Here is a 42,847-nt window from a genome sequence, read left to right on the forward strand (position 1 = left end):
GACCGGAGGCGAGGTGCTGTGGCTGCAGCCCTACCCGGACCGGCTGCTCGACGAGCTACCCGCGGGCGACGCGGACGAGCCGGAGACTGTCGCCGTCGCGCGGGAGACGATCGAGCTGGCGTACCTGGTCGCAGTCCAGCACCTCGCGCCGCGTCCGCGGGCCGTGCTGATCCTGCGGGACGTGCTCGGCTGGCCGGCGAAGGACGTCGCGGAGTGCCTCGGGGACTCCGTCAACTCCGTGAACAGCGCGCTGCAGCGGGCCCGCGCCGGCATGCGGGAGCACCTGCCCGCCGAGCGGCAGGACTGGGCCGGCGGTGAACAGGACGCCGGGACGCGCCGGCTGGTGCGCCGCTTCACCGACGCCAGCGTGGCCACGGACATCCCGGCGCTCGCCGCGATGCTGCGGGACGACGTGCGCTGTTCGATGCCGCCCACGCCGGGCCTGTACGTCGGCCGCGACACGGTGATCAACAACTGGATCGAGGACGGCTTCGAGGGCATGACGGACCTGCGCACCGTCCCCACCTCCGTGAACCGGCAGCCCGCCGTCGCCTTCTACCACTGGCGGGACCAGGAAGGCGGGTACCTGCCGCTGACGATCGACGTCCTGCGCGTCACCGGCGGCGCGATCACCGAGATCGTCACGTTCCACGATGACCAGTTCCCGCGGCTCGGGCTGCCCGGGTGCCTGCCGGCGGAGGGCACGGAGTAGTCCCGGTAAGGATGCTCGCGCTGCGCGGTGCCGCGCTTGTTGCGGTGGTCGCGGCGGAGTGGTCCGACGCGTTCGGCGTCGTCACCCGCGGGCAGCTGCAGCTGCCCGACGGCGAGCCCGAGCCGGTCCTCGGACTCGACGCCGGGTTCTGGCTCCGCGGCACCGGCGTCCGCGCCCTGCGGAACCCCGGCCGTCGCCCGCCGGGGGCGCGCATCGTCACCCCCAGGGCCAGGACCGTCGCGTGCCGGTCAACACCCGTATGCCGGTTACCGAATGATGGAGGAACGCCATGAACAACATAAATGACACCGGGGTCGCCGCAAGCGCGGCATCGGGCCGGATCAGCCACACCCACCGACTCCGCGGGCTCGCCGGCACCGGCTTCATCGCCACGCTCGCGGCGATAGTGGCCACCACGCTCGCCGCGGCGCCCAGGCCGTTGGCGTCGACTTCGAGGTCCCCGATGGTGGCGGGGCGATCCCGTTGTCCGGGTTCGCCGTGGTAACCGGCTTCTTCTCGGTACAACATCTCGCTCACCAGCCGCACGGCGGAAGTCGCCGACACGCTGAAGTACTTCTCCGAGCGGATCCCGGCGACGTTCATCTACGCCGGCATCGACATCGAGCGCTCCAACCTGTTGTCGGGAACCCGTAGCCAGCAGATCGCCGGCCGCTTCACGCTCATCCCCGCCTCCCCGTTCCCCTGCAACACCGAGTGGAAGGGCCTGGTCGCCACTCTCGAAACGGGCTCACCTTCATCATGGTTACCCACGACAGCGCGATCGCCCGCAGGGCCCCGAGGCTGGCGACCATCCGCAAGGGCAAGGTCACCATCACGGAGAACGCGGCGGCCTGAGCGGTCCGGCACACGTAAGGCCGCTGCTGCCACCGCTACCGCCACCGCACCGCCGTCCGCGGGCCCGCACCGGGTTCGCGGACGGCGGTCCGGGTTCACCCACGGTCCCGGACGGCTTCAGGCGGTCCGTCCGGCGGCGGCCCGGCGGTGTGCCGCGAGATCGCTGCGCCGGACCTGGCGCACCCCGGCCGGGTCGGCGTACGGCTCGGCGTACGGATCGCCCTCCTCGCAGCCGCGCGGAGCGGGGCCGGGGCCGTCGTCCCCACGGGCGAGGTGGGCGCGCAGCCCGTACCAGGGCTGGAGCGGCAGCCAGCACAGGCCGTGCAGCCAGCGCCGCATCAGCTGCCCCGGCCGCGGGCGTCCGCCGTCCGGCAGGCTCACCACCCGGATGCCCATGATCAGCTTTCCGGCACCGGCTCCGACGAGTGCGGTGAGCACCACCTGATTGAGGAAGGAGAGCACGAGCACGGGCCCGAGCAGCAGGGCGACGTCCCCGGAGAGGGGCGTCGAGTCCACGTGCGACCGGGCCAGTAACCCGGCGGTGACCAGGCAGAGATAGCAGTCGAGACCCACGGCGAGATAGCGGCGCATCTCCCCGGCCCGGGGCAGCGTGCGATGCCCGGCCCGCCCGGTCCGGCCGGGTATGTGCGGGGGCCTGGGCACCCCGTGTCCGAGCAGCGCGTTTCCGGCCAACGACGCTGACCCGTAAGGCCGATGGGGATCCTGGGTGCCGCGGTTCCCCCGTGAAGTCTTCATGACGGCATCATGTCTGATCGCCCGTCACCGCGGGCCCGGTCCGTACAGGCCGTCCGCCGCCGCGCCGCGCGCCGGGGCTGCTCAGGCCCGGACCCGTGGTGTAGCCCGCTACACCACGGCTCCGGGGGCGGGCGCCCTCGTGCGGGAGTCCGCCGGCCGGAAGGATGGGTGACGCAGCCGGACGCCGGCCCGGCGGCGCCACCCGGCCTTGTCCGGGTCCGAGTCCGGGACGGGGCCCGAGTCGGGCTCCGCCCTCGCCCTCGCCCTCGCCCGTCTTCGTCTCCGTGGAGGTACCCCGTGAAGCCACTGCTCCGGTTCGTGCTGCTCGCCGCGATCGTCGCGAACGTCTCCCTCAACTTCCTGGTCGAGCAGGGCGGCCTGAACATCGCCCTGAGCGTCGTGTCGGGAGTGGTCGTCCTGGCGTCGGCCGCGGGCCTGTGGATGCTGCGCGGCCCGCGCGAGTCCTGAGGGCCGCACGCGCCGGCCTCACCGTCACGGCAGACGCACTGTGAGGTTCACCACTTCGGGGGGTGTCCGGGCATACCCCCCAACCCGGTCGTTCCGCCCGGAACCGGTCTGGGGCAAGGCTTCCGCGGCCGGCTCCTGTGCGGGCCGGCGGGATTCACCATGTGGATGCCATGGAGGATTCGGCGGTCCCACTGGGACACTCGGTAGGCCACAACGGTCCTGTACGTCGCAGTCGTGAGCGCGGTACCCGCGCTATCCGGGCGACGCCCTCAATGGGGAGGGGGGATCCGGTGCCCTCCGGGACGGGGGCACCTTCGCGATGAGCCGACCCATGGAAGGTCTTGATCAGATGACGGCCACCCCTGACTCCGCAATGCCGCACGCCGCCGAGAACCGCGTCATCGAGCCGCTCTACGCGGAGATCCTCCGCCGCAACCAGGGCGAGAAGGAATTCCACCAGGCGGTGCGGGAAGTCCTCGAGACGCTCGGCCCGGTGCTGGCCCAGCGGCCGGAGTTCGTGGACGCGCGGATCATCGAGCGCATATGCGAGCCGGAGCGCCAGCTCATCTTCCGGGTGCCGTGGTCGGACGACTCGGGCGACATCCACGTCAACCGCGGCTTCCGGGTCGAGTTCTCCAGCTCGCTGGGCCCGTACAAGGGCGGACTGCGCTTCCACCCCTCGGTCAACCTCGGCATCGTGAAGTTCCTCGGCTTCGAGCAGATCTTCAAGAACGCCCTCACCGGCATGCCCATCGGCGGCGGCAAGGGCGGCTCGGACTTCGACCCGAAGGGCCGCTCGGACGCCGAGATCATGCGGTTCTGCCAGTCGTTCATGACCGAGCTCCACCGCCACCTGGGCGAGTACACCGATGTCCCCGCCGGTGACATCGGCGTGGGCGGCCGCGAGATCGGCTTTCTCTTCGGCCAGTACAAGCGGATCACCAACCGCTTCGAGTCCGGTGTCCTCACCGGAAAGGGCCTCGGCTGGGGCGGCGCCCTGGTGCGTACGGAGGCGACCGGCTACGGCTGCGTCCTGTTCACCGCCGAGATGCTCCGCAGCCGGGGCGAGTCCCTCGAAGGCCAGCGCATCGTCGTGTCGGGCTCGGGCAACGTCGCGATCTACGCGATCGAGAAGGCCCAGCAGCTCGGCGCCACGGTGGTGACCTGCTCCGACTCCGACGGCTACGTCGTGGACGAGAAGGGCATCGACCTCGCCCTGCTCAAGGAGATCAAGGAGGCCGGTCGCGGCCGTGTCTCCGAGTACGCGGAACGCCGCACCGAGGCCACGTTCGTGCCCGGCGCCGGCGTCTGGGACGTCCCCTGCGACGTGGCCCTGCCCTGCGCCACGCAGAACGAACTCCACGAGGCCGACGCGCTGACTCTCGTGCGCAACGGCGTGAAGGCGGTCGCCGAGGGCGCCAACATGCCCACCACTCCCGAGGCCGTCCGCGTCTTCCAGGAGGCGGGTGTGGCCTTCGCCCCCGGCAAGGCGGCCAACGCGGGCGGTGTCGCCACCAGCGCCCTGGAGATGCAGCAGAACGCCTCGCGCGACTCCTGGACGTTCGCCCACACGGAGGAGCGCCTCGCGGAGATCATGCGGCACATCCACGACTCCTGCTACACCACGGCGGAGCGCTACGGCAGCCCCGGCAACTACGTGGTCGGCGCCAACATCGCCGGCTTCGAGCTGGTCGCGGACGCGATGCTGGCGCAGGGTCTGATCTGACCGGGTTCCAGACGTACTGACACGGGCCCGGGACGCGCATGCGTCCCGGGCCCGCGGTCCGTGTGGGGCCGTCGGCGCGCGTGTACGCAATTATGCGTACGCTTGCGTCATGGCTGAGACCGTGACCGTACGTGAGGCCCGCACCCACCTGGCCGAGGTCATTGACCGGGCCGAGGCCGGAAAGACCACGGTGGTGACCCGCAATGGCAGGCGCGTCGCCGCGCTCGTCCCGATAGACGTACTCGACGCTCTGGACGCGGCAGCCGACGAACTGGCCGCGCGCGAAGCGGAGGCACACCGCGAGGACCCCACCGTCAGCATGGCGGAACTCCTGGCGGATCTCTTCGAGGGCGGGAATTCGGCCGCGTGAAGTACGCCTTCCGCTTCACCGCTCATGCCCAGCGCCGGCTCCGCTCGATCGACCGGCAGGACGCCCTCCGTATTCTGACCGCCATCGCGCCGCTCGGTGACGACCCCTGGCGCGAAGACGCCGATGTCAAGAAGCTGGCAGGTCACGACGGCCTCTATCGTGTGCGCGCGGGCGAATTTCGGGTGGTCTACGAGGTCCAGGGCGATGTACTGGTCATCCTCGTCCTCCACCTCGGCCATCGGAGCGATGTCTACCGCAAGCTCTGAGGGTCACGTCTGAGCTCGGATCAGCCCGCGGCGGGCGGCCTCCTGCGGAAGGTCTCCGCCAGGGCGGTGTTCACCACCATCACGGCAGTCGCAGGCACTATTCAGGTCATATGAGCCGGACGCTCACCCCTCGGCCGGAGCCACCCCGATCGGGCACGAGACGCCCGTCCCGCCGATTCCGCAGTAGCCCGCCGGGTTCTTGTCCAGGTACTGCTGATGCGCGGCTTCCGCGGGCCAGAAGGTGCGGCCCTCGGCGGGCAGGATCTCCGTGGTGATCTCGCCGTGACCGGAGCCGGTGAGGACCTTCTGATAGGCCTCGCGGGACGCCTTCACGGCCCGTTCCTGTTCGGGGGAGTGGGTGTAGACCGCCGAGCGGTACTGCGTACCGACGTCATTGCCCTGGCGGAAGCCCTGGGTCGGGTTGTGCGACTCCCAGAAGAGCTTCAGCAGCTCGGGGTACGTGACGACGCGCGGGTCGTACACGACGCGGACGGCCTCCGTGTGGCCGGTCAGGCCGGAGCAGACCTCTTCGTAGGCGGGGTTCTCCGTGGAGCCGCCCTGGTAGCCGACGAGCGTCGTCCAGACGCCTTCCGTCTGCCAGAACTTGCGCTCGGCGCCCCAGAAACAGCCCATCGCGAAGTCCGCGACCTCCAGGCCCTCCGGGTACGGGCCCAGCAGGGCGTTGCCCAGGACCGTGTGGCGGGACGGGACGGTGAATTCCGGGGTGGGACGGCCGCGCAGCGCCTCCTGCGGAGTGGGGAGCTGAGGGGTACGGCGGTGCAGGAACATACGGGGGCTCCTCGTCGGGTCGGCGTGCTGTCCGTACAACGCACCGGGACCGCCGTGGATTCCGCCGCGGGTTCCGCCGCCCCGGTCAGCGGCGGGGCGTGCCGTCGTTGGACTCCATGTCCTCGACGTAGGCGGCGGCCCGCTTGCGGGCCTTGAACCAGAACCAGAGGCCCAGGCCGATCAGGATCAGGGGTATCAGTCGGGCCATGAGGTGCACCGGTCCCATCAGTCAGCAGGCCGCGCGGTGGGCGCCTTGTCGGTGCCCACCGTCGCACACCGTCGGATGACAAAGGGCCGGGAGGCTGTCCGGTTACCGCAGCAGCGTCGCCGGGCTGCCGCCGTTCGCCTCGTAGCCGGCGACCGCGAGGGCCCGGTACACGGTGTACTCGGCGGCCGGGTCGGAGCTCTCCGTCCACGGCAGCGCGCCCACGTGCCCGTCGATGTGGACGAGCTGGCCCATCGCCTCCGACCAGCGCTCCATCCGGACCAGGAACAGCACCAGGAGATGGCGGACATGGGCGAGCATCGGGTCGTCGGCGCGCGCCGCGTGGACCGCGAACAGGGCGCCCTCGACCGCCTTGGTCACCGCCTGGCTCTGGTAGAAGCTCCGCACCATGTTGACCTCGGGCAGGTGCTCGTACAGCGCGAAGAGCGGCAGCGCGGCCAGCAGCGATCCCTGCGGGGCGCGGGCGGCGGCCGCGGTGGCGAAGCGGTCGGCCTCCTCGCGGGAGCCGTGCCACTTCTCGCACCAGAAGTGCAGCGCCGCGATGTGCGCGCCCATGTGTGCGGGGGCCCGGTCGATGATCTTCGCCCAGAGCTGGTCGAACTCCTCGTGGGAGTAGCCGAGCCCACGCGCCGCCGCCAGCTCCACCAGGTACGGCACCGGATCGCCCGGTGCCAGCAGGGCCGCCTCGCCGACGACCGTACGGGCCTCCTCCAGGATGATCCGGAAGTCGTCCGTGCCGACGGTGGACGAACGCCAGGCCTGCTGGACCAGGAACTCGGCGTGCACGGCCGCGCCGCCCGCGTCCTTGGGGGACTCGGCCCGCCACTTGCGCAGCCAGGCCCCGCCGACGCCCGGCCGCTGCGCCAGCTCCAGCGAGGCGGCACCGGCGAACGCCTGCACCCGCTGCCACCGCACCTCGCCCTCCTTCGGCGTCCCGGACAGCAGTTGCGAGGCGGCCCGCCACTCCTGGGTGCCCTGGACGACATCGAGTACGTCCAGGAGGTCCTGGTCGGGGCCCGGCATCCGGATGTCCAGTTCCTCCTGGCGTGCGAAGCCGTAGGTGTCCGGGTCGGCGGCGTCGGGGGACCCGGGCGCCACCTGGCGGATACCGCCGCGGCGCCGCAGCACGAAGGGGCCGAGGACCGCGGCGAGCATGCACAGCGCGAGCAGGAACCAGAGAATCTCCATGCACCCATTGTCCCGGACGGCCCCGGTGCTCCGTGAGCGCCCTCGCGACGAACTACGCTCGGCCCCATGAGCGACCAGCACAGCTTCGAAACTCTCGCGATCCACGCGGGAAACACCGCCGATCCCCTCACCGGCGCTGTTGTTCCGCCCATTTACCAGGTGTCGACGTACAAGCAGGACGGCGTCGGCGGGCTGCGCGGCGGCTACGAGTACAGCCGCAGCGCCAACCCGACGCGCACCGCACTGGAGGAGAACCTGGCGGCCCTTGAGGGCGGCCGCCGCGGGCTCGCCTTCGCGTCCGGTCTGGCCGCCGAGGACTGCCTGCTCCGTACGCTGCTGACGCCCGGCGACCACGTGGTCATCCCGAACGACGCCTACGGCGGTACGTTCCGGCTGTTCGCGAAGGTCGCCTCACGCTGGGGCGTGGAGTTCTCCGTCGCCGACACCTCGGACGTGGCGGCGGTACGGGCCGCGATCCAGCCGCGCACCAAGGCGATCTGGGTGGAGACGCCCTCCAACCCGCTGCTCGGCATCACCGACATCGCGGCCATCGCCGGTGTCGCCCGCTCGGCGGGTGCACGGCTGGTCGTCGACAACACCTTCGCCAGTCCCTACCTCCAGCAGCCCCTCGCCCTGGGCGCCGATGTGGTGGTGCACTCCACCACCAAGTACATGGGCGGCCACTCGGACGTCGTCGGCGGCGCGCTGATCGTCAACGACCCGGAACTCTCCGAGGAGTTGGCGTACCACCAGAACGCGATGGGTGCCGTGGCCGGCCCCTTCGACGCCTGGCTGGTGCTGCGCGGCATCAAGACCCTCGCCGTCCGGATGGACCGGCACAGCGAGAACGCCACCAAGGTCACCGACCTGCTGACCCGGCACCCCAAGGTCACCCAGGTCCTCTACCCGGGACTGCCCGAGCACCGGGGGCACGAGGTCGCCGCCAAGCAGATGAAGGCGTTCGGCGGCATGGTCTCCTTCCGCGTCGCGGGCGGCGAGGAGGCGGCGGTCGAGGTCTGCAACCGGGCGAAGCTCTTCACGCTCGGTGAGTCCCTCGGCGGCGTCGAGTCGCTGCTGGAGCACCCGGGCCGGATGACGCACGCCTCGGCGGCCGGATCGCCGCTGGAGGTCCCCGCCGACCTGGTCAGGCTCTCCGTCGGCATCGAGAACGGCGACGACCTGCTGGCCGACCTGACGCAGGCGCTCGGCTAGCTTGATCTTTAACCTCGGGGTCCGAACGGCTCGTCGTACTTGATCACTCGGACTGGTCCGGTCAGGGCTCCGAGAAGTGTGCGCGCACCCGGGGGCCGTGAGGGGTGCGGTGCCGGCGAGCGGCAGCGGGGACGGAGCCGGGCTACCGGCTCCGTCCCCGCTGCGGCCGGACGTCTCAGACGGCGGCCTTCTCGTCCTCCAGCATGCCCCGGAGCTGTTCCCGCAGCTCCGGGCTGTCGGTGTGCTCATGGACGGAGACCGCGTGCTCCGCCGCGGCCCGCACGACTTCGTCTTCCTCACCGGAGATCGTCAGCGAGCAGTTCGACTCGCTCGGATACTTGCGGCAGTCAGCGATTTTCCTGGTCATGACGGCCTCCTCGGCCGGCTCCGGACCGGCGCGTGACACTTGCCTCCAGGATAGATCCGCCCGGCCCGGTACGGCCTGTGCTCACGCCCTCAGCCGCGACGGCTGTCGTGGCTGAGGCCGTCACCAGCCGCCCAGCGGCGGGGTCGTCTCGGCCGGCGGGGCCTGCCAGGGCTGGACCGCGACCGCCCACACCGTGAACGCCGCCACCGCGACGAGCAGCCCCAGCAGCCCCAGCAGGCGCAGGGTCCGCCGCCGGCGCAGCACCCTGCCACCGAGCTCCGCCGCCCGCTCCGCCAGATCGGCGGGCACCTGCGGATGCGGCCCCTCCAGCATCCGCCGGACCTCGTCCTCCTTGCGGCCGGTACCGCTCATGGTGCGGTACCCCGACGGACCGTGGGGCCGCGGGTGCCGCGCATCGTGGCCACCGAGCGGTTGCAGATCGCGCGGATCCGGTCCACGGGCAGTCCGAGCAGCGCCGCGGTCTGCTCCTCGGCGACACCTTCGTGCAGCCGCAGCACCAGGACGAGCCGTTCCTGCGGGGTCAGCCCGTCCAGCAGCCCGCCGCGCGGATGGTGGTGGCGCCAGGCCTCCCTGGCGAACCGGGCGGCCAGGTCCTGCCGGGTGCGGTTGTACGGATCCTCGCCGTGCAGCCGGTCCCAGTCCGCGTACGTACGGGCCAGCGCGGCCGTCAGCAGCCGCTGCGCGCGCTCGTTGGCCCCCGGCGGCCGGGCGGGTTCGGCGGTGAGCAGGGTGGCGGCGTGCAGCAGCCGGCCGGCCGCGCCCGCCACGAAGGCCTCGAACTCCTGGGCGCGGCGCCGCTGTCGGCCCGCCTGGCGCTCTCGCACCCTGTCATCCGAGCGCGCCGCGGGCCCCGGGTCAAGGCCTGGGCCGGGTCCGGTTATCCCGCGGCGGGCGGCTGGTGCGCGCTCTGCCGGGCGGCCAGTGCCGCGTTGAAACGGGTGAGCAGCGCGCAGAACGTGTCGCGTTCCGCCTCGTCCCAGTCGCCCGTCACCTGCGACATCAGCTCGCGTCGCGATGCCCGGACCTCGTCCAGCCGGGCCTGTCCCCGCGGGGACAGCTGGAGCACGACGGCCCGGCCGTCCTCCGGGTGCGAGGTCCGCTTGACCAGGCCGGTGTCCACGAGCGGTGCGACCTGCCGGGTCACGGTCGAGGAGTCGATCCCCATCCCGGCGGCCAGCGCCTTGACGCCCATGGGCCCTTCCCGGTCCAGCCGGTTGAGCAGCAGATACGCGGCCCGGTCCATGGAATTGCGCACCTGGCCGACGCCGCCGAGACGGGTCTGCTCGGCACGGCGGGCGAAGACCGCCACCTGGTGCTGCAGAGTGTCGAGAAGGTGGTCGTGACCCGGATTCTCCGGGGTGGCGCCCCCGGAGGGAGACGCGGCAGTCGTCATGTCCTGAGGGGGCATGGCCGGGGGCTCTCTTCGTGCGGTGTCGGATGGGTGGGGGACAGAGTACGCGGCCCCGGGGCAACGCGTACCAGCGCTGCACAAACCTGCGGACATCGGCGCAGGACGGCCCGGCTCGCGGCGGCCACAACCCCTTTCAGCTGCAAGACTTGCGGTATGAACTTCCCGCCGCCCACCCAGTTTCCCCCGCTGATCCTCGATGACATCAAGGGGGCGCAGAAGATGCTCTCCGGCGTCTCCAGGGTCACCGCGATGGAGGGCAGCCGCCATCTGACCGCCCTCGTGGGCGCTCCCGTCCGGTTCAAGTGCGAGAACCTGCAGCGGACCGGCTCGTTCAAACTGCGCGGCGCGTACGTACGGATCGCCGGGCTGTCCCCGGTGGAACGGGCGGCGGGGGTGGTGGCCGCGAGCGCCGGGAACCATGCGCAGGGTGTCGCGCTCGCGTCTGCGCTGCTCGGCGTACGGGCGACGGTCTTCATGCCGGTCGGGGCGCCGCTGCCGAAGGTCGCCGCGACGCGTGAGTACGGGGCGCGGGTGCGGCTGCACGGCCATGTCGTCGACGAGACGCTGGCCGCGGCGCAGGAGTACGCGCGGGAGACCGGCGCGGTCTTCATCCACCCCTTCGACCACCCGGACATCATCGCCGGGCAGGGCACGGTGGGCCTGGAGATCCTGGAGCAGTGCCCCGAGGTGCGCACCATCGTCGTCGGGATCGGCGGCGGGGGGCTCGCCGCGGGGATCGCCGTGGCGGTGAAGGCGGTCCGCCCCGATGTGCGGATCGTCGGCGTGCAGGCGGCGGGCGCGGCCGCCTACCCGCCCTCGCTGGCCGCCGGCCACCCGGTGTCGATCGGCTCGCTCCAGACGATGGCGGACGGCATGAAGGTGGGGCGGCCGGGCGACGTACCGTTCCCGCTGATCAGGGATCTGGTCGACGAGATCCGTACGGTCTCCGAGGACGAGCTGTCCAGTGCGCTGCTGCTCTGCCTGGAGCGGGCGAAGATGGTCGTGGAGCCGGCCGGGGCGAGCCCGGTGGCCGCCCTGCTGAGCGACCCGAGGTCGTTCCGCGGGCCCGTGGTGGCGCTGCTGTCCGGCGGCAACGTGGACCCGCTGCTGATGCAGCGCATCCTGACCCACGGCATGTCGGCGGCCGGCCGGTATCTGAGCCTGCGGCTGCGGCTGACGGACCGCCCCGGCGCGCTGGCGACGATGCTCGCCGTGCTCTCGGTGGCCGATGCCAACGTCCTGGACGTGAGCCATGTACGCACCGACCCCCGGCTCGGCCTCACCGAGGCCGAGGTGGAGCTGCATCTGGAGACGAAGGGCCCGGAGCACTGCGCGGAGGTCGCCGCGGCGCTGCGCGACGCGGGCTACCTGGTGCTGAACTGAGCCATTCCGCTGCCCCGTGAACCGAACCTTGTGTGTCGCGATGTATCGCGTTACTGTGCCATCGCCCGACTCCGGACGTACACGCGTTCGCTTCGTGTGTTCGCCGGGCGAGGCAAGACGGGCAAATCTAGGATCTGTGAGGAAGCCACCCAAACGCACTGGGGGAACCCCATATGCCGGGCGCCATATACGCCGAAGGTCTGGTGAAGACCTTCGGTGACGTCACCGCACTCGGCGGTGTCGATCTCGACGTGCCCGAGGGCACCGTCCTTGGACTCCTCGGCCCCAACGGCGCCGGCAAGACGACCGCGGTGCGCGTCCTGACGACACTGCTCATGCCCGACAGCGGCAGCGCCTTCGTCGCGGGCATCGACGTACTGAAGAAACCCAACGAGGTACGTCGCTCGATCGGGCTCTCCGGCCAGTTCGCCGCCGTCGACGAGTACCTGACCGGCCGCGAGAACCTCCAGATGGTCGGCCAGCTCTACCAGATGAGCCGGCGCGACGCGAAGGTCCGGGCGGGGGAGCTGCTGGAGCGGTTCCACCTCGCCGACGCGGCCGACCGCCCCGCCAAGACGTACTCCGGCGGCATGCGCCGCCGTCTCGACCTGGCGGCGGCCCTCCTCGTCGCCCCGCCGGTCATGTTCATGGACGAGCCGACCACCGGCCTCGACCCGCGCAACCGGCAGCAGCTCTGGGAGGTCATCGAGGAGCTCGTGGCAGGCGGTACGACGCTGCTGCTGACCACGCAGTACCTGGAGGAGGCCGACCGTCTCGCCCACGACATCTGCGTGATCGACCACGGCCTCGTCATCGCCCGCGGCACCTCCGACCAGCTCAAGGCCCGCACCGGCGGCGAGCGCGTCGAGGTCGTGGTCCACCAGCCCGACCAGGTCGAACCGGCCCGCGCCGCCCTCGGCCACCTGGGCAAGGGCGAGGTCGCGGTCGTCCCGCACATGCGCAAACTGACCGTCCCGGTCGACGGCGGGGCCAAGCTCCTCGCCGACATCATCCGTGACCTCGACGCCCGAGGGGTGGAGATCGACGACATCGGGCTGCGCCGCCCCACCCTCGACGACGTGTTCATCTCCCTCACCGGCCACGCGGCCGAAGAGCAGAAGAACGACGGGGACGGGGCGGCGGCGCAGTCCGCCGCAACCGGGACGGAGGCGGAGAAGTGAGCGCACTCACCGAGACGGCGACGGCCCCCGCCCCACGGTCCGGCGGCGGCATCGGCCAGGCCGTACGCGACTCCCTGGTCATCGCCCGGCGCAACCTGATCCGGATGACCCGGATTCCGCATCTTGGTCGCTCAGCTGGATTTCGTTTCAACTGGGCTTCCGGCCCTGGTCAGCGCCTGATCGCGGGGGAGGGGAGCGCCGCATGAGCATGGTCGCCGACTCGATGGTCATCGCCCGCAGGAACCTAATTCGGATGACCAGGATTCCTGAGATGCTCCTTTTTGGGGTCATCCAGCCAGTTATGTTCGTGGTGCTGTTCACCTACGTCTTCGGCGGCTCGATCAGCATTGGCGGCTCCACCGACCCGCAGCTGTACAAGGAATTCCTGATGGCGGGCATCTTCGCCCAGACCGTCACCTTCGCCACCGCGGGCGCCGGCGCGGGCATCGCCGACGACATGCACAAGGGGCTCATCGACCGCTTCCGGTCGTTGCCGATGGCCCGGGGCGCGGTCCTCACCGGACGGACGCTCGCCGACCTCGTGCAGACCAGCCTCACGCTCGTCGTCCTCGCGGGAGTCGCCCTGATCGTCGGCTGGCGGACCCACGAGAACATCGGGAAGGTGCTCTGTGGCTTCCTGCTGCTGCTCCTGCTGGGCTACGCGTTCTCCTGGATCGGCGCCCTGATCGGCCTGACGGTACGGACCCCGGAGGCGGCGACCTCCGGCGGGCTTATCTGGCTGTTCCCCCTGACGTTCATCTCGAACGCCTTTGTGCCGGTCACCGGTATGCCGACGTTCCTTCAGCATGTCGCCGAGTGGAACCCGTTCAGTGCCACTGTGGCGGGCGCCCGTGAACTCTTCGGGAACACGATGCCGGGCGTCCCGAAGACGGTCACCGGTGCGTGGCCGATGGAGCACCCGATCTGGGCCTCGATCATCTGGTCCGTGCTGATCATCGCTGTCTTCCGGGCGCTGGCGGTGCGCAAGTACCGCTCGGCGGCAAACTGAGCCCAAAACCAGGCCGCGTCTGGCGCAAATCAGAAGAACAGCAGGAGGCCCGGAGCATGGCAGGCAAGCTCCGGGCCTCCTGCTGCCTGTGGCGTCAGCAGAACAGCTTGTACTTGGTGCTGCCCGTCCACTTGGTCTTCCCGTCATAGACCACGGCGGCATACGTGGTCATGTTGCCGCAAGCCGGCTTCGGAGCGGAAACACTGAACGTGCCGGCGTTGAGAGACTCGCATCCGGACGCGACCGTGATGTCGGGGTAGTACGGGTGCTGCGTGTTGAGGTAGACGCAGAGCTTTGTGCCGACCGGATTGGGTCCCCATAGGGTCGCCGAGGCGTAAACCCTACCGCTGGACAGATAGGGGAGGTTGGCCTGGGCGGTCACCTGGGCACCGGCTTGGGCCGAGAAGGCCGTGCCCATCACCAGAGTCGCCGCTGCCGCGCCCGTTCCGAGCACCTTCGTCAATATTTTGATCAGGATCAACCCCTCGTGCATCGATGACCTCTTTGTGCTCGATCAGGCCCTGACGCTACAGAGAGCGGCCAGGTGAGAACAGAGGATTTCAAGCCCCGGATAGGGTGGTATGGATGAATTCGGATTCAAGTGGAAGGAGTTGGGTATTCGAGCGCGTCCGAATACTGCTTTGCTTTGGTCGTAAAGTTTTCCTGAGCTGTTCGAACATGCGTGGTTATAAGTGGAATCGCCCGAGGCTGCCACCTCGGGCGGACTGATCTGGCTGTTCCCGGTCACCTTCATCTCGAACGCCTTCGTGGACTCAAGCACGATGGCCTCCTGGCTCCAGCCGATCGCGGACTGGAACCCGTTCAGTGCCACCGTCCAGGCATGCCGCGTGCTGTTCGGGAACCCGGGCGTCTCCCACTCCGACGCCTGGCCGATGCAGCATCCCGTCTGGGCCTCGCTGATCTGGTCCGTCGTCATCATCGCGCTCTTCCGCACGCCGGCGGTCCGCAAGTACCGGTTGACGGCCGGCTGACAGCCCACCGAGCGCCGTGAGTTGAAGCCCCCATCAGGCAACCTCTGGTGGGGGCTTCGCCGTTACCCGGAAGGGCATACCCTGACAAGGAGGTGATTCGATGTCGTCGCTGTCCGAGAACGTCCGTAATCACCGTCGCCGGGTTGGACTGAGCCAGGAAAGGCTGGCCGAGGAAGCCGAGCTGTCCGTCGGTGTGGTCCGCAAGGTCGAGCAGGGCGGGAACGTCCAGGTCGAGACGCTTCACATGCTCGCCCGAGCACTGGGCACCACCACCTCGAGTCTGTTCGCCACTGAATCACCCGAGCCGGTCCGCGCGAACGCGGGTGATGGCCCGAAACTCACCGAGCTGCGCCGCGCACTCATGCCGCCGGTCGGACTGATCGAGACCCTCACCGAACCCGAGCAGGCCCGTCCACTGCCGGCCACCCAGCGCGACATCGACGACAGCCACGCGCTGTATCAGGCGGACCGGTACGACTCGGTGGCCAAGCGCCTGCCCGCCATCCTGCGCGCAGCCGAAGCCGCAGTGACCTTCGCGGAGGGCGACCGGGCCCGCCAGGATGCTCTCGCGGTACGTGCCAACGCCTTCCTGCTGGCCGGCAAGTACCTCACCCAGGTCAGGCCGCTACGACATGGCCTACTACGCCCTTTCGCAGGGCATCAGGGACGCTCGCGAAACCGGCCGCAAGTACGTCGCCGCGACGGGTGTCGTCGGCACGGGCTGGACTGCTGCTGCGGCAGGACCGCTTCGACGAGGCGGAGCGCCTGGCCACTGCGACGGCCGAGGAGATCGAGCCACGTCTGTCCACTGCCACGCCGGGCCGGCTCGCCGTATGGGGGGAGCTGCTTCAACGAGTGGCCTCCGCCGCGATGCGGAACAACCGCCCGGACGTCGCCAGGGAAGCGCGGCGCCTGGCCGCGACGGCCGCAAGCGCGCTGAACGTCGAACACGTCAACTTCGCGGAGCACTGGACCACCTTCGGGCCCGTCACGGCAGAGGCGAAGATGATCGAGGATCTCTCCCTGATCGGAGATGCTCGCGGAGTGCTCAGCCGTGCCGATGACGGAGTCATGAGCCGCAAGGCGCTGAAGAAGTTCGGCCGGCCGAGCGCGAACAACTGGGACCGCCACCGCCTCGACGTCGCGAGGGCACACGCGCTGCTCGGCTCGCACGCGGACGCCATGGACGAGCTGAACGCGATCAAGCGCTCGTCCCCGGAGTGGCTGCGGCACCAGAGCATGGCCCGCTATCTCATGGGCGACATCCTGAGGGGCCGGAAGCGCACGCTGACCGCAGACATGCGCGAGATGGCTGTTCACCTGGGCGTGGCCGGGTAACTACCACAATCCGTGGCACCTCCTGTCGCTCCGTCAGATAAGTGCCACGCTCCGCGTCCGGGCGCTCGCCCTCACTCTTCGTAACTTCTTCGTCATGGCGAGCAACCAGCAAGCCGAGCCGCGTATCGAGATCGGCTCGGTCATGAGGGACACAGGCCCCGCCCGAGCGGCGTTCCCCTGTCCCGTTCGGGCGGGGCCTTCCCTTCCGCTACGAGGGGACCGACTCCGAAACGCAGACCGGTCGCCGGGTGGGCGGCGACGGCATTCCGACCCCCGTCGCATTCGGCAAGCACGGCACCAGCGTCAACACGTACCCCGCGACGCAGGTCAGCAAGGGCGGCAAGGTGGACGCGCCGATCTGGTGACAGCCGAGCTGGACCGACGCCGCGTGCCCGTCGTGCGGTTCGACCCAGGACGGGACTTCCCGGACGGGGCCGGTCTCGCGGCCCACCTCGGCCACCGAGGCTGGTCCGGCCGGCCGACAGCGCACGGCCGCGCCGCGGAACTCGAAGAAGTTCGGGCCCTGCACCACCGGCGTCCCAGCGCCTACCAGGGCTTCGACAGCGACGACCAGGCGCTTCCTCGCACACTTCGATCTCAACTTCGGAGCCTTCGGAGCCTTCGGAGCCTTCGGAGCCTTCGGCTCTGCCGTCTCGACGGACGGCGCATGGTGGTTCCTGGAGTGCGACCCCTACGGGCAGTGGGCCTGGCCGGAGCACGAGACCGAGCTGCCGATCACCCGTGCCATTGCCGATCTGCTGGAGAAGGGCAAACAACCGTGACCGACAGCTTGGTCCCCGAGCACCTGCGCGCGGCACTCGCCGCGCACCTGACCGGTACCGGAGCGCTGCGCAGCCCCGAAGGCCGGCACCGGCACCGGGTACTCCACCGGGCCGATGGTCCGCGTCCTCGGCTCCGAGAACGTGACGTCGATCGAGGTCGACCCCGCCGTCTCCGCCCGAGCGGGCGTGGCCCTCGCCGGTCTCGGCCGGTACCCCCGACTCGTCGCCGGTGACGGACTCGGTGGGTACAGCGAGGGCGGCCCGCACGACCGGATCATCGCCACCTGTGGGGTTCACCACATTCCGCGCGAGTGGATTTCGCGGACCGGACCCGGGGGCGAGATCCTGGCCGCGTGGGCGGCTGGACCGGAGCCTCCGAACTGGTCTGCCTGACCGTCGAGGACGACGGCACCGCGAGCGGACCCGTGCTCGCGGGCCAGGTCTCCTTCGTGCTTGCCCGGCCGCACCCCTGGGCCGCGCTCCACGAAGACGGCGGGCGCTGGTTCGTCCGCCAGGGCGGCCCGGAGCGGCTGTGGGACGCTCTCTCGCGGCAGCTGATGCGCTGGCTCAAGGAGGCCGGCCCGCGGCCGAGCGCATGAGCCTTCACGTCGATGAGGACGGCGAGCGGCTGACCTGGAGCTGACGCACGGCACGACGAAGCCTCCCGCCCATCGGGCGGGAGGCTCCTTCTCACGGTGCGGGGATCAGCCGGTGTACGGCTTCGCCGAAAGGATCTTCACCGTCGCGGTCTTGCCGTTCGGCAGCTCGTAGTCCGCGGTCTCGCCCATCTTCTTGCCGTTCACGCCCATGCCGAGCGGGGACTGCGGGGAATACGTCTCGATGTCCGCGCTCGCGTACTCACGGGAGGCCAGGAGGAAGGTCACAGTGTCGTCGTCATCGCCGTCGAAGGCGATCGTCACGACCATGCCGGGCTCGACCACACCGTCGTCGGCCGGCGGCTCGCCGACCTTCGCGTGTTCCAGGAGCTGGGTCAGCTGGCGCACCCGGAGCTCCATCTTGCCCTGCTCCTCCTTGGCCGCGTGGTACCCGCCGTTCTCACGCAGGTCCCCCTCCTCACGGGCCGCCGCGATCTTTACGGCGATCTCCGTGCGCGCGGGACCAGACAGGTGCTCCAGCTCGGCCTTGAGCTGGTTGTACGCCTCCTGCGTGAGCCAGGTGACGTTTTCGCTGGTCTGGGTCACAGGGTGCTCCTCGTCGGTACTGGGAATACAAAGCATCGCCCTACCCCGAAGCATGCGCTTCCACGGGTGGGCGAAACCACGAGCCTAACAATTCCCCAGGAAAAGGGGGAGAAGGTAACCGACCGCGACTATCGAGCCGCAGGTCAGCGCCGCCAAGAGCGGGTCAGAAGGTGCGTGCGGCGGTCAATGCGACGCCCCGCCGTCGTCCGTGCAGCCCAGCAGCTCGACGCTGGTCGCCCTGGACGTCGTACGCAACGCGAGGACGCGGTCGATCCGGTCGGTGTCCTCGTCGAAGCGGAAGTCCTTGCGGGCGACATCGGTGCCGTCCTCGCGCTGCGAGCGGATCGTGCAGTAGCCCTTGGCGTCCCGGTCCTTGCGGACCTCCAGGTGCACCTCGACCCGCTCGTCCGAGACGACCTTGAACTTGATCACCTCGGCACTGACGCCCTGGCCCGCGATGTAGTCGTAACCGATCCAGCCGATCACGCCGAGCAGAGCGATGCCGAGCGCCGAGCCGATGATCTTGAGTTTGCGGTCCGCACGCTGGTCCGCGGAGCGGCCGTAGCGGTTCTCGGGGGGCGCTTCGCGCACCGCAGCCATGATCGTTCCTCCCGTACCGGGGATTGAGGAATTTTCCGCCCCCCGGTTCGGTCACTATAGAAGCCTCCACCCGCCACCCGACCGCCACCCCACACCGACGTCCCTGCGGGACGGCACCCTGATGGCGACCAATCACTGAGGATCGAGTCTTGACTGAGCAGCTTCGACTGATGGCCGTGCACGCCCACCCCGACGACGAGTCGAGCAAGGGCGCGGCCACCATGGCCAAGTACGTGTCCGAGGGGGTGGACGTGCTGGTAGTGACCTGCACGGGCGGTGAGCGCGGCTCCATCCTCAATCCGAAACTCCAGGGCGACGCGTACATCGAGGAGAACATCCACGAGGTCCGCAAGAAGGAGATGGACGAGGCCCGGGAGATCCTGGGCGTGAAGCAGGAGTGGCTCGGCTTCGTCGACTCCGGGCTGCCCGAGGGTGACCCGCTGCCGCCGCTGCCCGAGGGCTGCTTCGCGCTGGAGGACGCGGAGACGGCGGCGGGGCGTCTTGTCGCGAAGATCCGGGCGTTCCGGCCGCAGGTCGTCACCACGTACGACGAGAACGGGGGCTACCCGCACCCCGACCACATCATGACCCACACGATCTCGATGATCGCCTTCGAGGGCGCGGCGGACGCCGAGCGGTTCCCCGAGGCGGAGTTCGGCCCGGTCTGGGCGCCGCAGAAGCTCTACTACAACCAGGGCTTCAACAAGCCGCGCACGGTCGCCCTGCACGAGGCGCTGCTGGCCCGCGGAATGGAGTCCCCGTACGCGGACTGGCTGGAGCGCTGGAAGGAGTTCGAGCGCGCCGAACGCACGCTGACCACGCATGTTCCGTGCGCGGACTTCTACGAGATCCGTGACAAGGCGCTGATCGCGCACGCGACGCAGATCGATCCCGAGGGCGGCTGGTTCCGGGTTCCGATGGACATCCAGCGGGAGGTCTGGCCGACCGAGGAGTACGAGCTGGCGAAGTCCCTCGTCGATACCTCCCTCCCCGAGAGCGACCTCTTCGCGGGCATCCGCGACAATGCCTGATATGTACGCGACTCAGGCACTGACGCACCTCGTCCCGCTCGCCGAGGAACTGGACAAGAACAAGGTGACCCCCGGGGTCCTCGGCTTCATTGTTTTCGCCGCGCTCGCCATCGGCGTGTGGCTGCTGATGAAGTCGATGAACCGGCACATGGGGAAGGTCGACTTCGAGGAGGCTCCGGAGGCGCCCGGCGATGCGGCGGCTGTGGGGGCCGCGCCCGGGGCTGCGGGGTCCGCGAAGCGGAAGCAGTGAAGTAGTGGGGCGGGCGGGGCGGCACCGGGGGTCCGGTGGCCGCTCCGCCCCCGGGTGCCGGACGGGCCTGATCCGAACGGAAGACCCTACGGCCTCGCCGGGATCCGTACGCCCATGATCTCCCGGGCGTGACGGGTCGGGGTCAGGCCCAGGCGCCAGGCCTGCCAGCCGTCCTCCAGGTCCACTCCGCGGTTCAGGACCACCCGGAACGCCTCCGCGCAGTCCTCCAGCTTGCCGTCCCGGGTCGGGTGGCCGGCCGCGATCAGGTCGGCGAGTTCCTGCTGCGCCACCACCGTGCCCACCTCGATGCCGCCGGGTGACGCGTACGGCAGCAGCGTGCAGCGCAGGAAGCGGGCCCAGTCCGCGCCGCGTGCGTCGCCGTACGAGTCGAACAGCTCGGCCGCCTCGCCGCACAGGTCCAGCGCCTGCGGCGCGCGATGGTTGCCCGCGTCGATCAGGGCCAGCTCCAGACACGTCCACGCCTCCCCGTGGGCGACCCCGATGCGCCGGAAGTCGGCCCGCGCGTCCACCAGGAGCTGGCGGGCGAAACCGGAGTTGCGCAGGTTGCCCGTCTGCGCGGCCCGCTGGTCGCGGGTGACCCGGCCCGAGTGGTGCCGGGCGCACGCCAGGCCGTACACGTCCCGCATCCGCGAGAACATCGTGCGGGACCGCTCCAGCTGCCGTACCGCCTGATCGGTGTCGCCGGTCTCCTCCAGGGCCTGGCCCAGGTAGTAGAGCGTCCAGGCCTCGCCCCGCGCGTCCTCGTTGTCGCGGTGCCGGGACAGCGCCGCGTTCAGCTGCTCGACCGCGGGCACCGGATCGCCGTCCAGCAGCCTGGCACGGGCCAGCTGGGTCAGCGCCCAGGCCTCGCCGCGCTCGTCGCGGGTGCGCCCGTACAGATCCAGGGCCGTACGCAGCGCGAGCTCGGCCCGCTCCACATCGCCCATCCGCAGCAGCACCTGACCCAGCTGGAACTGCGTCCAGGCCTCCCCGTGCAGCGACTCGCCCTCGCGGTGCAGGACCAGCGCCGTGTCCAGGAGCGCCAGCGCCTCGGCCGGGTGCGCCCGGTCGCGCTCCACCGCGGCCAGGGCGTGCAGCGACCAGGCCCGGTCCTCGGCCTGGTCGTCGGAGGTCTGCAGTTCGAGGGCCTCCCGCAGCCGCGCCGCCGCCTCCGTCAGATTGCCCTGGTGGTGCAGGGTGATGCCGAGCGAACAGAGCGCCAGCGCCGTACCCGAGTCGTTCTGCGCCTCGCGGTACAGGCCGACGACGGAGGACAGCGTGGTGCGGGCCTTGTCCAGCTCGCCGAGCTGGCGGGCCGCGATCCCGGTACGCCACTGCACCGACCGCTCCAGCAGCCCCTGGTCGACCGCCTGCGTCAATTCGCTGATCTCGCCCAGCCGGTAGAGGTCGCCGCGCAGCAGGCAGTAGTCGCACAGCGCGCCCAGCAGATCGAGCACCGCCGCCTGATCGACGCCCTCGGCGTGCCGCAGCGCGGACGTGATGAAGCTCGACTCCTCGTCCAGCCAGCGCAGCGCCGCGTCCAGGGAGGTGAAGCCGTGCGAGCCGAACTGCCCGGCCCGGGTGGACATCTTGCCGTCCACCATCCGGATCACCGCACCGGCCAGCTCCGCGTAGTTGACGATCAGCCGCTCCTGCGCGGCCGTGCGCTCGGCCGGCTCCTCCTCGTCGAGCAGCCGGGCCAGGGCGAAGCCCCGTACGAGGTCGTGGAGGCGGTAGCGCGAACCGCGTACGTGGTCCAGCAGGCCCGCCCCGGACAGGGCGGTCAGCAGCCGCTCGGCCTCCTGCTCGTCGGCCGACAGCAGCGCGGCGGCCGCCGCGGCGCCCAGACTCGCCCGCCCGGCCAGCGCGAGCCGGCGCAGCAGCCGCCGGGCCTGCTCGGGCTGGTCGGTGTAGCGCAGCCACAGCGCCCGCTCGACCGGTGGCACCGGGCCGTACGCGGCGAGATCGGCGGCCAGCGCGCCGGGGGTACGCGCCCCGAGCGAGGAACCCGCGATCCGCAGGGCCAGCGGCAGCCCGCCGCACAGCTCGGTGATCGCCTCGCTCGACGGGTAGTCGTACAGGCCCTGCTCCTCCTCCTGGGAGGCCTCGCGCAGCAGCTCCTCCGCGCCGGCCGGGTCCAGCGCCCCGACCTCCAGCTGATGCACCCACGCCGGGAGGGACCCGGGCAGATCGAGCGGCTCGCGGGCGGTGACCAGGACGAGGCTGTCGGAGCGCTCCGGGATCAGCGTGCGGACCTGCTCCACGGCACTGGCGTCGTCGAGGACGATCGTCACCGGCGTCCCGGTCAGGTGCTGGTGGTACAACTCGCTGAGCCGGCGCACCTGCTGCTCCGCGGAGGACCCGGCCGACCGGCCGGCGGAGCCCCCGTCCCGGAACAGCAGCTGCTCGCGGGGCGCCCCCAGCCGGTTCAGCAGGTGGAGCAGCGCGTCACGCGTCGGCAGCGGCGGCTCGCCGTCCGCGCCGCCGCGCAGGTCCACCACGCACGCGCCCCGGAACTGGTCCTTCAGATCGTGCGCCGCCCGCACCGCGAGGGTGGTGCGCCCGGCGCCCGGCGGGCCGTGCAGCACGACCACGGTCGGCTTCGTCTCCGTCGACGCGCGTGCCGCGTGCACCCACTGGGCGATCCGCGCCAGCTCGGCCCGGCGCCCCGCGAACCGGGCCTCGGGCGAGGGGAGATGGCCGAACGACTGCTCAAGGAGCGAGCGCATGCGCGCCGCCGCACTGCGGTCCCCGCCGCGCAGGGCCGGGACCGTGCGGGCCTGCACGGAGGCGGCCTTCTTCGCCGGGGTACGGGACGACGCGGTCAGCATCCGCTGCTGGTCGAGGAACGGGCGGATGCCCCGTACCTCCAGCGCCGTCAGCCACTGGAGCCGCAACTGCTCGGTACCGCCCGGCTGTCCGAGGGCGCCCGCCCGGCGGGACGCGGCCGGCCAGTGCGAGGCGGTGACCTTGGCGACCGTCGCGGTGGCGCCCGCGACCGCGACGACGGCCCCCGCGCCCAGCGCCAGGCCCGACGCCGTACCGAGCGCCAGATCCGCGCCGAAGGCCGCGGTCGCGGCAACTCCGGTGACCAGTAACGGTGTTCCGAGGGTCGCCCGGTTGAGCCGGTCCGCCAGCGGCGTCTGACCGGCCGCCGCGGCGTCGAGCGCCTGGACGTACGAGGCGTACTCCTCGGCCGCACCCGCCGCCATGGTGTCCAGGGCGCCCCGCGCACGCGTCATCAGCACGCCGGAGTCCGTCCGCCCGCCGGTGCGCCGCGCCTCTTCCTCCACGGCCCGCACCAACAGCCTCTCGGCATCAGCCCGGTGGCTGTCCCGCATCCGCATGAGTCCCCCTCGGTTCCCGCCCGTCGGCCGGACCGGCACCCGGCAGCACGGAGTACCAGTCTCCTGCCTCGGGCCGGTGTGCGACAGGGCCTCCGTGAGACTGCGCCGACAGCGGTAGGGGGAACGGGGCGCGGGGGTGCGCCGTAGGCCGGATTTGTCAGACGGCTGCCAGGTCGACCGTCACGGAGAAGGGCACGGCGGCCTTGACCGCGCCGGTGAACATCTCGCCGTCCCGGTAGGTCTTGGTGGCGGGGTCGAGAACGTAGGTATAGATGATGGGGACACCGGTCGCGGCCTGTTCGATCCGCCAGTAGAACGGGATGCCGGCCTTGGCGTACTGGTCCACCTTCACGATCCGGTCGGTGGTCTCCGAACCGGGCGACACGACCTCGACGACCAGAAGTACATGTTCGGGGCGAGTCGGCGTGAGGTCGATGGTCTCCGCCCGGTAGACGATGACGTCCGGACGGCGGTTGGTGAGGGGGACGTCCTGGAGGCGGACGTCGAAGTCCGTGTCGGCGTTCCAGTCCGGGCCCGCGGCGGCGTCCAGCGCATTGGCCAGGATCCTGGCCAGCCGGTTGTGCCGCTTGGAGGCGCTCGGGCTCACGACGACCATCCCGTCCACGATCTCAATACCGGCACACTGCTCCTCGGACCAGGAGTCGTACTGCTCCGCGCTGATCTGCGTATGCATCCAGGCGGGCGCCACCATCTCGGCGGTCATGGTGTACCTCCTTCGAGTTCGAGGAGCCTCGGCGGTCCCCGCGCTGCCGGTTTCAGCCTACTGTCCAGTGTCGCCGGGGCGCCTGATGCGCAAGAGCGCGCGGGGCGCCTCTCCGCAGCCTCCTCCTGTCCGGAGCGCTGCTGGGCCGCGCGGGCTTCGCCGGCACGATCGGGCCCTGTGAGAGGCTGGGCCGTATGAACCGGCTGGCTGGTGTGACCTCGCCTTATCTGCTGCAGCACGCTGACAATCCGGTCGACTGGTGGCCCTGGGGGCAGGACGCCTTCGAGGAGGCGCGGCGGCGCGATGTCCCCGTTCTGCTGTCGGTCGGCTACTCCGCGTGCCACTGGTGCCATGTGATGGCTCATGAGTCGTTCGAGGACGAAGACGTCGCGGCGTACCTGAACGAGCACTTCGTGCCCGTCAAGGTCGACCGCGAGGAGCGCCCCGATGTCGACGCCGTCTACATGGAGGCCGTGCAGGCGGCGACCGGGCAGGGCGGCTGGCCGATGACGGTCTTCCTCACCGCCGACGCCGAACCCTTCTACTTCGGGACGTACTTCCCGCCCGAGTCCCGCCACGGCCTGCCGTCCTTCCGGCAGGTGCTCGAAGGCGTCGTGGCCGCCTGGACCGACCGGCGCGACGAGGTCGGCGAGGTCGCCGGGCGCATCGTCCGCGATCTGTCGGAGCGCTCACTCGCGCACGGCGGGGAGGGACTGCCCGCCGAGTCGGAGCTGGCGCAGGCCCTGCTCGGGCTGACCCGTGAGTACGACGAGAAGAACCGCGGCTTCGGCGGCGCCCCCAAGTTCCCGCCGTCGATGACGATCGAGTTCCTGCTGCGCCACCACGCCCGTACCGGCGCGGACGGTGCGCTCCAGATGGCCGCCGACACCTGCGAGGCGATGGCCAGGGGCGGGATGTACGACCAGCTCGGCGGCGGTTTCGCCCGCTACTCGGTGGACCGGGAGTGGGTCGTACCGCACTTCGAGAAGATGCTCTACGACAACGCGCTGCTCTGCCGGGTGTACGCCCACCTGTGGCGCTCGACCGGCTCGGAGCTGGCCCGCAGGGTGGCCCTGGAGACCGCCGACTTCATGGTCCGGGAGCTGCGTACGGCCGAGGGCGGCTTCGCCTCCGCGCTCGACGCGGACAGCGAGGACGCCCACGGCAGGCACGTCGAGGGCGCGTACTACGTCTGGACGCCGGCGCAGTTGCGCGAGGTGCTGGGCGAGGACGACGCCGTGTTCGCGGCCGAGCACTTCGGGGTGACCGAGGAGGGCACGTTCGAGGAGGGTTCCTCGGTGCTCCGGCTCCCGCCGAAGGGCCCGCTCCACCCGCCGCGGACGGGCCAGGTCGTGGACGACGCGCGGGCCGCCGATGTGCGGGCCCGGCTGCTCGCCGCCCGTGGGCTGCGCAAGCGGCCGGGGCGGGACGACAAGGTGGTCGCCGCGTGGAACGGGCTGGCCGTCGCGGCGCTCGCCGAGACGGGCGCGTACTTCGACCGCCCCGACCTGATCGAGCGCGCCACCGAGGCCGCGGACCTGCTGGTGCGGCTCCACATGGGCCCGGTCGCCCGGCTGGCCCGTACCTCCAGGGACGGGCGGGCCGGTGAGCACGCCGGGGTGCTGGAGGACTACGGCGATGTGGCGGAGGGCTTCCTCGCGCTGGCCGCGGTCACCGGCGAGGGTGTCTGGCTGGAGTTCGCGGGCTTCCTGCTGGACATCGTGCTCCAGCACTTCACCGGCGAGGGCGGTCAGCTCTACGACACCGCGGACGACGCCGAGCAGCTGATCCGGCGCCCGCAGGACCCCACCGACAGCGCCACCCCGGCCGGCTGGACGGCGGCGGCGGGGGCGCTGCTCTCGTACGCCGCGTACACCGGATCGGAGCCCCACCGCACCGCCGCCGAGGGGGCGTTGGGCGTGGTGAAGGCGCTCGGGCCGAAGGCGCCGAGGTTCATCGGCTGGGGGCTCGCGGTGGCCGAGGCGCTGCTCGACGGCCCGCGCGAGGTGGCCGTCGCCGGACCGGTCGGCGGTGAGCTGCACCGTACGGCGCTGCTGGGGCGGGCGCCCGGTGCGGTGGTCGCGGCGGGGGAGACTGCGGGGTCGGAGTTCCCGCTGCTGGCGGACCGCCCGATGGTGGACGGCGCGCCGACCGCGTACGTGTGCAGGCACTTCGTCTGCGACGCGCCGACGACGGACCCGGCGGTGCTGGCGGACGCCCTCGGGGGCGCCGCGTCCTGACCGGCGTCACAGCCGCAGGCCGCCCTCCAGCGTGTCCAGAGCCGCGTCGACCATCTCCACGAGGTCGCCCTCCAGGCCGTGCTCGCCCCAGTACAGCGTCACCTCGCGCAGTGCGCCCAGCACCGCCGCGACGAAGACCCGGATCGGCAGGTCGTCCGCGCTGCGGCCGGCGCGGTCGGCGAGCACCTCGGAGAGGAGCTTCGCCGTGTCCGACATGGTCTCCGTCATCCGCGCCCGGATGGCGGGGACCTCCACCATCAGCCGGGTGCGCTGACGCAGTTCCTCGTCCTCCTCGGTGGCGAACGACGACAGCGCCTCCCGCATCATCAACCGCAGGGACTCCAGCGGAGGTTCGTCCAGCGGACGGCTCCGGAGCACGGCCGCCATGAGCGGGTCGTACTCGTCGGTGAGGACGATGTCCTCCTTGGTCGCGAAGTACCGGAACACCGTGCTCGGCGACACCTCGGCCGCCTCCGCGATCTGCTCGATGGTCGTCGCGTCGTACCCCTGCTCGGAGATCAGCCGGTAGGTCGCCTGCCGGATCGCGACCCGGGTCCTGAGCTTCTTGCGCTCGCGCAGCCCCATCGGGGGCTGCGCGCCGGGTGCGGTGGAGGAGGGGATACGGGGGGTGGCGGCCATGGTCGTCATTGTCAGGCATCGACGGGGTGGCGGCCACGTCGGCCGGTTCGCTCCGCTTCTGCTCCGGGCCGGTCATGCAGGCCCCGACCAGCAGGGCGCTGACCAGTGCGGAGGCGCCGATGACCAGCATGACCAGGCTCATGCCGTGCAGACGGGCGGCGTCGGCGGAGTCCGCGAGCCGCTGCACACCGAGCCTGGCCGCGAGGGCGTGGGCGGCGACGACCGAGTCCCCGGCGGTGTCCGCGGCGGCCGCCGGCACTCCCGTGGTGTCGAGCCGCCCGCTGTAGGCACCGGCGAGCAGGCTGCCCAGCAGGGCGATCCCGAGGGCGCCGCCCGTCTGGCGCACGGTCATCAGCAGGCCCGATCCTCCTCCATAGCCTTGACGGCATGGGAGGTACCCCCCTCCCGGCGCGGTCCGGGGGCAGTGCGCCCAGCGCGGCGTCCATGGCGGGGACGACGGCGAAGCCGAAGCCGACCCCCGCGATGGAGAGCCACAGCGCGGCGAAGGCGAGCACGACGAGTACCGCCGACATCGTGGCACGGGCCCCGAAGCGTGCGTTGAGCGGGCCGCCCGCCCGCGTGGCGAGGATCAGCCCGCCCATCATCGGCAGCATCCGCACCCCGGTGCCGAAGGCGTCGTTGCCCAGCACGGCCTGGAGGTACCCGGGCAGGATGAACATCAGCCCCGCCAGGACGAACATCACGAGCGTCGCCGCGAGCGCGCTGAGCAGGAACGTCCGCTGCCGCAGCAGGGACATGTCGAGCATCGGGCGGGTGGCCCCGCGCTCCCGCAGGACGAGTGCGGTGATCAGGGCCACGCCCGCGGCCGGCACGGCGAGCACAGCTGGTCGCCCCAGCCGCGGCCCGGCGCCTCGATGACCGCGTAGATCAGGGCGCCGAGGCCGGTCGCGGTCAGCACGGTGGAGACGATGTCGACCTTCCCCTGCTCGAACGGAGTTGAGAGCTTGGGGAAGGTCGCCGAGCAGTCCGGCCGGAAGCATCAGCGCGGCGAACACGACGACGTACGCGTCGGCCGTCCACTGCTGCCGGCCGGTGGTGGCGCCCAGCTCACCGGCCATGGTCGGGAGCGCCACGTTGAGGATCGTCATGTCGAAGCCGAGGACGAGCATGCTCGCCACGAGCGCGCCCAGGGCCCGCCAGCGTCGGTTCACGGTGTTGAGCGGGGCGCGGCAGGGGATGTGCCCGGACCTGCGTCATGGCCGTGACTCGGAAGTCACGGCCATGAGGGGGAGTGGGCTGAGGGGGTGGTGGGGCTCAGTTCTGGCTGTAGGCCACCAGGGAGATGCCGACGTAGTGCACGACGAACGCCGCCAGGGTCAGGGAGTGGAAGACCTCGTGGAATCCGAACCAGCGCGGTGACGGGTTCGGCCGCTTGATGCCGTAGATGACGCCGCCGGCGCTGTAGAGCAGTCCGCCGACGACGACCAGCACGAGCACCGCGATCCCGCCGGTCCGCATGAAGTCCGGCAGGAAGAAGACCGCCGCCCAGCCCATCGCGATGTAGCAGGGCGTGTAGAGCCAGCGCGGGGCGCCGACCCAGAACACCCGGAAGGCGATGCCCGCGACCGCCGCGCCCCAGACCGCCCACAGGAGTGGCGTCCCGGTGGAGCGGGGCAGTAGGAGCAGGGTCAGCGGGGTGTAGGTGCCCGCGATGATCAGGAAGATGTTGGCGTGGTCGAGCCTGCGCAGCACCGCCTCGCCGCGCGGCCCCCAGGTGCCGCGGTGGTAGACGGCGCTCACGCCGAACAGCAGGCACGCGGTCAGGATGTAGACGCCGCAGGCGATCCGGCCGCGAGTGGTGTCCGTGAGCGCGATGAGCACGATGCCCGCGACGATGACCGCGGGGAACATGCCGGCGTGCAGCCAGCCGCGCATCCGTGGTTTCAGCTCGGTTTCGTCGGTCCCGGCTGGTTCCAGCCCGGCAGGTTCGGGCGCGGCGGCGGCAGCAGCAGTCATTCCCGCATCGTACCTACGCCACCGTAGGTTGCGGATATGAGTGGTGATGCTCACGTGGGCGGCCCTCTGGACATATGGGCGGAACGGTCGGATGATCAAATGAGTGCGGTCGGCACCGGATGAGCGCCAGGGGTAATTCGAAGGGGTAGAAGCATCCGGGTCGCAGCCCCCACGGGGCACCTTCCAGAAAGACACCCTCATCAAGGAGCGATCGTGGCGCGCGACATCGCGGCTCCCCTCACTGTTCCCACCAACCACCAGGAGCTCGTCTCCTGGGTCGACGAGATCGCAGCCCTCACCGAACCGGACCGGGTGGTCTGGTGCGACGGCTCCGAGGCCGAGTACGAGCGCCTGTGCGGGGAGCTCGTGGCCAAGGGCACGTTCACCAAACTCGACGAGATCAAGCGCCCCAACTCGTACTACGCCGCCTCCGACCCGAGCGACGTCGCGCGGGTCGAGACCCGTACGTTCATCTGCTCCGAGAAGGAGGAGGACGCCGGTCCGACGAACCACTGGAAGGACCCCGCCGAGATGCGGGAGATCTTCGTGGGGGACAAGGGCGTCTTCCGCGGCTCCATGCGTGGCCGCACCATGTACGTCGTGCCCTTCTGCATGGGCCCCGTCGGCTCGCCGCTCTCCGCGATCGGTGTGGAGATCACCGACTCCGCGTACGTCGCCGTCTCGATGCGCACCATGACGCGCATGGGGCAGCCCGTCCTCGACGAGCTCGGCACCGACGGATTCTTCGTCAAGGCCGTCCACACCCTGGGCGCCCCCCTGGCGGAGGGCCAGGAGGACGTTCCGTGGCCCTGCAACTCCACCAAGTACATCTCGCACTTCCCCGAGGACCGCGAGATCTGGTCCTACGGCTCCGGCTACGGCGGCAACGCCCTGCTCGGCAAGAAGTGCTACGCGCTGCGCATCGCCTCCGTCATGGCGCGCGACGAAGGCTGGCTCGCCGAGCACATGCTGATTCTCAAGCTCACCCCGCCGCGCGGTGAGTCGAAGTACGTCGCGGCGGCGTTCCCGAGCGCCTGCGGCAAGACGAACCTCGCCATGCTGGAGCCCACGATCTCCGGCTGGACCGTCGAGACCATCGGCGACGACATCGCCTGGATGCGGTTCGGGGAGGACGGCCGGCTCTACGCGATCAACCCCGAGGCCGGCTTCTTCGGCGTCGCACCCGGCACCGGCGAGCACACCAACGCCAACGCCATGAAGACCATGTGGGGCAACTCCGTCTTCACCAACGTCGCCCTCACCGACGACGGCGACGTCTGGTGGGAGGGCATGACCGAGGAGCTGCCCGAGCACCTCACGGACTGGAAGGGCAACGACTGGACCCCCGAGTCCGGTACGCCCGCCGCCCACCCCAACGCCCGCTTCACCGTCCCGGCCGGGCAGTGCCCGATCATCGCGCCCGAGTGGGAGGACCCCAGGGGCGTGCCGATCTCGGCCATCCTCTTCGGCGGCCGGCGCGCCTCGGCCGTCCCGCTGGTCACCGAGTCCTTCACCTGGCAGCACGGTGTCTTCCTCGGGGCCAACGTCGCCTCCGAGAAGACCGCCGCCGCCGAGGGCAAGGTCGGGGAGCTGCGCCGCGACCCGTTCGCCATGCTGCCGTTCTGCGGCTACAACATGGGCGACTACATGAAGCACTGGATCAAGGTCGGCGCGGACAAGCCGGACCAGTCGAAGCTTCCGAAGATCTACTACGTGAACTGGTTCCGCAAGAACGAGGCCGGCAAGTTCGTCTGGCCCGGCTTCGGCGAGAACAGCCGCGTACTGAAGTGGATCGTGGAGCGCCTGGAGGGCAAGGCCGAGGGCGTCGAGACCCCGATCGGCATCCTGCCGGCCAAGGGCTCGATCGACACCGAGGGCCTGGACCTCTCCGAGTCGGACCTGGACTTCCTGCTCAAGGTCGACAAGGAGGTCTGGCGCGAGGAGGCGGCGCTGGTCCCCGAGCACCTCAACACCTTCGGCGACCACGCGCCGAAGGAGCTGTGGGACGAGTACCGCGCCCTGGTCCAGCGGCTGGGCTGATACACCTGCGGCAGGCACCGACCCGCCGCGCCGGCGGTGACCGCGGCACGGCCGCGGGTAGGTGGCACCCGGTCCACGCGCCTCTACGGCCCGTGGACCGGGGCCGTCAGAGGGCGCCGATCAGGCGCGACGGGGGCGCGGACGGGTCGGCGGCAGCGGCCGGGGCCGCTGCGGCGTGGGCGTCCATGCGCTCGGCCGAGAGGATCGCCACGGCCGTGTCGGCGCGGGACGCCGCCACCACCAGCGCGCGGCCCGCGAGGGCGTGGGCGCGGTGGTGCAGGGCGGGTGCGGGGGCTTCGGTCAGACCGGCGTGCCGGGTGGGCGGCGTACCGCGCAACCGTGCGACCTGTTCGGCGATGCGGTCGCCAGCCTCGCCGAGTCCCAGTTCGTCGGTGACCGCGAGCAGTGCGGCCAGATGTCCGGCGAGCTGGATGTCCAGCTCTTCCTCGCGGGTGCGGCGCGGGAAGTCGTCGGCGTGGTCGGCCGGTGTGTGGACCGATTTGGTGCGGATCGGTTCGTACATGGATGGCCTCCTGGTGATGCTGTGGAACCATCCTAGCTTGGATTCAGTCTAAAGTTGTCCAGATTCGCAACCAGGCGATGGGGGCCATCGCAGGGACCGGGTTTACACCTGGCCGTACCCGTCCAGGAAGCGGGCGATCCGGCCGATCGCATCCGTCAGATCCTCGGTCGAGGGCAGCGTCACGACCCGGAAGTGATCGGGCTCCGGCCAGTTGAACCCCGTCCCCTGCACCACCATGATCTTCTCGGCCCGCAGCAGGTCGAGGACCATCTGCCGGTCGTCCTTGATCTTGTAGACCTTGGGGTCGAGCCGCGGGAAGAGATACAGCGCCCCCTTCGGCTTCACACAGGTCACGCCCGGGATCTGCGTCAGCAGGTCGTACGCCACGTCCCGCTGCTCCAGGATGCGGCCGCCCGGCAGCACCAGTTCGTTGATCGACTGCCGCCCGCCGAGCGCGGTGGCCACGGCGTGCTGCGAGGGCATATTGGCGCACAGCCGCATGTTGGCCAGGATCGTCAGCCCCTCGATGTACGAGGAGGCGTGCGCCTTCGGCCCGCAGACCGCCATCCAGCCGGAGCGGTATCCGGCCACCCGGTAGTTCTTGGAGAGCCCGTTGAAGGTGAGGACCATCAGATCGGGCGCGATGGTGGCGGTCGGGGTGTGGGTCGCCCCGTCGTACAGGATCCGGTCGTAGATCTCGTCGGAGCAGACGACCAGGTTGTGGCGCCGGGCGATCTCCGTCAGCCCGCGCAGCATCTCGTCGTCGTACACCGCACCCGTCGGATTGTTCGGGTTGATGATCACGATGGCCTTGGTGCGGTCGGTGATCCTGCGCTCGATGTCGGCGAGGTCCGGCATCCAGTCGGCCTGCTCGTCGCAGCGGTAGTGCACGGCCGTGCCGCCGGCCAGCGCGACCGACGCGGTCCACAGCGGATAGTCCGGAGCCGGTACGAGCACCTCGTCCCCGTCGTCGAGCAGCGCCTGCATCGACATCTGGATCAGCTCCGAGACGCCGTTGCCCAGGTAGATGTCCTCGATGTCGAGGTCGATCCCCTTGGTCTGGTAGTGCTGCATCACCGCCCGCCGCGCGGACAGCAGCCCCTTCGCGTCGCCGTAGCCGTGCGCCCCGGAGAGGTTGCGCAGGATGTCCTCAAGGATCTCCGGCGGGCACTCGAAACCGAACGCGGCGGGGTTGCCGGTGTTCAGCTTGAGGATGCGATGGCCCGCTGCCTCCAGCCGCATCGCCTCCTCAAGCACGGGGCCCCGGATTTCGTAACAGACGTTGGCGAGCTTCGTGGACTGGATGACCTGCATGTCTGCGAGCTTACGGCTGTGTTTCGCGGGGTGCCCGGCCTTTCCCCGCAGGTTGACCCACCCGGGTAGCCCGGCCCGCCCGCCCCGGCTTCCATCCCATGCGCCCACCGCCCGCGAACCGTGGGAACCGGGGGCGCGGACGGGGGACGGGCTTGGAAAGGGGTGGGGGCGGGACGTGACGGACCAGCACGGGTGAGATGCGCCACGGGGCGCCGGGGCGGACCGTCACTCCGGCAGCCGGGCCCCCTCCGGCAGCCGGATCGCGAAGGCATCCGCGAGGACCCGCTCCACCTCGGCCGCGTCCGCCAGCTCCCGCTCCTCGCGCCCGCCGTCGTTCGACGTCACCACGAGGGTGCGGCCGGTGAGCGCCAGATGGGCGTCCTCGGTGGTGCGCTGTACGTACAGCTGACGCGCGAACGGCGAGCGCGGGTTGGTCGCGATGTGCCAGTTGACGACCTCGAAGTCCGGCGCCTCGAACGGCTCCACCGTGAACGCGTACTGCGCCTCCCACGCCCCGCCGTCCGCCTCCGCCTGGAGCTCCCACAGCTCCAGCGGCCCGTCGTGCGGCGGGTGGACGAGCCGGTGGTGGCGCGGGGCGTCGTGCAGCTCGGCTCCCGTGACCAGCGCGATCGGCTCCAGCAGCGAGCCGCGGGCGCCGAAGCCGACATCGGCGAGGTACGGCACCGGCTCGCCCGGCACCCCGACGCGCATCAGCATGTGCGTCCGCGGCCGGATGTCCCCGGGGCGCGCGCCCAGCACCACCCGGGCGCAGAGCAGCGTGACCTCGAAGCCGAGGGCCCGCAGCGCGGCGGTGAGCAGGGTGTTCTGCTCGTAGCAGTAGCCACCGCGCCCACCGCGGACGAGCTTCGCCTCCAGATCGGCCGGGTCGAGCGAGGGCACGGTGCCCAGGACGGGGTCCAGGTTCTCGAAGGGGATGCCCAGCGCGTGCGCGCGGTGCACCGAGCGCAGCACGGCCGCGGTGGGCCGGCGCTCCCCGCTCCAGCCGATGCGGGCGAGATAGGCGTCGAGGCCGAGCACGCGCTACTCGCCCTTGTCCTCGGCGAGCGTGTGCGCGACCAGGGCGTTGGCATGGCCGTGCCCCATCGCGTGCTCGGACTTGAGCCACGCCACGATCTCCATGTGCTTCGTCAGCGGCGAGGCGCGGATGAGGTCCTTCCACTCCGCGACCGGGCGGCCGTACTTCTGCTCGATCGACGGGAAGTAGGAGGCGGGTCCCTTCACTGCATCAGTCATGACGGAAGTCTGGCAGGCGGGTCTGACATTGCCCGGGAAACCCGGGACAAGCCGCATGACTCCCGCCGCGGTGCCGTACGCGGACGCTGTCCCCCGTGCGAGCTACGCGCAGGTGTCCACCGTGCGGTGACGATTCCGGGCCGCCGGATCCGTAGCGTTCGAGCGAAGCCGCGGCGAGGGGTCCGCAGGCCCGGAAGTGGGAGTTCTGATGAGAGTCGTCTGGCAGCTTTTGGCCGTCGTCGCCGCCTGGATGATCGGTGGCCGTTGCGTCGCCGCGGTGGACGGGAACCCGTGGCTCACGCTCGTTGTCGGCCTCCTGGCGGTCGTGCTCGCGGTGGGTACGTACAAGTGGGTGGTGGGGCGGACCGAGCGCCGCGCGGTCACGGAGCTGTCCCCAGAGGGTGCGGGGCCGGCGACCGGCCGTGGCGTGCTGATCGGTGTCGCCCTGTTCGCGGCCGTCATCACCAACCTGGCCTTCGCCGGTGACTACGAGGTCAACGGCCTGGGCTCGGTCACCGGCGCGGTGGGGCTGTTCGGCTTCATGGCGGCCGCCGCCGTGACGGAGGAACTGGTGTTCCGCGGCGTCCTGTTCCGGCTCGTCGAGGAGTGGGCCGGCACCTGGCTCTCGCTGGTGCTGACCGGTGCGCTGTTCGGTCTGATGCATCTGCTCAACCCGAACGCCAGCCTGTGGGGTGCCGTCGCCATCGCCATCGAGGCCGGCGGCATGCTGGCCGCGGCGTATGCGGCGACCCGCAAGCTGTGGCTGCCCATGGGCCTGCACTTCGGCTGGAACTTCGCCGCGTCCGGCATCTTCAGTACGGAGGTCTCGGGCAACGACACCCCGAAGGGAATACTCGACTCCACCACCTCGGGCTCGAAGTGGATCACCGGCGGTGACTTCGGCCCGGAGGGGAGCGTGTACTCCGTGCTGTTCGGTGTGCTGCTGACGATCGCGTTCATGTGGCTGGCCCACCGGCGCGGCAACCTGGTGCCCCGACGCAGTCGGCGTGTTGTCGAGGCCGCGGCCGACGCCACTACAGTCGCCCGGTGATCAGTCTCCGCAAGTACCCCGAGCTGTGGCACCGGTTGGACGTCACGGTCCGCGACCTCCCCCTCGGGCTGCTCTTCTTCGGCGCGTCGTTCATGCCGGCCTTCCACAACCGCGGGACGGACGTCGGCGGCCTGCCCGGACGTTCCTTCGACGCGCTGGCCGTCCTCGCCGTCGCCCTCCAGAGCCTCCCGCTCGCCGTGCGGCGGCGGCTGCCGATGGTCTGCCTCGCGCTGGTGGCCCTCGGCTTCGCCCTGGACCAGCTCCGCGGCTACCACCTGCTCGCGGGGACCGCGTTGCCCATCGCCCTGCTGAGCGCGGGGTCCCATCTGGAACGGCACCGGCGCCCCGTCGTGCTCGTGCTCTCCGGGGCGTACGTGGCACTGGCGGTCGCGCTCTCCCGGATCGGGCCCGGCGAGAGCCTGGCCGACTACGTGGCGTTCTACCTGGCTCTGGCCCTCGCCTGGGGAGCCGGCTCGTGGCTGCGCTACACCCGCACCCTGGAGGCCGAACGCCGCCGCCGCGTCGCCGAGGACACCCGGGTCGCCGAACGCACCCGGATCGCCCGTGAGTTGCACGACGTGGTGACCCATCATGTGACGGCGATGGTCGTGCAGGCCGAGGCGGCGCGCTATCTGACCGCCGCGCCCGACCGTCTCGACGAGACCCTGACCACGGTCACCGACACCGGCCGGCGGGCCATCACCGATCTGCGTCACCTGCTCGACCTGCTCAACCCCGACCACGGCGCCGAGGCCAGGACGCCGACCGTCGGCAGGGTCCTCACCCTCGTGGAGCAGACCCGCCGCGCCGGGCAGCCGGTGGAGTTCACCGAGCAGGGCACCCCGGCCGCATCGACCGGCAGCGCCGACCTCGTGGCCTACCGGGTCGTGCAGGAGGCCCTGACGAACGCCCTCAAGTACGCCCACGGCAGCCGGACGTCGGTCCAGGTGCAGCACAGCGAGAGAGAGATCACGGTGGAGGTCAGCACGGACGGGTCCGGATCGAGGGCCAAGGTCCCCGGCGGCAGCGGGCGGGGCCTGGCCGGTCTCCGTGACCGGGTCGACGTCCTGGGCGGCGACTTCAGCGCGGACCCCCGCACCGGCGGCGGCTTCGTCGTCCGGGCGCGCATACCCGCCGGGAGCCCCTCGTGACCGCGCCGATCCGGGTCCTGATCTGCGACGACCAGATCCTGGTGCGTACCGGTCTCGCCACGATCATCGACGCCCAGCCCGACCTGGAGGTGGTGGGCGAGTGCGGGGACGGGCGGACCGCGGTCGACATGGCGGGCGAACTGCGCCCGGACGTCGTCGTCATGGACATCCGCATGCCGGTGCTCGACGGCATCGAGGCCACCCGGCTGCTGGCCGGTGCCGGGGTGGCGCATCCCGTCAAGGTGCTCGTGGTGACCACGTTCAACCTGGACGAGTACGTCTACGAGGCGCTGCGCGCCGGGGCGAGCGGGTTCCTGCTCAAGGACGCGCCCCCGGCCCAACTGCTGCACGGGATACGGACGGTGGAGACGGGCTCGGCGCTGCTGGACCCCGAGGTGACGCGCCGGCTGGTGGGCAGGTACGCCGCCCGGATCCGGCCCGCCGACGGCACCCCGAACGACATCCCGCTGACCCCGCGCGAACTGGAGGTCCTCCGCCTCATCGCGGACGGCTTCTCCAACAGCGAGATCGCCGTGACCCTTCTGATCAGCCACGAGACCGTCAAGACCTTCGTGTCACGCATCCTCAGCAAGCTCGGGCTCCGTGACCGGGTCCAGGCGGTCGTCTACGCCTACCGCCAGGGCCTGGTGACCTGAGCGGGCCGGGTTGTGGTGAGGCGGACGGCCCGAGCGGCCGGAATCCGCCCCTTGTGCGGTTCCCCCCGATACGCCACCATGCGCATGTCAAAACCGGAAGAACTCCGGTCGCAGAGGCCCCACGCGCTCTGCACAGGTCACTAGAGGGGACCCCCACATGAAGAAGCCTCTCGTCGGTGCGCTCTTCGCCGTCCTGCTCCTGGGAGCCGGCACCGCACCCGCGACCGCGGCCACGAGCCACGACGCGGCAGCGCCCAGCACGGTCAAGGCGGCGGCATCATCGAGCCACGCGGCAGTCGGCGCGAAGGCCAGGCCCAAGGCCGTCGGCTTCGCCGGGACCGTGGCGCTCAGCAACTGTTCGGGATCGGTCGTCCGTACGCCCGACTCCCAGCCGGGCGATCCCGCGCTCGTGCTCTCCAACGGGCACTGCATGGAGTCCGGCTTCCCCGGTCCCGGCGAGGTCGTGCGCGACCAGCCGTCCACCCGCACCTTCACCCTGCTGAACAACGCGGGCAGCGGAGTCGGCACGCTGCGGGCGAGCAAGATCGCGTACGGGACGATGACGGACACCGACATATCGGTGTACCAACTCACCTCTACGTACGCCCAGATCGAGAGCAGCTACGGCATCAAGGCGCTGGAGCTCAACACCGCGCACCCGGTTCAGGGCACCGCGATCACGGTGGCGTCCGGGTACTGGAAGCGCACGTACAGCTGCAACGTCGACGGGTTCGTCTACCGCCTCAAGGAGGGGGAGTGGACCTGGAAGGACTCCGTCCGCTACACCTCCGCCTGCCAGACCATCGGCGGCACGTCCGGCTCGCCGGTGATCGACAACGCCACCGGCAAGGTCGTCGCCGTCAACAACACCGGTAACGAGGACGGGCAGAAGTGCACGGACAACAACCCGTGCGAGGTCGACGAGAACGGCCAGGTGACGGTCCGTCAGGGCATCAACTACGCCCAGGAGACCTACGGCATCGTGCCGTGCATCGGTGCCGGCAACGTGTTCGACCTGAACGCGGCCGGGTGCGAACTGCCCAAGCCGTAACGGCGGGAGCACGGCCGGGCGGGGCGGGAGAGGACTCCCGCCCCGCCCGCGTGTCCGTCCCGCCCCCTCAGATCCGGCGCCACCGGGCGTTCGCGCACGAGAAGAGGCCGAAGGCCGCCAGTCCCACCGCGATCGGGACCAGCAGCCATGGCCCGGCCGGCGTCGCGGTGAAGGACCGCAGCGTGTCGTCCATGCCCTTCGCCTCGCCGGACCTGGCCTTCACCGCGGCGGCCACGGCGAAACCGCCCGCCACCGTGAAGACCAGCCCGCGCGAGACCCCGCCGAAGACGCCGACGATGTCCACGGCACGTCGTTCGGTGCGTGACATCCCGCCCGTGCGCAGATGCTTGTGGAACGTGCGGAGCGCGGCCCGGCCGGCGATCCACAGGCCCGCGCACGCGACGGCCACGCCGCCCGCTCCCACCAGCCAGCGGCCGCCCGGCACGTCCAGGACCCTTGCCGTGACGTCCTGTGACCGCGCGTCGCCGGCGCCGCTGCCGCTGCCCTTGTCGCCCGCCGCGAACATCAGGACCGAGTAGGCCACGAAGCCGTAGAAGACGGCGCGCCCGGCAGACGTCAGCCGCTTGGCCGCCTTCCGCCCGTCGGCACCCGCGGCCCCGAACGCGGCCTCGGACAGCCGCCACAGGGCCATTCCCGCCAGCGCGACACCCAGGACCCACAACAGGACGGACCCGAAGGGCTTCTGCGCGATCTCGGCGAGCGCCCCGCCCCGGTCCGCCGTCCTTCCGCCACCGTCACCGCCGGTGTCGCCGAACGCTGTGCGCAGCGCCAGGACGCCGACCAGGAAGTAGATCACCCCACGGGCCACGAATCCCGCACGGCCGCCCGCCTCGACCGCTGAACCATTTCCTGCGCGTCTTGCCTTTCCGTGCCCTTTTCGGGCTGTCGCAGAAATATTCATGCGCCCCGGGTGCCCTGGAAAACGCGGCGGAAACATTCTCGCCCGGGTCCGGAAAGAATTCTTGTTCTGAGGTGTGGACCGGCGGAGCCCGGGAACTCGAATTTCTGGAGGTTGATAAAAATGGTTCCCCTGCTAGTCGTTCTTCTGCTCGTCCTGGTGCTGTTCGGTGCCGGTTTCGCACTCAATCTGCTCTGGTGGATAGCGGGCATCGTGCTCGTGGTGTGGCTGCTCGGCTTCCTCATGCGTTCGAGTTCCGGCGCCGGTCGCGGTCGCTGGTACCGCTGGTGAACCGAGGGGGTCGGGGCGTGTTCGCGCGCCCTGCCCCCGGCTCCGCAGGACCGCCGCCCCGATGCCGTCCAGCAGCACGTCCAGGCCCGCGGCGAACGTCTCCCTCGCCTCCCGCTCCGGATAGGGGACCGTTTCGTCCCCGGCCGGCTGCGGGGGCGCCGACTCCCGCTCCATCCGGCTCAGTTCCGGGTAGCGGTCCGCGAAATCCGGGACCAGCTCGACGAGCGCCGCCGAGCGGGCGTACCACCACTCCTCGTCCGGCCGCCCCGTCGCCGACGCCGCCTCGCGCGCGTCGGCGACGGTCCGCGCGGCACCCCGCACGAAGTGGGACAGGGTCCCGGCCAGGCGCCTGAGGGCCCCGGCGTCGAGCCCCGTGCCGTAGAGGCGGCGCACGAGTGCGTCCAGGCCGGCGTACTCGTGCGGGCCGAGCACCGGACGGGCCTGGGAGACCTGGAGCACCCAGGGGTGGCGCAGGTAGAACGCGAGCGTGTCCCGCGCCCAGTGCGTCAGATCCGTACGCCAGTCGCCCGCTCCGGAGTGGTCATCGGGGAGCTCCGCGTGCACCGCGTCGTACATCAGGTCCAGCAGTTCGCTCTTGCCGGGAACGTAGGTGTAGAGCGCCATGGCCGTGCGCCCGAGCCGCTCGCCCACCGCCCGCATCGAGAGCGCGGCCATGCCGTCCTCGTCGGCCACGGCGACCGCGGCGGCCACGATCGCGTCGACGGTCAGTCCGGGCCTGGGGCCGGGACCGGGGGTTCGGCCCGGCTCCTCCGGTACGGCCGAGCGCCACAGCAGGGACATCGACCGTCGGGCATCGCCCTGCCCGACATAGACCACCACTTGCGACTCCTTACGCCGTAAAGTAACTTCGGTCCGGCAACTCCTTATGGCGTAAAGTATCAAACTCCGGTGAGAGGCTGGTGTCGCAGTGGTGGTGCGGACCTTGGCTGTGTCGTACGTGCGGGTCGCGAATGTCGAGCGGATCAGCCCGCGGATGCTGCGGATCACCTTCTCCGGCGAGGCGCTGGGCTCGCTCATGGAGGACCGGCCCGACCAGCAGATGAAGCTCTGCTTCCCGAGGCAGGGGCAGCGCGCGCCCCGGCTGCCGGAACCGGACGCCGAGGACACCTACGGCATGCGCTGGTACGAGGCCCATCTCGCGATCCCCGAACCGGAGCGGCCGCTCATGCGGAGCTTCACCGTCCGCTCGTATGATCCCGGCTCCGGGCTCATGGCCGTCGACTTCGTGCTCCACGGCGACGGCGGACCCGCCACCCGCTGGGCCCGCGCCGCCGGGCCGGGGGACGTGATCGGCATGGTCGGCCCGTCCTCCGCGTACGCGCGGCCGCTGCCCGAGGCCGGGCACCTGCTGCTGGCCGGCGACGAGTCGGCGCTCCCGGCGATCGGGACGATCCTCGAATCGCTGCCGGCCGGCACGCGGGCGACGGTCTGCGCCGAGGTCGCCGACGCCGCGGAGGAGCAGCGGTTCGACACCGCGGCCGGGCTGACCGTGCGCTGGGTGCACCGGGACCGGGGCGAATCGCTGCTGGACGCGGTCCGGTCGGCCGAGCTGCCCGGGGAGAGCGCGGCCGCCTGGCTCGCGGGCGAGGCCGGCACGGTCCGCGCGCTGCGCCGCCACCTCGTCGGGGAACGCGGACTGCCCAGGTCCGCCGTCGAGTTCAGCGGCTACTGGCGGCGGGCGCTCACCCAGGACGACGCGCCCACCGAGGAGGACCTGGCGTGGGCGCGGGAGCGGGCGGCCGGGGCCTGAGCGGCGGTCGGGTGACCTTCCGAGGGGGGCGGCTGCTACCCGCGGGGTGCGGAGCGCACCGACCGGCCGGCCAGGACCTGGGTCCGCTTGCCGTCCTCGATGACGAAGCGGCCGTCGATCAGTACGTGCGGGATGCCGAACGGCAGGGTGCGCGGCTCGTCGAACGTCGAGCCCGCGGCCACCGTCGACGGGTCGAAGAGCACCAGGTCGGCGCGGTACCCCTCGCGCACGTGACCGCGGTCGGCCAGCCGCAGCCGGGCCGCCGGGCGGGACGTGAGGTGGGCGACGCACTCCTCCAGCGAGAGGATGCCCAGCTCCCGCGTGTACCGGCCGAGATACTGCGGGAAGGTGCCGTACGCCCGCGGATGCGGCTTGTCGCCCTGGAGGATGCCGTCGCTGCCGCCGGTGTGGACGCGGTGGCGCATGATCTGCCGGACGTTCTCCTCGTGGCCCACGTGCTGGAGGATCGTCGTGCCCAGCCGGTCGTCGAGGAGCAGCCGCCGCGCGGTCACCCAGGGCTCCTCGCCGCGCAGCCGCGCGGACTCGGCCACCGTACGGCCGACGTAGGCGTCGAGGCCGGGCACGCTCACGCCGGAGATCTCGATGGTGTCCCACTCCATCGGCACGCCGTGGCAGCCGTCCGCCCCGACGACCTCCATGTCGTGGCGGATCCTCGCGGCCGTCGGGTCGTCGGCGAGACGGGACAGGATCGACTCCGGTCCGCCCTCGCTCGCCCAGCTCGGCAGCATGGCGACCAGCGTCGTGCAGCCCGGGGTGTACGGGTAGGTGTCGAGGGAGATGTCGGCGCCCGTGTCCAGGGCGCGGTCCAGGAGGCCGAGCAGTTCCGGCGCCTTCCCCTCGTTCACCCCGAAGTTCATGGTGGCGTGCGCGAGATGGAGGGCGCAGCCCGCGGTGCGGGTGAGCCGCACCATCTCCTCGTACGCCTCCAGCGCGCCCGCCCCGTAGGAGCGGTGGTGCGGGCAGTAGTAGCCGCCGTGCTCGGCCACCACCCGGCAGAGCTCGGTGAGTTCGGCGTCGTCCGCGTACATGCCCGGGGTGTAGGTGAGCCCGGAGGACATGCCGACGGCGCCCTCCGCCATGGAGCGGGCGACGAGTTCCTTCATCCGGGTCAGCTCGGTGTCGGTGGCGGGCCGGTCGTCCCAGCCGAGCGCGTACATCCGGACGGTGCCCTGCGGGATCAGATAGGCGGCGTTGACGGCGATGCCCCGGCCGCCGAAGTTGCGGTCGAGCCGGTCCAGGTACTCGCCGACGGTGCGCCAGTCGAAGTCGATGTCGCTCCCGTCCCCGTTCCAGCCGGTGATGGACCGGCGGACCTCGGCGAGGGTGCGGTCGTCGACGGGGGCGTACGACAGCCCGTCCTGGCCGAGGACTTCGAGGGTGACGCCCTGCGCGGCCTTCGCGCTGTGGTCGGGGTCGCGGAGCAGGGCGAGGTCGCTGTGGGCGTGCATGTCGACGAAGCCGGGGGAGAGGGCGAGACCGTCGGCGTCGAGCGTGCGGGCGGCGGAGGGGCGCGGGCCCGGGGCGTGCTCCGGGTGGATCTCCGCGATGCGGCCGTCGCGGACGGCGACGTCGGCGCGGTAGGAGGGGGTGGCGGTGCCGTCGATGACGCGGGCGTCGCGGATGACGAGGTCCATGGGGGGTGCCTTTCGGGACGGGGTGCGGGGGCGCTGCCCCCGCACCCCGGGGCGCAAAAGCCCGCGGGGGGCGGGGGGGGGGGGAGACCCCCACCGGGGCGGGGGACGG

45 protein-coding genes and 7 pseudogenes (1 of these 52 cut by a window edge) are annotated in these 42,847 nt (G+C 71.1%); 27 read left to right on the forward strand and 25 right to left on the reverse strand.

From position 1 onward, the window contains the following. Window positions 1-712, forward strand: the 3' portion of a protein-coding gene (locus AB0I52_RS22060) for an RNA polymerase subunit sigma-70 (RefSeq protein WP_363075066.1). 287 nt of this gene lie to the left of the window's left edge; the window shows 712 of its 999 coding nt (coding positions 288-999); the start codon falls outside the window, past its left edge; it ends in the stop codon at window positions 710-712. A gap of 216 nt (window positions 713-928) precedes the next feature. Here the strand turns inward: AB0I52_RS22060 and AB0I52_RS22065 are convergent, their stop codons facing one another. Next, on the reverse strand, window positions 929-1,315 hold the full coding sequence (locus AB0I52_RS22065) for a hypothetical protein (RefSeq protein ID WP_363075067.1): 387 nt from the start codon (window positions 1,313-1,315) through the stop codon (window positions 929-931). Between AB0I52_RS22065 and AB0I52_RS22070 the strand changes: the two are divergent. Both AB0I52_RS22070 and AB0I52_RS22075 read left to right on the forward strand, forming a co-directional pair. Next, window positions 1,233-1,454, forward strand: a pseudogene (locus tag AB0I52_RS22070) (ATP/GTP-binding protein); the annotation flags it as partial. The gene AB0I52_RS22065 and the pseudogene AB0I52_RS22070 sit on opposite strands and share 83 nt — an antisense overlap. Further along, window positions 1,454-1,567 (forward strand): annotated as a pseudogene (locus AB0I52_RS22075) (ABC transporter ATP-binding protein); the annotation flags it as partial. The pseudogenes AB0I52_RS22070 and AB0I52_RS22075, both read left to right, overlap by 1 nt. 117 nt (window positions 1,568-1,684) lie before the next feature. Here the strand turns inward: AB0I52_RS22075 and AB0I52_RS22080 are convergent. Further along, entirely contained in the window at window positions 1,685-2,158 is a 474-nt protein-coding gene (locus AB0I52_RS22080; protein ID WP_363075142.1) for an RDD family protein, read from the reverse strand. 462 nt (window positions 2,159-2,620) lie between these two features. Between AB0I52_RS22080 and AB0I52_RS22085 the strand changes: the two genes are divergently transcribed. The 4 genes from AB0I52_RS22085 to AB0I52_RS22100 all read left to right on the forward strand — a co-directional run bounded on the left by AB0I52_RS22085 (window position 2,621) and on the right by AB0I52_RS22100 (window position 5,153). After that, window positions 2,621-2,791, forward strand: coding sequence for a hypothetical protein (locus AB0I52_RS22085; RefSeq protein WP_363075069.1), 171 nt, complete (start codon window positions 2,621-2,623; stop codon window positions 2,789-2,791). Between the two features lie 349 nt (window positions 2,792-3,140). Continuing rightward, complete coding sequence (gene gdhA / locus AB0I52_RS22090; RefSeq protein ID WP_363075071.1) at window positions 3,141-4,517, forward strand: NADP-specific glutamate dehydrogenase; 1,377 nt, start codon at window positions 3,141-3,143, stop codon at window positions 4,515-4,517. Between the two features lie 109 nt (window positions 4,518-4,626). Then, window positions 4,627-4,887, forward strand: a complete 261-nt coding sequence (locus AB0I52_RS22095; protein ID WP_306087612.1) for a type II toxin-antitoxin system prevent-host-death family antitoxin — start codon at window positions 4,627-4,629, stop codon at window positions 4,885-4,887. Then, window positions 4,884-5,153, forward strand: coding sequence for a type II toxin-antitoxin system RelE/ParE family toxin (locus AB0I52_RS22100; protein ID WP_363075074.1), 270 nt, complete (start codon window positions 4,884-4,886; stop codon window positions 5,151-5,153). Before AB0I52_RS22095 ends, AB0I52_RS22100 begins: the two co-directional genes overlap by 4 nt. 123 nt (window positions 5,154-5,276) lie before the next feature. Here the strand turns inward: AB0I52_RS22100 and msrA are convergent, their stop codons facing one another. The 3 genes from msrA to AB0I52_RS22115 form a co-directional block, all read right to left on the reverse strand. Further along, entirely contained in the window at window positions 5,277-5,942 is a 666-nt protein-coding gene (msrA, locus tag AB0I52_RS22105; protein WP_363075076.1) for a peptide-methionine (S)-S-oxide reductase MsrA, read from the reverse strand. An 85-nt stretch (window positions 5,943-6,027) separates the two neighbouring features. Continuing rightward, complete coding sequence (locus AB0I52_RS22110) at window positions 6,028-6,150, reverse strand: hypothetical protein (protein ID WP_363075078.1); 123 nt, start codon at window positions 6,148-6,150, stop codon at window positions 6,028-6,030. 102 nt (window positions 6,151-6,252) lie between these two features. Continuing rightward, the gene (locus AB0I52_RS22115; protein WP_363075080.1) at window positions 6,253-7,356 is read right to left on the reverse strand and encodes a hypothetical protein; all 1,104 of its coding nucleotides are present in this window, start codon (window positions 7,354-7,356) and stop codon (window positions 6,253-6,255) included. Window positions 7,357-7,422: 66 nt separating this feature from the next. Here AB0I52_RS22115 and AB0I52_RS22120 point away from each other — a divergent pair, with 66 nt between their 5' ends. Next, the gene (locus tag AB0I52_RS22120; protein WP_363075082.1) at window positions 7,423-8,568 is read left to right on the forward strand and encodes a cystathionine gamma-synthase; all 1,146 of its coding nucleotides are present in this window, start codon (window positions 7,423-7,425) and stop codon (window positions 8,566-8,568) included. A gap of 175 nt (window positions 8,569-8,743) precedes the next feature. Here AB0I52_RS22120 and AB0I52_RS22125 read toward each other — a convergent pair whose 3' ends face one another. The 4 genes from AB0I52_RS22125 to AB0I52_RS22140 form a co-directional block, all read right to left on the reverse strand. After that, window positions 8,744-8,935: a DUF1059 domain-containing protein gene (locus AB0I52_RS22125; RefSeq protein ID WP_363075084.1), complete on the reverse strand. Its 192-nt coding sequence runs from the start codon at window positions 8,933-8,935 to the stop codon at window positions 8,744-8,746. 120 nt (window positions 8,936-9,055) lie between these two features. Further along, a complete protein-coding gene (locus tag AB0I52_RS22130) occupies window positions 9,056-9,307 on the reverse strand; it encodes a hypothetical protein (protein WP_363075085.1) in 252 nt (83 codons plus the stop codon). After that, window positions 9,304-9,780 (reverse strand): sigma factor-like helix-turn-helix DNA-binding protein, encoded by a 477-nt coding sequence (locus AB0I52_RS22135; protein ID WP_363075087.1) that lies wholly within the window; start codon window positions 9,778-9,780, stop codon window positions 9,304-9,306. Before AB0I52_RS22135 ends, AB0I52_RS22130 begins: the two co-directional genes overlap by 4 nt. A 53-nt stretch (window positions 9,781-9,833) precedes the next feature. Then, a complete protein-coding gene (locus AB0I52_RS22140; RefSeq protein WP_363075089.1) occupies window positions 9,834-10,364 on the reverse strand; it encodes a MarR family transcriptional regulator in 531 nt (176 codons plus the stop codon). Between the two features lie 156 nt (window positions 10,365-10,520). Here AB0I52_RS22140 and ilvA point away from each other — a divergent pair, with 156 nt between their 5' ends. The 4 genes and pseudogenes from ilvA (at window position 10,521) to AB0I52_RS22160 (ending at window position 13,940) form a co-directional block, all read left to right on the forward strand. Then, window positions 10,521-11,750: a threonine ammonia-lyase gene (ilvA, locus tag AB0I52_RS22145; protein ID WP_363075091.1), complete on the forward strand. Its 1,230-nt coding sequence runs from the start codon at window positions 10,521-10,523 to the stop codon at window positions 11,748-11,750. A gap of 173 nt (window positions 11,751-11,923) precedes the next feature. After that, window positions 11,924-12,931 carry an ATP-binding cassette domain-containing protein gene (locus AB0I52_RS22150; RefSeq protein ID WP_363075092.1) on the forward strand — a complete coding sequence of 336 codons (1,008 nt, stop codon included), beginning with the start codon at window positions 11,924-11,926 and terminating at the stop codon, window positions 12,929-12,931. Beyond that, a pseudogene (locus AB0I52_RS22155) lies at window positions 12,928-13,056 on the forward strand (ABC transporter permease); the annotation flags it as partial. The gene AB0I52_RS22150 and the pseudogene AB0I52_RS22155, both read left to right, overlap by 4 nt. A 77-nt stretch (window positions 13,057-13,133) precedes the next feature. After that, on the forward strand, window positions 13,134-13,940 hold the full coding sequence (locus tag AB0I52_RS22160; RefSeq protein WP_363075094.1) for an ABC transporter permease: 807 nt from the start codon (window positions 13,134-13,136) through the stop codon (window positions 13,938-13,940). 94 nt (window positions 13,941-14,034) lie between these two features. Here the strand turns inward: AB0I52_RS22160 and AB0I52_RS22165 are convergent, their stop codons facing one another. Next, the gene (locus tag AB0I52_RS22165) at window positions 14,035-14,433 is read right to left on the reverse strand and encodes a hypothetical protein (protein ID WP_363075096.1); all 399 of its coding nucleotides are present in this window, start codon (window positions 14,431-14,433) and stop codon (window positions 14,035-14,037) included. Between the two features lie 205 nt (window positions 14,434-14,638). On the opposite strand from AB0I52_RS22165, the pseudogene AB0I52_RS22170 reads away from it, so the two are divergent. Continuing rightward, window positions 14,639-14,932: pseudogene (locus tag AB0I52_RS22170) on the forward strand (ABC transporter permease); the annotation flags it as partial. Between the two features lie 100 nt (window positions 14,933-15,032). Further along, window positions 15,033-15,149, forward strand: a pseudogene (locus AB0I52_RS22175) (XRE family transcriptional regulator); the annotation flags it as partial. A gap of 78 nt (window positions 15,150-15,227) precedes the next feature. On the opposite strand, the gene AB0I52_RS22180 reads toward AB0I52_RS22175, so the two are convergent. Continuing rightward, entirely contained in the window at window positions 15,228-15,383 is a 156-nt protein-coding gene (locus tag AB0I52_RS22180) for a hypothetical protein (RefSeq protein ID WP_363075146.1), read from the reverse strand. 254 nt (window positions 15,384-15,637) lie between these two features. On the opposite strand from AB0I52_RS22180, the gene AB0I52_RS22185 reads away from it, so the two are divergent. From AB0I52_RS22185 to AB0I52_RS22195, 3 genes are all read left to right on the forward strand, one after another. Next, the gene (locus AB0I52_RS22185; RefSeq protein WP_363075148.1) at window positions 15,638-16,270 is read left to right on the forward strand and encodes a hypothetical protein; all 633 of its coding nucleotides are present in this window, start codon (window positions 15,638-15,640) and stop codon (window positions 16,268-16,270) included. A gap of 896 nt (window positions 16,271-17,166) precedes the next feature. Then, window positions 17,167-17,445: a hypothetical protein gene (locus tag AB0I52_RS22190; protein WP_363075098.1), complete on the forward strand. Its 279-nt coding sequence runs from the start codon at window positions 17,167-17,169 to the stop codon at window positions 17,443-17,445. After that, on the forward strand, window positions 17,406-17,651 hold the full coding sequence (locus AB0I52_RS22195; protein WP_363075100.1) for a hypothetical protein: 246 nt from the start codon (window positions 17,406-17,408) through the stop codon (window positions 17,649-17,651). The genes AB0I52_RS22190 and AB0I52_RS22195 overlap by 40 nt, the downstream gene beginning before the upstream one ends. Window positions 17,652-17,756: 105 nt before the next feature. Here the strand turns inward: AB0I52_RS22195 and greA are convergent, their stop codons facing one another. Next, window positions 17,757-18,254, reverse strand: coding sequence for a transcription elongation factor GreA (gene greA, locus AB0I52_RS22200; RefSeq protein ID WP_363075102.1), 498 nt, complete (start codon window positions 18,252-18,254; stop codon window positions 17,757-17,759). A 183-nt stretch (window positions 18,255-18,437) separates the two neighbouring features. Beyond that, a complete protein-coding gene (locus AB0I52_RS22205; RefSeq protein WP_363075104.1) occupies window positions 18,438-18,854 on the reverse strand; it encodes a DUF4307 domain-containing protein in 417 nt (138 codons plus the stop codon). Between the two features lie 149 nt (window positions 18,855-19,003). On the opposite strand from AB0I52_RS22205, the gene mca reads away from it, so the two are divergent. Both mca and AB0I52_RS22215 read left to right on the forward strand, forming a co-directional pair. Next, window positions 19,004-19,885: a mycothiol conjugate amidase Mca gene (mca, locus tag AB0I52_RS22210; RefSeq protein ID WP_363075106.1), complete on the forward strand. Its 882-nt coding sequence runs from the start codon at window positions 19,004-19,006 to the stop codon at window positions 19,883-19,885. Window position 19,886: 1 nt separating this feature from the next. Continuing rightward, window positions 19,887-20,135, forward strand: coding sequence for a hypothetical protein (locus AB0I52_RS22215; protein WP_363075108.1), 249 nt, complete (start codon window positions 19,887-19,889; stop codon window positions 20,133-20,135). Between the two features lie 86 nt (window positions 20,136-20,221). Here AB0I52_RS22215 and AB0I52_RS22220 read toward each other — a convergent pair whose 3' ends face one another. After that, entirely contained in the window at window positions 20,222-23,476 is a 3,255-nt protein-coding gene (locus AB0I52_RS22220; RefSeq protein ID WP_363075144.1) for a tetratricopeptide repeat protein, read from the reverse strand. Window positions 23,477-23,639: 163 nt separating this feature from the next. Beyond that, window positions 23,640-24,206, reverse strand: coding sequence for a Uma2 family endonuclease (locus tag AB0I52_RS22225; RefSeq protein WP_363075110.1), 567 nt, complete (start codon window positions 24,204-24,206; stop codon window positions 23,640-23,642). Window positions 24,207-24,400: 194 nt separating this feature from the next. Here AB0I52_RS22225 and AB0I52_RS22230 point away from each other — a divergent pair, with 194 nt between their 5' ends. Next, a complete protein-coding gene (locus AB0I52_RS22230) occupies window positions 24,401-26,446 on the forward strand; it encodes a thioredoxin domain-containing protein (RefSeq protein ID WP_363075112.1) in 2,046 nt (681 codons plus the stop codon). Between the two features lie 6 nt (window positions 26,447-26,452). Here AB0I52_RS22230 and AB0I52_RS22235 read toward each other — a convergent pair whose 3' ends face one another. The 3 genes and pseudogenes from AB0I52_RS22235 to AB0I52_RS22245 form a co-directional block, all read right to left on the reverse strand. Continuing rightward, window positions 26,453-27,085 carry a TetR family transcriptional regulator gene (locus AB0I52_RS22235; protein WP_363075114.1) on the reverse strand — a complete coding sequence of 211 codons (633 nt, stop codon included), beginning with the start codon at window positions 27,083-27,085 and terminating at the stop codon, window positions 26,453-26,455. A gap of 88 nt (window positions 27,086-27,173) precedes the next feature. Further along, window positions 27,174-28,215: pseudogene (locus tag AB0I52_RS22240) on the reverse strand (hypothetical protein); the annotation flags it as partial. Window positions 28,216-28,360: 145 nt separating this feature from the next. Then, window positions 28,361-29,062, reverse strand: coding sequence for a hemolysin III family protein (locus tag AB0I52_RS22245; protein WP_363075116.1), 702 nt, complete (start codon window positions 29,060-29,062; stop codon window positions 28,361-28,363). A gap of 213 nt (window positions 29,063-29,275) precedes the next feature. On the opposite strand from AB0I52_RS22245, the gene AB0I52_RS22250 reads away from it, so the two are divergent. Next, window positions 29,276-31,102, forward strand: a complete 1,827-nt coding sequence (locus tag AB0I52_RS22250) for a phosphoenolpyruvate carboxykinase (GTP) (protein ID WP_363075118.1) — start codon at window positions 29,276-29,278, stop codon at window positions 31,100-31,102. 106 nt (window positions 31,103-31,208) lie between these two features. On the opposite strand, the gene AB0I52_RS22255 is transcribed toward AB0I52_RS22250, so the two are convergent. From AB0I52_RS22255 to AB0I52_RS22270, 4 genes are all read right to left on the reverse strand, one after another. After that, on the reverse strand, window positions 31,209-31,625 hold the full coding sequence (locus AB0I52_RS22255; protein WP_363075120.1) for a hypothetical protein: 417 nt from the start codon (window positions 31,623-31,625) through the stop codon (window positions 31,209-31,211). A 102-nt stretch (window positions 31,626-31,727) separates the two neighbouring features. Then, window positions 31,728-32,939 carry a pyridoxal phosphate-dependent aminotransferase gene (locus AB0I52_RS22260; RefSeq protein WP_363075122.1) on the reverse strand — a complete coding sequence of 404 codons (1,212 nt, stop codon included), beginning with the start codon at window positions 32,937-32,939 and terminating at the stop codon, window positions 31,728-31,730. Window positions 32,940-33,164: 225 nt separating this feature from the next. Continuing rightward, entirely contained in the window at window positions 33,165-33,977 is an 813-nt protein-coding gene (locus tag AB0I52_RS22265; RefSeq protein WP_363075124.1) for an arylamine N-acetyltransferase, read from the reverse strand. Between the two features lie 3 nt (window positions 33,978-33,980). Then, a complete protein-coding gene (locus AB0I52_RS22270; protein ID WP_362953836.1) occupies window positions 33,981-34,193 on the reverse strand; it encodes a DUF4287 domain-containing protein in 213 nt (70 codons plus the stop codon). 208 nt (window positions 34,194-34,401) lie between these two features. Here AB0I52_RS22270 and AB0I52_RS22275 point away from each other — a divergent pair, with 208 nt between their 5' ends. From AB0I52_RS22275 to AB0I52_RS22290, 4 genes are all read left to right on the forward strand, one after another. After that, a complete protein-coding gene (locus AB0I52_RS22275) occupies window positions 34,402-35,244 on the forward strand; it encodes a CPBP family intramembrane glutamic endopeptidase (protein WP_363075126.1) in 843 nt (280 codons plus the stop codon). After that, a complete protein-coding gene (locus AB0I52_RS22280) occupies window positions 35,241-36,395 on the forward strand; it encodes a histidine kinase (RefSeq protein ID WP_363075128.1) in 1,155 nt (384 codons plus the stop codon). The genes AB0I52_RS22275 and AB0I52_RS22280 overlap by 4 nt, the downstream gene beginning before the upstream one ends. Further along, complete coding sequence (locus AB0I52_RS22285; protein WP_363075130.1) at window positions 36,392-37,051, forward strand: response regulator transcription factor; 660 nt, start codon at window positions 36,392-36,394, stop codon at window positions 37,049-37,051. Before AB0I52_RS22280 ends, AB0I52_RS22285 begins: the two co-directional genes overlap by 4 nt. 157 nt (window positions 37,052-37,208) lie before the next feature. After that, window positions 37,209-38,102 carry a serine protease gene (locus AB0I52_RS22290; protein WP_363075132.1) on the forward strand — a complete coding sequence of 298 codons (894 nt, stop codon included), beginning with the start codon at window positions 37,209-37,211 and terminating at the stop codon, window positions 38,100-38,102. Window positions 38,103-38,169: 67 nt separating this feature from the next. Here AB0I52_RS22290 and AB0I52_RS22295 read toward each other — a convergent pair whose 3' ends face one another. After that, window positions 38,170-39,024, reverse strand: coding sequence for a DUF1206 domain-containing protein (locus AB0I52_RS22295; RefSeq protein WP_363075134.1), 855 nt, complete (start codon window positions 39,022-39,024; stop codon window positions 38,170-38,172). A gap of 120 nt (window positions 39,025-39,144) precedes the next feature. Here AB0I52_RS22295 and AB0I52_RS22300 point away from each other — a divergent pair, with 120 nt between their 5' ends. Beyond that, the gene (locus AB0I52_RS22300; protein ID WP_363075136.1) at window positions 39,145-39,312 is read left to right on the forward strand and encodes a hydrophobic protein; all 168 of its coding nucleotides are present in this window, start codon (window positions 39,145-39,147) and stop codon (window positions 39,310-39,312) included. A gap of 51 nt (window positions 39,313-39,363) precedes the next feature. On the opposite strand, the pseudogene AB0I52_RS22305 reads toward AB0I52_RS22300, so the two are convergent. Next, window positions 39,364-40,152: pseudogene (locus AB0I52_RS22305) on the reverse strand (TetR/AcrR family transcriptional regulator C-terminal domain-containing protein); the annotation flags it as partial. A 91-nt stretch (window positions 40,153-40,243) separates the two neighbouring features. On the opposite strand from AB0I52_RS22305, the gene AB0I52_RS22310 reads away from it, so the two are divergent. Next, the gene (locus AB0I52_RS22310) at window positions 40,244-41,083 is read left to right on the forward strand and encodes a siderophore-interacting protein (protein WP_363075138.1); all 840 of its coding nucleotides are present in this window, start codon (window positions 40,244-40,246) and stop codon (window positions 41,081-41,083) included. 35 nt (window positions 41,084-41,118) lie between these two features. Here the strand turns inward: AB0I52_RS22310 and AB0I52_RS22315 are convergent, their stop codons facing one another. Further along, window positions 41,119-42,738 (reverse strand): D-aminoacylase, encoded by a 1,620-nt coding sequence (locus AB0I52_RS22315; protein WP_363075140.1) that lies wholly within the window; start codon window positions 42,736-42,738, stop codon window positions 41,119-41,121. Window positions 42,739-42,847: the final 109 nt, after the last annotated feature.

Origin of the sequence: Streptomyces sp. NPDC050423 (assembly GCF_040655445.1) — a bacterium.
In the GTDB taxonomy this organism is placed as follows: domain Bacteria; phylum Actinomycetota; class Actinomycetes; order Streptomycetales; family Streptomycetaceae; genus Streptomyces.

Coding starts and splice junctions, on each gene's coding strand:
- AB0I52_RS22255 (WP_363075120.1), bottom strand. CDS start 31,625: ATGTACGAACCGATCCGCACCAAATCGGTCCACACACCGGCCGACCAC.
- AB0I52_RS22165 (WP_363075096.1), bottom strand. CDS start 14,433: ATGCACGAGGGGTTGATCCTGATCAAAATATTGACGAAGGTGCTCGGA.
- AB0I52_RS22295 (WP_363075134.1), bottom strand. CDS start 39,024: ATGAATATTTCTGCGACAGCCCGAAAAGGGCACGGAAAGGCAAGACGC.
- AB0I52_RS22140 (WP_363075089.1), bottom strand. CDS start 10,364: ATGCCCCCTCAGGACATGACGACTGCCGCGTCTCCCTCCGGGGGCGCC.
- AB0I52_RS22245 (WP_363075116.1), bottom strand. CDS start 29,062: ATGACTGCTGCTGCCGCCGCCGCGCCCGAACCTGCCGGGCTGGAACCA.
- AB0I52_RS22235 (WP_363075114.1), bottom strand. CDS start 27,085: ATGGCCGCCACCCCCCGTATCCCCTCCTCCACCGCACCCGGCGCGCAG.
- AB0I52_RS22215 (WP_363075108.1), top strand. CDS start 19,887: ATGTACGCGACTCAGGCACTGACGCACCTCGTCCCGCTCGCCGAGGAA.
- AB0I52_RS22290 (WP_363075132.1), top strand. CDS start 37,209: ATGAAGAAGCCTCTCGTCGGTGCGCTCTTCGCCGTCCTGCTCCTGGGA.
- AB0I52_RS22275 (WP_363075126.1), top strand. CDS start 34,402: ATGAGAGTCGTCTGGCAGCTTTTGGCCGTCGTCGCCGCCTGGATGATC.
- AB0I52_RS22160 (WP_363075094.1), top strand. CDS start 13,134: ATGAGCATGGTCGCCGACTCGATGGTCATCGCCCGCAGGAACCTAATT.
- AB0I52_RS22120 (WP_363075082.1), top strand. CDS start 7,423: ATGAGCGACCAGCACAGCTTCGAAACTCTCGCGATCCACGCGGGAAAC.
- AB0I52_RS22130 (WP_363075085.1), bottom strand. CDS start 9,307: ATGAGCGGTACCGGCCGCAAGGAGGACGAGGTCCGGCGGATGCTGGAG.
- AB0I52_RS22110 (WP_363075078.1), bottom strand. CDS start 6,150: ATGGCCCGACTGATACCCCTGATCCTGATCGGCCTGGGCCTCTGGTTC.
- AB0I52_RS22270 (WP_362953836.1), bottom strand. CDS start 34,193: ATGACTGATGCAGTGAAGGGACCCGCCTCCTACTTCCCGTCGATCGAG.
- AB0I52_RS22260 (WP_363075122.1), bottom strand. CDS start 32,939: ATGCAGGTCATCCAGTCCACGAAGCTCGCCAACGTCTGTTACGAAATC.
- AB0I52_RS22220 (WP_363075144.1), bottom strand. CDS start 23,476: ATGCGGGACAGCCACCGGGCTGATGCCGAGAGGCTGTTGGTGCGGGCC.
- AB0I52_RS22230 (WP_363075112.1), top strand. CDS start 24,401: ATGAACCGGCTGGCTGGTGTGACCTCGCCTTATCTGCTGCAGCACGCT.
- AB0I52_RS22300 (WP_363075136.1), top strand. CDS start 39,145: ATGGTTCCCCTGCTAGTCGTTCTTCTGCTCGTCCTGGTGCTGTTCGGT.
- AB0I52_RS22190 (WP_363075098.1), top strand. CDS start 17,167: ATGGTCCGCGTCCTCGGCTCCGAGAACGTGACGTCGATCGAGGTCGAC.
- AB0I52_RS22115 (WP_363075080.1), bottom strand. CDS start 7,356: ATGGAGATTCTCTGGTTCCTGCTCGCGCTGTGCATGCTCGCCGCGGTC.
- gdhA (WP_363075071.1), top strand. CDS start 3,141: ATGACGGCCACCCCTGACTCCGCAATGCCGCACGCCGCCGAGAACCGC.
- AB0I52_RS22225 (WP_363075110.1), bottom strand. CDS start 24,206: ATGACCGCCGAGATGGTGGCGCCCGCCTGGATGCATACGCAGATCAGC.
- AB0I52_RS22315 (WP_363075140.1), bottom strand. CDS start 42,738: ATGGACCTCGTCATCCGCGACGCCCGCGTCATCGACGGCACCGCCACC.
- AB0I52_RS22065 (WP_363075067.1), bottom strand. CDS start 1,315: ATGAACGTCGCCGGGATCCGCTCGGAGAAGTACTTCAGCGTGTCGGCG.
- AB0I52_RS22205 (WP_363075104.1), bottom strand. CDS start 18,854: ATGGCTGCGGTGCGCGAAGCGCCCCCCGAGAACCGCTACGGCCGCTCC.
- AB0I52_RS22080 (WP_363075142.1), bottom strand. CDS start 2,158: ATGCGCCGCTATCTCGCCGTGGGTCTCGACTGCTATCTCTGCCTGGTC.
- msrA (WP_363075076.1), bottom strand. CDS start 5,942: ATGTTCCTGCACCGCCGTACCCCTCAGCTCCCCACTCCGCAGGAGGCG.
- AB0I52_RS22150 (WP_363075092.1), top strand. CDS start 11,924: ATGCCGGGCGCCATATACGCCGAAGGTCTGGTGAAGACCTTCGGTGAC.
- AB0I52_RS22095 (WP_306087612.1), top strand. CDS start 4,627: ATGGCTGAGACCGTGACCGTACGTGAGGCCCGCACCCACCTGGCCGAG.
- ilvA (WP_363075091.1), top strand. CDS start 10,521: ATGAACTTCCCGCCGCCCACCCAGTTTCCCCCGCTGATCCTCGATGAC.
- AB0I52_RS22125 (WP_363075084.1), bottom strand. CDS start 8,935: ATGACCAGGAAAATCGCTGACTGCCGCAAGTATCCGAGCGAGTCGAAC.